Below are 56142 nucleotides of genomic sequence, written 5' to 3' on the forward strand. Positions count from 1 at the left end.
GATGTGTTTGCGGGAAAAAAATCGGCCCAGATCCGCGAAATTTTAATCAGCGAGTCAGCTTGGGAAGAAATGACCTGCTTATTCGCACCTTCCTTAACACAAGGAGCGTTTCAGTTAGCTACCACGGAAAATAGTCATTCGTAGTCATACTCATGAAGGGAAACATGGCGACATATTTTGCCCGGGGAATCATTAACCCCAATAATCTGACTTCAGTACGGCTCCCCGCTTCTTGCCACCAGTTCGCCCGCAGCCTTCCAGAGCACCGCAGTGCCCGGTATATCGCGTCACGCGCACTGCTGGCCGAACTTATTTTTATGCTCTACGGCACCAGTAAACTCCCGGAATTAACCGTCGATCAACGCGGCCGCCCCTGCTTTGCCGATCCGTCCCTGGCGGACTTTTCCATTGCCTATGCGGGCAATATTGTCGGCGTGGCGCTGACACCGGAAGGCCGCTGTGGTCTGGATATCGCCATCCAGCGCCCCTCCCAGTTAGTGCGCCACACCGCCCCGGCAGAGTCCCCCTTCAGCAGCAGTGAGAATACCTGGATTAACAATCAGCGCGATCCGCAGGAAGCGCGGCTCCAGCTGGAAACCCTGCGCGGCAGCGTGAATAAACTAACCGGCTGCATGACCAGTGCCGCCGATGAGATTCGCCTGTTTCCCGGGGCGGGCCGCCTGCGGGCGAAGCACGCCCCGGGCATTGAGGCCTTCTGCGATACCGAAGATGTGCTGATCTGGGCCGTCAGCGCCACCCGCAAGATAGATTCGCTAACGCTTTGGGAGTTTGATAATCGCCACGGCTGGCGTAACCTTCCTGATATTCAGGCGCGTTTACGCGGTCCAGGTGGCCGGATAATGCGCTTTACCAGTATGCCGGCGGAGAAAGTGTTAATTCCCGACTAACCTGTTATGACGATTTCAATCAAGGAGTCACTATGTCCGAAACGTTACACGTAGTCACATTACTGGGCAGTCTGCGCAAAGGGTCTTTTAATGGCATGGTTGCCAATACCTTACCCAAAATAGCCCCGGCGGGGATGCAGGTGTCCGCGCTGCCGTCGATTGCGGATATCCCGCTGTACGATGCGGATTTACAGCAAGAGGACGGTTTTCCGGCCGCCGTCACGGCGCTGGCGGATCAGATCCGCGCTGCCGATGGGGTGGTTATCGTCACCCCGGAATATAACTACTCTGTCCCCGGTGGCCTGAAAAACGCCATTGACTGGATCTCCCGCCTGCCGGATCAACCGCTGGCCGGTAAGCCGGTACTTATCCAGACCAGTTCGATGGGGGCCATTGGCGGCGCACGCTGCCAGTATCATCTGCGCCAGATCCTGGTCTTCCTCGATGCGATGGTGATGAATAAGCCGGAATTTATGGGTGGCGTTATCCAGAATAAAGTGGATACCCAGCGCGGTGAAGTTGTCGATCAGAGCACCCTGGACCATTTAACCGGCCAGTTAACCGCCTTCGCGGGTTATATCCAGCGCGTAAAAGATTAATACCGCTATACTGTGCGGGTTAGCCCGCACAGTAACCCAGCCACTCCATGGGTTGTGTTGCTGCATTGTGACTTGTTATTACGAAACACTTTTAGCACGGACCCGATATTTATGTCTTCTGCCCTCTTCCCGGGATCATCCCCGGTGACCACACAGCGCCTGATCGCCATTGATGCATTACGTGGCCTGATGATGCTGTTAATGCTGGTCGATCACCTCCGGGAAACCTTTTACCTGCAGATGCCGGTGAGCGACCCGATGGACATCACCAGTACTTCTGCCGGCTTGTTTCTCATCCGGACACTCTCGCATTTGTGTGCCCCGGTATTCCTCTTTTTAACCGGGCTTTCTGCCGCGCTCTATTATCAACAGACCGCCAGCCGCACCCAGACCGCGGCCTACTTACTGAAGCGTGGCCTGTTCTTGATCCTGCTGGACATCACCGTGGTCAATTTTGCCGCCACCTTCCAGCTGCCGCCGCCGGTTATCCATTTACAGATCCTCTCGGCCATTGGCCTGAGCATGGTCATTATGAGCGCCCTGCTGTTTATTCCCCGCGCGGTAGTGCTGCTGCTGGCACTTATTGTGATCGGTGGCCATAACCTGCTGGATGCTGTACAGCTTCCGGATGGATCAGACTGGGCAATCCCGTTACAGCTGTTGCACCGCCCCGGCTGGATAACACTTAGCGACAGCTTACGCCTGCGCATCGACTATCCGCTGCTCCCCTGGCCTGCGGTGATGGCGCTGGGCTTCTGCACCGGCCCGTGGTTTGCCTCGCTCACCCGGGAGACCAGAACGAAGCGCCTGATCGGCAGCGGTGTACTGCTGCTGCTGGTGTTCTTTGCGGTGCGGGTAATCAACGGTTACGGTGAAGCCCCGTGGCACAGTGGCGCCAGCCTCGGCGAAACCGCGATGGGTTTCTTTAATGTCACCAAATACCCGCCATCCCTGGCGTTCTGTAGCCTGACTCTGGGCGTGGGGCTCTTACTGCTGGCGCTCTTTGATCAGTTACCTAAGTCCTCCTGGCTGGTTGCGCTGGCCGGATTTGGCGCGGCACCGCTGTTTTTCTATCTGGTGCACCTGTATCTGCTAAGAGGGCTGTATATGGGGGCGGTGATGCTGTGGGGGGACAACCACGGTGATATCTATGGGGTGGATCAACTGGGCAGGATCTGGATGATGACCGCTATTCTGGTGATGCTGCTGTTTAAACCGGTACAGGAATTTGCCGGTTATAAGATGCGCCGTCGCGATATTCGCTGGCTGAAGTATTTCTAACGGCCTGGCTCTCGCCACCAGCCATCAGGCTGGTGGCGTACACGCTGATTAGTGGGCGTCAATAAAGACGATTTTCAGCACGAACAGCAGCGCGACAATCACCACGCAGGGGCTCAGTTCCCGTATCCGGCCGGTGCCGATTTTCATCACACAGTAAGCGATAAAACCCAGGGCGATACCTTCGGTAATTGAAAAGGTGAACGGCATCATCACCGCGGTAATAAACGCCGGAACCGCTTCGGTTAAGTCATCCCATTTTACCCGCGCCAGGCTGGAGGTCATCAGTACCCCCACGTAAATCAATGCCCCGGCAGCCGCGTAGCCCGGCACCATTCCCGCCAGCGGAGAGAGAAATATCACCAGCAGGAACAGCAGGCCGGTGATAACCGCTGTCAGCCCGGTACGGCCACCGATGGAGACCCCTGACGTCGATTCGATGTACGCCGTCACCGAAGACGTACCGATAAACGCCCCCATAACAGACGAGGTACTGTCCACAAACAGCGCCTGCTGCATCCGCGGAAATTTACCGGAGGCATCCGTCAGGCCGGCTTTATCGGTCACCCCAATCAGGGTGCCGGAAGAGTCAAACAGGTTCACCAGCATAAACGAGAAGATAACCCCGGCCAGCCCCAGATTAAAGGAGCCCGCCAGATCCACCTGGCCAAAGACCGGTGCGATGCTGGGCGGTGTTGAGATAATCCCGCTGTAGTGGACATCGCCCAGCGCCCAGCCCAGCAGGGTGGTAATGACGATGGAGATAAGCACCGCCGCGTGAATATGGCGCGAGGCCAGAATTGCGATAATAAAGAAGCCCAGTACCCCCAGCAGTACGCTGTGGTTGGTGAGATTACCCACGGCCACCAGGGTATCTTTATTGGCCACGATAACCCCGGCATTTTTCAGGCCCATCATGCCGATAAACAGCCCAATACCGCTGGTTATCCCCACCCGCAGGCCCAGCGGGATATTGGCTATCATCCAGTAGCGGATGCGGAAAATGGTCAACAGGAACAGGCCGACGGCGCCCCAGAAGATAGCCCCCATGCCCATCTGCCAGGTGAGCCCCATAGCCCCTACCACCACAAAGGCGAAGAAGGCATTGAGCCCCATCGCCGGCGCCAGTGCCACCGGTAAATTCGCGATAATCCCCATTAAAATACTGCCTGCGGCAGCAATAAGGCAGGTGGTGACAAACACGGCCTGGGTGTCCATGCCCGCGATGCCCAGGATCTGCGGGTTGACGAACACGATATAAACCATGGTTAAAAAGGTGGTAAAACCAGCGATAATCTCGGTACGTACCGTTGTACCGTGCTCGCGCAGCCTGAACATACGTTCAAGAAAACCGCGGCTGTTCGCCGGGGTAGCGGTTGGTTGGCTCATTGTCATTTTCCGGACAAAGGGAAGTTTTGGTCGCTATCCTATAGCAAAAAATTACTAACAGGCAGGGTAATCACGCACTTTTTTTCATTGAATTTGCTTATACGGCATCGATTGCGTACAGCAAACAGCTTAGAGTAAACGTTCAACTTACAGAAACAGGAAACGGCATGTCCCAGATTGACGCGGTATTTTTTGATTGCGATGGCACGCTGGTGGACAGTGAAGTCATTTGTTCGAAAGCCTATGTCCATATGTTCGCCCAGGCGGGAATAACGCTGGACCTGGAAGAGGTGTTCAAACGGTTTAAGGGCATTAAGCTCTATGAAATTATTGACACCATTAACGCCGAGCACGGCACACAGCTGACCCGGGAGCAACTGGAGCCAGCGTACCGCGCCGAAGTGGCGCGTCTGTTTGACAGCGAGCTGCAGGAGATCCCCGGCGCCGCCAGCCTGGTGGCGAAAATTACCCTGCCGATGTGTATTGTCTCTAACGGCCCGGTCAGCAAAATGCAGCATTCGCTGGGCAAAACCCACATGCTGGACCACTTTGCCGATCGGCTATACAGCGGCTATGACATCCAGTGCTGGAAGCCAGACCCGGCCATTATGTTCCACGCCGCCAGCGAGATGCGCGTAGACCCCACCCGGTCAATTCTGGTGGATGATTCGATGGCCGGCGCCCAGGCCGGGATCGCGGCGGGGATGGAGGTGTTTTACTTCTGTGCCGATCCGCATAACCGGCCGATTGATCACCCGAAGGTGACCACATTCACTGATTTAGCCCAGCTCCCTGCCCTGTGGGCCAGCCGCGGCTGGCATATTACCCGCTAAACGCAGCGCGGCCCCGCGAGGTATCTCGTCGGGGCCGCTAGGCCCTGGCGCCAGGGTGGTGCACTCAGGCGTCGGAATCTTTCCCCGCCAGCAGTTTATCCAGCTCGTCGCCGCCCACATGGCGGAAATCCTGGCCTTTCACGAAATAGAAAATGTACTCGCAGATATTCTGGCAGCGGTCACCGATCCGCTCAATGAAGCGGGCGCAGAATAGCGCCGTCAGTACGCTGGGGATAGTGCGCGGATCTTCCATCATATAGGTCATTAACTGGCGCACGATCCCTTCATATTCCTGGTCGACTTTTTTGTCTTCCCGGTAAATCCGGATGGCCTCGTCAATGTCCATGCGGGCGAAAGCATCGAGGACGTCATGTAACATTTGCACCGTGTGCCGCCCCAGGGATTCAAGGCTCACCAGCAGCGGCTGGTGTTGCTGGGAGAACTTCTCCAGCGCGGTACGGCAGATTTTATCCGCCACATCACCGATGCGTTCCAGCTCAGCGATGGTTTTAATAATCGCCATCACCAGGCGCAGATCGCTGGCGGTGGGCTGGCGTTTGGCGATAATCCGCACGCAGGCCTCGTCGATGGCAACTTCCATCATATTGACGCGCTTATCGCCATCAATAACCTGTTTCGCCAGTTGGCTGTCCTGGTTATGCATGGCGGTGATAGCATCAGACAGCTGCTGTTCTACCAGCCCGCCCATGGTCATCACCTGGGTGCGGATGTACTCCAGCTCGGCATTGAACTGGCCGGAGATGTGTTTATTGAGGTTAAGATTGTCCACGGTACTCTCCTGAATTCCGGCAAAATTTACGGTACGATCACCAGAAAACTCATTGGCCATCAGCCATAACGGCCAGTAATGTAATCTTCGGTCTGTTTCATTTTCGGCCGGGTGAACAGCTCATCAGTTTGGCTGTATTCCACCAGCTCCCCAAGGTACATAAACGCGGTGCGATCGGAGCAGCGGGCGGCCTGCTGCATATTGTGGGTAACAATCACCACGGTGTAGTCCTGTTTTAGTTCGGTTATCAACTCTTCAATGCGCCCGGTGGAGATAGGATCCAGGGCGGAGCACGGTTCATCCAGCAGCAGCACTTCCGGGCGGATGGCAATCCCGCGGGCGATACACAGGCGCTGTTGCTGGCCCCCGGACAGCGAATACCCGCTCTGGTGCAGCTTATCCTTGGTTTCATTCCACAGGGCCGCTTTGGTGAGCGCCCACTGCACGCGTTCATCCATGTCCGCCCGGGAAAGCTTCTCAAACAGGCGCACCCCGAAGGCGATATTGTCGTAGATGGACATCGGGAACGGGGTCGGCTTCTGGAATACCATGCCCACTTTGGCGCGCAGTAACGCGATATCCTGGGAATGGGTGAGAATATTCTCCCCGTCCAGCAGGATTTCGCCTTCGGCGCGCTGCTCCGGGTAGAGCGCGAACATTTTGTTAAAGGTCCGCAGCAGGGTGGATTTACCGCAGCCCGACGGGCCGATAAACGCCGTCACCTCGTTTTTCTCAATATCCAGATTGATGTTTTTCAGGGCGTGAAACTTACCGTAGTAGAAGTTCAGATTACGCACCTGAATTTTGCCGGAGGCTGTATTAACCGTACTCATCTGTTTCTTTTCCTCATGCGGTGCGGCATCCCGCCACACCGACGTCAATTAGTGCTTCTTCGGCGCGAACACCACGCGCGCCAGAATGTTCAGTAACAGGACGCACAGGGTAATAATCAGTACCCCCGCCCAGGCCAGGGCCTGCCAGTCGGCAAATGGGCTCATGGCAAATTTAAAGATGGTCACCGGCAGGTTAGCCAGCGGCTGCATCATGTCGGTGCTCCAGAACTGGTTAGAGAGCGAGGTAAACAGCAGCGGGGCCGTCTCCCCGGCAATACGCGCAATCGCCAGCAGTACCCCGGTCATGATCCCGGAGACCGACGCTTTGAGCGTAATGGCGGAAATCATTTTCCACTTCGGTGTCCCCAGGGCGTAGGCCGCCTCACGCAGGCTATCCGGCACCAGCTTGAGCATGTTCTCGGTGGTGCGGATAACAATCGGAACCTGTAACAACGCCAGGGCTATCACCCCGGCCCAGCCAGAGAAGTGCTGCATCCGCGCCACCACGATGGTGTAGACGAACAGCCCCACCACAATGGACGGCGCCGACAGCAGGATATCGTTAATAAAGCGGATCACCTCTGCCAGCCAGGATTTACGGCCATACTCTGCCAGATAAATCCCCGCCATAATGCCCAGCGGCGTACCGATAACCGTCGCCCAGAGGATCAACAGGCCGCTCCCGGCCAGGGCATTGGCCAGCCCGCCACCGGCAGTGTTCGGCGGCGGGGTCATTTCGGTAAACAGTGCCCAGGACATCCCGTCCATACCGCGCGTTACCGTTGAAAACAGGATCCACACCAGCCAGAACAGCCCAAACGCCATGGTGGCCATAGAGAGGGTCAGCGCAATACGGTTCTTCAGGCGCCTGCGGGCCTGCATCTTACGGCGGGAAGCCGCCAGCGCTTCGCTATTGTGTAATTCGATGGTCGCCATTAACGTGCCCCTTCATTTTTTGCCAGGCGCAGGATCATCAGCTTAGAAATCGCCAGGACGATAAAGGTGATAACAAACAAGATCAGGCCCAGCTCCATCAGGGCAGCCACATGTAAGCCGGATTCGGCTTCGGCGAATTCGTTAGCCAGCGCCGAGGTTATACTGTTGCCCGGCATATACAGTGAGACGCTGTCCAGCTGGTAGGTATTACCGATGATAAAGGTGACTGCCATTGTCTCCCCGAGGGCGCGCCCCAGGCCAAGCATCACGCCGCCGATCACCCCGTTTTTCGTAAAGGGCAGTACGATACGCCAGATAACTTCCCACGTAGTGCAGCCGATCCCGTAGGCGGACTCTTTCATCATCACCGGGGTCTGTTCGAACACATCCCGCATCACCGAGGCGATATACGGAATGATCATGATGGCGAGAATGACGCCCGCGGCGAGGATACCAATCCCAAATGCGGGGCCAGAGAACAGCGCGCCGACAAACGGGATAGCGGAGAGGATATTGCCCACCGGCTCCTGAAACCAGGTCGCGAACAGCGGCGCAAAAATAAACAGCCCCCACATGCCATACACAATACTAGGGATCGCCGCCAGTAGCTCAATGGCGGTCCCCAGCGGGCGGCGCAGCCAGCCCGGGGCCAGTTCCGTGAGGAATAACGCAATACCGAAGCTCACCGGGACCGCGATCAGCAGGGCAATAAATGAGGTGACGAGGGTGCCGTAAATCGGCACCAGCGCCCCGTAGACATCGTTAGGGGCATCCCACTCTTTGGTCCACAAGAAGGCGAAGCCAAACTTCTCGATACTCGGCCAGGAGGAGATGATCAGGGAGACGATAATTCCGCCCAGCAGAAATAGCACAATCAGCGCAGCCAGCCGAACCAGCGCACTGAAAATAACATCGCCTTTTTTACCCGGGGAACTTAACACCGGCTTTGTTACCGCCATAATTCACTCTTTCAAGTAAATCGCCAGCCCGGGTGAGTCTCCGGCCTGGCGATGAAGACCATTACGCGATTAATACAGAGATTTACCGCTGCTATCCTTGATGTTGGTTTTCCATGCAGCGCGAACCTGTTCAACCACACTCTCAGGCAAGGTGGCGTAATCCAGCGCGTTGGCTTCTTTGGTACCGTCTTTGTAAGCCCAGTCAAAGAATTTCAGCACTTCTGCGCCCTGCCCGGGTTTCTGCTGTTCTTTATGAATCAGAATAAAGGTGGTGGAACTGATTGGCCACACATCATCCCCTTTCTGGTTCGTCAGATCCTGAGCGAAGGTTTTGCTCCAGTCCGCGCCTTTTGCCGCGTTGGAGAAGCTCACTTCCGTCGGTTTGACCGCCTTGCCATCCGCTGAGATAAGCTGGGTGTAGGCCAGGTTGTTCTGCTTAGCATAGGCATATTCCACGTAACCGATGGAGCCCGGCAGACGCTGTACAAATGCAGCAACCCCGTCGTTACCTTTACCGCCCAGACCGGTCGGCCAGTTTACGGTAGAGCCAGAGCCCACTTTGGTTTTCCACTCATCGTTCACCTTCGCCAGATAGCTGGTGAACACGTAAGAGGTGCCGGAACCGTCCGCACGGCGAACCACAGCAATGTTCTGCGCCGGCAGTTTCTTACCCGGGTTCAGCTTAGCGATTGCCGCGTCATCCCATTTTTTGATTTTCCCAAGGTAGATATCCCCGAGGGTTTTACCGTCCAGCACCAGCTCACCGGATTTGAAGCCCGGCAGATTTACCGCCAGCACCACGCCGCCAATCACGGTGGGGAACTGGAACAACCCTTCCTGCTGGAGTTTTTCATCGCTGAGTGGGGCATCAGATGCGCCGAAGTCAACGGTATTGGCAGTGATCTGTTTTACGCCGCCGGAGGAGCCGATCCCCTGATAGTTCACCTTATTACCGGTGCTCTTGTTGTAGGAGTCAGCCCATTTGGCATACACCGGCGCCGGGAAGGTTGCCCCTGCACCTGTCAGGCTGGCGGCAGCCTGAGCTGCAAATGCGCTCAGGGATAAAGTCGCGGCGACAACAGTTGCGACGGTGGTACGCATAACTTTCATAATGTCTCCTGCTCGGTGTTCGTAATCTATTGTTTAAACGCTATGGTGAGCAAAGTAGGACAGTTTGGTGACAGTAAAATGTATGAAATATGACAGATTTATGACAGCGGTTTTGTGGCGCGCCACATCATTAAAAATAGATTATTAATCAATAGAATAACAATATTCTTAACCCACTAAATAATTACCGTTTTTTTTCAGTATGACCAAAAGTGCCGCCAATAATGACAGAACCGCGGCGCCGGTCACCGCCGCGCAAACGATTAAATACTCCGCAATCGGACATAATTAGCCAGCTATTTTCTCTTCCAGACTGGCGTTTTACTGAACATTACTATATGGTTGCCGCGCCTGAAGGGGAGGGATCACACTTTTCGTCCATTCCGCTGCTTTTTCACTCCTTCCGGCACCGCTAACTGGCAACAACAACGACGTTTCGCTACGCCGTGCAGAGCACCTGCCGGATGGCGGCCTTAATCCTCTCACCATGGAATCGTTCACTCCCTGGCAGAGGTTTTTTTTAGCGCCGGAACGCAAACGTTTCCGTTGCTGTGCAGTTTGGTACCGAAAAGCACGATTAACAGATGTGGCAATGAAATCTAGCAAGGCAAACACAATGAAAAACAACATCATCGGCTATGCGTGGGCCAGTGCATTACTGCTGCCCTTGCTCTCTCCGGCATATGCTGACACCCAGAGCAATATTGATACCTCCTGCCACTACGGCAATGGCGGCGTGGATAATCTGGGTGATTTCTTTACCTGTGGTACCGTAAGCGGCAGCCTGCGCTCACTTTACTACTCCACCCATAACGCCTACTTCGCCAAAGGGTTCAACCAGGACACCATCAGCTACGGTGGCAGCCTGAAATACCAGAGCGCCCTGCTTGCCGGGTTTCAGTTTGGGGTGAGCGGGATTTTCCTGCGCGGCATCAACCACGGCGATAACAGCCACACCATCAGCGACATTGGCCAGAACCAGAATAATATTGGTGAAGCCTGGCTGAGCTGGCAGTGGGACTATCTGAAAATTACCGCCGGCGATCAGCGCCTCGATCTGCCGTTTATGGGGGATTATGACTGGCGTATTACCCCGATACTCTACCGGGCGGTGGATGTAAATTATGGCGATAAAGACAACTTTATCCGCGCCACCAAAGTCTGGCGCTATAAGCCCTGGGGCGATGATAACTTCCTGAAGACCACGGCCTATACCGATATTGATACCCCGACGAACGGCATGTGGGGTGCCGGTGCCGGCCGGGCAGTGCAGCTGGATGACAAAAAGCTGTCTGGCCAGATTTGGTACGAAGAATACGAAGACTATACCCGGCTGGTGTATGGCGAGAGCCACCTGAGCTGGCAGCAAACGGTAATGCAGCCGGATGTGGCCGTGCAGTTTATCCGCGGCACCAGCGAAGGTAAGGCCCTGGCCGGAGAGGTCAACAGCACCTCTTACGGGGCACAACTGGCGCTGGCACTGACCCCATCACTGGGATGGAAGCTGGGTTATAACCATATCGCCGGTAGCGCAAACAGCTGGAATAATGGTGCCCTGGTGACACCGTATGCTCATAACAGCTCATCCGGGCCATACTTTGCACAGCCTTACTTTACCAGCACCCAGGATCTGGGGAGCGGTAACGCCTGGGCCACTGAGTTTAATTTTGTCGCCACCCAGAACCTGTCCGTCGGCACCCGCTATTCCTTTATGGATCTGAAGCCGTCTGTTGCCTCGGCGAGTATTAATCAGTCCGAATATCTGGTGTACGCAATCTGGGCATTTGATGGTGCACTGAAAGGCCTGAGCATCAGCGACTTCGCCGGGGTGCAAACCTCACCGCTGTATGATTCCAGCTTCTGGCAGAACCGCCTGACACTGCAATACGACTTCTGATTACCGCCCGGGGGCATCGGTGATGATGCCCCCGGGTGATATATCGCAGCCATAAAAAAACCCGCTTTTCAGCGGGTTTTTTATCACCGTAGCTCAGCTACTCAGGACAAGTCCGTCATCGTTATTGTCAGCTGCGGCGTGAATTCTGGCGTAATTACAGCGCTACAACGTTAGCAGCTGCCGGGCCTTTAGCACCATTTTCGATGGTGAATTCAACTTTCTGGCCTTCTTCCAGGGTACGGAAGTTATCGCTCTGGATAGCAGAGAAGTGTACGAATACATCTTTGCTGCCGTCAGTCGGGGAGATAAAGCCGAAGCCTTTGTCAGCGTTGAACCATTTTACTAAACCAGTCATTTTGTTAGACATTGAGATTACCTTACTGTTTTTTTTGAGCCGTATGCGGCGAAAGTGGTCTGTTTTTCAGAAGTAACTTATTGGGCACTTAGGAGGAGGCTCATGAAGAAGAGGTATCTTTGGATAACGCCTGAACTGAGGACTGCTTTACTAAAACTGCTTTCATAAGGTCTGACTTTCAAACCGGTGACGCTATTTACTCATGTTTAGCCCCTGGGATCAAGCGCTGTTTTTAAATAATTATTTTTCCCATTTAGCCAGCGGTAGAAATCTGCAGATAATCCCATGATCCCGGGGAAAAGCTCACAGCAGAAAAAGCCAAATAAACCGCGGCGGGAAAAAGCGAGATTTGATTATTTGTGCGTTGCCTGTTTGCGCGGCAAAAAAAGAAGATTAGAAATCGAATTATTATAATTAGAAGTGTCGTAAATACGCATTTGTTAATAACACGGTGGGAGTTTTACCCTGCCGGGAAAGCAGCAGATGTAAGTAAATATTAATATAAAATACCCGTATTTTCCCCGAGTATTTATCCCTAAAAGCGCTCTGAATACCGCTGAAATATAGACAGTAATTCACTGTTATCGCTCAGCAAACTCTTTCCATGATATCAGTCGCGCTCAGTAGGGATAGAAGATTTCCGTTAGCGGCTGGCTGCGGATGTGGCCGCTTCAGCATAATGGTAGCCGCGGGACTCCATAAAATCGGCAATGGCTTTTTCCGCGTTGGCCAGCACGTCATCAAGTGGTTTATTGGCATCAATATCAACGATATTTGCGCCGCCAAACGTCAGCTGTGGTGTGATGGCAATCTTGCGCGCCAGGGCTTCCGGGCGGTGGTCAGGCTTGCGGGCGCAGGCCACGTCAAGATCAACATTGAGCTTGATAACCAGGTCCGGTTTCACGCCGGCCATCCAGCGAAATGCCTTACGCTCCAGCTCAGCAAGCCAGGAAACAAACGGGCTGCCGGGGATATTCGCCGGGAATACCGTACCGTCATACGCACCAGGAATTTCGATCTGCGGGTAGCGGTCAGTCAGGATAATTAACCCGCGACGACGGCACGCCAGCATATGGCGAAAACGCAGTAAACGGCGCACCACAAACGACATAATAACTAAAGCAGGACCCGCACCCGGCAACGCCTTGGCAGTCTTCACTTTATTGTGTTCAATCGCTTTACCGATGGATTTACCCATCAGCGGAAGTTTAGTAACGGCACGACCAACATTCCCAGCTTGTTTACCCAGGTGAACCTGAACAGCGGGACCATATTTTTCTACGCAGGGGAGGAGATGTTCGCAGACGGTTGATTTTCCAGAGCCATCACTGCCAATAACTGCTATGAGCGGTGGAAGTTTAGAATGCATAAAAATACTCACTTCTTAAAATATTTTAAGAAAATACTCTCTTCTTCGGATATCCTCAAGGAGGCGCTATATAAATAGCAAGAAGTCACAAAGAGTCATTGTCACGGCACGTGACGCAAATATCCTGAATTCAGGATGAATTAATATACAACAAATTTTTTGAGATTGGGTTTTTTCGTGAGTCAACAGATTAGTCCTATTGCTAATCATCCTCCTGTGCGGGTGATTGCCATCACGGGTTGCGATGGTTCCGGCAAATCAACCCTGGCCACCAGCCTGGTCAATCATCTGGCACCTCAACAACCGGTAGAGATGATCTACCTCGGTCAGTCCTCTGGCCGAATCGGTGAGTGGATCAGCGAATTGCCGATCATTGGTGCGCCTTTTGGCCGCTATTTGCTGAAAAAAGCAGATAACGTTAATGAACGTCCATCCACCCCGCCCGGTGCGGTAACGGCGCTGGTTATCTATCTGCTTTCTTGCTGGCGGGCGTATAAATTTCGTAAAATGCTGGCCCGCAGCAAACAAGGCCGGATACTGATTACTGACCGCTACCCGCAGGCCGAAGTGCCCGGGTTTCGCTTTGATGGCCCCCAACTGGCAAAAACCAGCGGTGGCAGTTGGTGGGTACAGGCTCTGAGGCGGCGTGAGCAAAAGCTGTATCAGTGGATGGCGTCATACCCGCCGCTACTGCTGATCCGCCTGGATATTGATGCGGAAACCGCCCACGCCCGTAAGCCTGACCATAAATTGTCGGCGCTGCGTGAGAAAGTGGCGGTAATACCGACGCTGACTTTTAACGGTGCCCACATCCTCAATCTGGATGGCCGGGAACCCGCGGATACCATACTGAATGAATCGCTTAACGCGATTCGGGCCTCTCTCGCGTAATCACAGCCCCTGTGCTTGCCACTTAAGATAGATGTAAATGCAAACAGATAAATTGAACACAAATAACGAACCAGCCGCTGATTATATTCCTGGACTGGTAGCCGTTGTGGGCTGTGATGGCACCGGCAAATCCACCCTTACCGCCGATCTGGTTAAACATCTTAATCGTCGCTGGGTCACCGAACGCCGTTATCTGGGGCTGGTATCCGGTGAAGATGGCGACAAAATTAAAAAGCTGCCGATTATCGGGGTCTGGCTGGAACGCCGTCTGGCGAAAAAGTCCTCGAAAACCCAGAGCATGACCACGAAGGCACCCGCACTCTGGGCGGCGCTTATCATGTACGGTTTCTCCCTGCGCCGGATGTCCAATTTGCGCAAAGTAAAACGGCTGGCGGAGAGCGGCGTGCTGGTGATAAGCGATCGTTATCCCCAGGCGGAGATTTCCGGGTTCCATTATGACGGGCCGGGTATCGGCGTTGAGCGTGCCACCGGCAAAATCACCAAATGGCTGGCGGAACGTGAGCGTCTGCTGTACCTGGAAATGGCGAAGTACCGCCCGCAGTTGCTGATTCGCCTGGATATCGACATTGATACCGCCTTCGCACGCAAGCCTGACCACGACTACGAAGAGCTACGCGATAAAATCGCCATCATGGTGAAGCTCCATTACAACGGCACCCGCATTTTTGAGCTCGACTCCCGGCAGCCTTACGCAGAGGAGCTACAACAAGCGCTCGACGCCATCGGCGACGTGGCGGAAAGCTCGCGGCGCACGGCTGTCACGGCCTGAGCCCCCCTGGCGCTGATGTGCGATATATCAGGGCCAGAATGTGATGCCCGCAGTGACTGTCAGGATACTGTTTAACCGCCTGATATTCACTGCAAAAACCCTGCCACCGGCAGCATTATCCTTTGGCTTAACATGCTACATCCTCTTTAGATTGACTGAATTTTAGTTTATTCTGATGCCGCCTGATGCCCACCTGAGTTTATTGTCTCAATTCTTATACCTGGTGTTGTTAAAGGAACGCAAACAGTGTGGCTTTACATTCCACGGACGGGGGCACGCCTGAACTCAGACCAAAAGATTACCGTGTCTGATGTATATGCTGGGTAGGTTTTCCTGCTGAGCGGTTGATAACCTTGTCTGGCTGAGTTGGCTGGTATGGCTGGTTTTTTACCATGAAACATTGGTTCTCCGATGGCGCATTCCGCACCATTATTCGTAATACTGCTTATTTAGGCTCCAGTAACGTGGTGAGTGCCCTGCTTGGTTTAGTGGCGCTGTCTTGTGCCGGTAAAGGCATGACACCTGAAATGTTTGGGGTCCTCGTTGTTGTTCAGTCCTACGCGAAAGCGATCAGTGACTTTATCAAATTCCAGACCTGGCAACTGGTTGTGCAATATGGCACACCGGCGCTGGCCAGTAAAAACATCCAAAAATTCCGCGATGTTATTTCACTCTCCTTCGGTCTGGATATTGCCAGCGGCGCCGTGGCCGTGGTGGGCGGGATGGTATTACTGCCGTTCCTGTCACATTCGTTAGGACTGGATTCCAACAGTTTCTGGCTGGCCATGCTCTACTGCACCTTGATCCCATCAATGGCGGCATCAACGCCAACCGGGATTTTACGTGCCGTAGACCGCTTCGATTTGATTGCCATTCAGCAAGCCACCAAACCGTTCCTGCGGGCGCTGGGCAGCGTTATTGCCTGGTACTGGGACCTCGGTTTTGCCGGTTTCGTTGTTGCCTGGTACGCCTCTAACCTGATTGGCGGCACCATGTACTGGTGGTTTGCGGCCAATGAATTGCGCCGCCGCAATATTCACAATGCCCTGCGTCCCAGCTTATTTAAAGCGGCGAGGAAACTGGAAGACGCCTGGAACTTTGTCTGGACCACCAACTTTGCCCACTCAATTTGGGCGGCCCGTAACTCCTGCAGTACCGTATTAGTCGGTATCGTGCTCGGGCCTGCGGCTGCCGGGTTGTTTAAGATTGCCATGACCTTCTTTGACGCCACGGGCACACCGGCTAAACTGCTGGAGAAAAGCTTTTATCCCGAGATTATGCGTCTCGATCCGCGCACCAAGCAGCCCTGGGTTCTGGGGTTAAAATCCGCGTTTCTGGCAGGCGGGATCGGGATTCTGGTTGCCCTGGTGGTGATGGTTGCCGGGAAGCCATTAATTTCGGTAGTCTTTGGCCATAAATACCTTGAGGCCTATGACTTAATTAAAATAATGCTGGGGGCTATTGTAGTATCGATGATGGGCTTCCCCCAGGAATCGTTACTGTTTATGGCCGGTAAACAACGTATTTTCCTGGTTATGCAGACGATTGCCTCTGCATCTTATATTGTACTTCTGATTGTGTTGTCTCATTTCTTTGGGGTTGTGGGCGCCGCCTATGCGTATTTAGGTGGTCAATGTTTAGATGTTCTGACATCACTACTGCCCACACTGCGAGCCTACCATCAGCGTCATTTATTAAGGTTCAGGGCATCCAAAGAGAGTACCTAATGACCAACAGATGGAATAAATTTTCCGCGGAAACGGAACAACGGCTGTTTGATGCCATTGATGAAGACGACGTTGCTGATGAGCATGTCGGTCTGCCGGCGGTAATTGACTTACAGTGCACGGAAGAGAACATTCGCGCGAATTATGGCTTGTGCCTGCAGTACTGGGAGGATGGTTTTACCCGGACTGAGCTATTGCGCCTGGTACTGAAGCAACTGAGAAACGGCGGCTTATCCAAACAGGAGCGGATGCAATATAAATACATTCGCTCCCGCTATAAGCATTTGCGTTTTGCCCTGCGTCTGTACAGCAAGAAACATGAATCCCGTATGTGGTTCAGCAAAACCACGGTATTCCTTGGCCGCTACCAGGATGCGTTTCGTAATAAGAAGCAGGAAAACGTCAGTTTTTACGGCAAACTGCTGCGGGTTTACCTCAGCCTGCCGGTCTGGGTGCTGGTGCGTTACTCCTTACGCCATATCCAGCTGGATAGCGTGAAAAGCTTTATCGCTTACCGTCAGCAAGAAATGCGTAATTTACAGGCCCTGATCGCTAAACCGCTGTTAACCGGCCGCGAGTTTCACGATGTGCGTAAAATTGTCAGCCAGCAGGTGTCATACTATGACACCCTGCGTTCGATTGATCCGGGTAATCAGGAAGCGTTTCAAGTCTCTCGTTTTCTGGCTGCCATTAACGGCATTATGGGCGATAAGCACGACGAGATGGTGGCGGATGATCTGGCGGGCGTAAAGGCCTACAGTGAGCCTACGGCCCTGGAGCCCAGCCTCCGTGAGCGCCTGGAATTGCTGCTGGCGCGTTACCCGCTGTAATCCGGTTTCCAGGCCAGCGCGGAGCCACATTCTCCGCGCTGTCGCCGTAGTAGTTGGTTATATCATAACCGCATTTTTCGCCGCTCATCGGTGCACCGGCTGCGATAATCTGTGAAAGTTCTGTTTTTACCCGGCCCATATGCGCCGCGGCATACACAGAGCAGCACCGCACCAGATCTGTGACAATCTGACATCAACCATTCCGGAGCAGTAGCCACATCCGCGTTTATCAACACACACAGAATAAAAATGTAACGCGCTGAAACCATTGCCCACAAGCCGGTCATGCCCGGTATGTATAAATTATCTCTCAGTCAGGCTGCCGTCATGCAGACAGCGCCAGCAGGGAGAGGCATTATTTCAACAAAAAGTATCTATGCTTAAAGCAGGCCAGAAAGCTGAAATTACTGGCCAGAAGGAAAGACCATGATGTTACGAAAATTGCTGGCCATACCGCTGATGTTATTTCCGCTGCTGGCCTCAGCGCATAATCTGGTTGTTGGTCAGCGCGTGGCGCCAATCAGTATTACCGACCGGGGCGAGATGCTGATGAACGGTGATGATTTCTCTTACCGTCCGTGGAAAAGCGCGCAGCTGGAAGGCAAGATCCGCGTGGTGCAATATATTGCCGGGCGCACCTCGGCAAAAAAGAAAAATTCATTGCTGATTAAGGCAATTAAAGCGGCGGATTTTCCGCTGGATCGCTTTCAGCCGACCACCATCGTCAATACCGATGATGAGATCCCGGGCTCTGGCTTTTTCGTCCGCGGCAAGCTGGAAAAGAACAAGCGGAAATACCCCTGGGCGCAGTTTATCGTCGACAGTAATGGCCTGGGCCGTAAAGCCTGGCAGTTGAAAGAAGAAAGCTCCACCATTTTGGTGCTCGATAAAGACGGCCGTGTTCAGTGGGCGAAAGACGGGGCGCTCACCACCGATGAAGTGTACAACGTGCTGGCGATGGTCCATGACATGCTGTTAAAAGAACGCGACTGAAACGGGGCATAACACCGGGGCTGCGCCGGCTACTGTCCGCCGCCGGTCCACGGTATGATAACCTCCGGTACTGAACAAAGAATCCAGCCATATGCTTACTGCCACTTCAGGGCGGCGGTAAGCCGCGATTTAGCCGCGATGCTGTCGGCCCTCCAGGTAATGTGGGATGTGTATATTATATGTATTTGATTGAACGCTACATCGTTGGCCAGACCCACAGGCTAGTCCTGACCATCGTGGGGTTTCTGATCTTTATTTTCGCCAGTTATTCCGCCCAGCGTTATCTGACTGAAGCCGCCAATGGCACACTAGCCCTGGAAGTTGTCGCCGATGTGGTTTTCTACAAAATACTCATCGCGCTGGAGATGCTGCTACCGGTGGGGCTGTATGTCTCAGTCGGGATCGCCCTGGGCCAGATGTATAATGATTCGGAAATCACCGCCATTTACGCCGGCGGCGCCAGCCCGTCGCGTATTTACCGCGCCGTGTTGATGCTGGCCATTCCGCTGGCCGTACTGGTTACGCTGCTGTCGATGTATGGCCGCCCCTGGGCTTATGGCCAAATTTATAAGCTTGAGCAGCAGTCCCAGTCTGAGCTGGATGTAAACCATCTGATGCCGCGAAAATTTAACACCAATGACGATGGCCGCATGGTGCTGGCAAGCCAAATCAATACCGATACCAGCGTACTGACCGATGCCCTGATTTATACCGCTTCGGGCAATAAAACCAATGTCTACCGGGCCAGAACGGTTCAGGTCATCAACCCGTCACCGACACATCCTGCGGTGAAGCTGAATGCCGGTACGGCGTATACCCTGGATCACCAGGGCATCAACGATAACGAGCAGATCTATAAAAATCTCGACTTACACCTCAAGCCGCTCTTACAGGGCCTGAATGTGAAGCGCAAAGCGGAAAAGAACACCATATTGGCCCGCTCGCCCGATCCGGCTGACAAAGCGGAACTGCAGTGGCGCGAAAGCCGCGGGCTGACGGCGCTGTTAATGGCACTGCTGGCTATCCCCCTTAGCCGGACCAAACCGCGCCAGGGGCGTTTTGCAACCCTGCTTCCCCTGACCGTGGTATTCACCCTGATTTTCTATGGCGGTAACGTCTGCCGAACCCTGGTGGCCAACGGCGCACTGCCGGTTATCCCGGGGGTATGGCTGGTGCCGGTATTGATGCTGATCGCGATACTCACGCTGATGGCACGTGACTTTTCCCTACTGCAGAAGTTTTCCCGATGAATATATTCGGCCGCTACCTTATACGTAACGTTTTTATCGGCTTTGCCGCCGCGGCAGGATTACTGATCCCGCTGTTCACCACCTTTAACCTGATAAACGAACTGGATGATGTCAGCCCCGGCGGCTACCACTGGACCCAGGCGGTGCTGGTTGTTCTGATGACCCTGCCCCGTACCCTGATCGACCTTGGCCCGTTTATCGCGCTGTTGGGGGGAATTGTCGGGCTGGGGCAGATGTCGAAAAGCCTCGAGTTAACCGCCATCCGTACCGTCGGTTATTCTATCTTCCGCATCGCCATGGTGATGTTGTGTGCCGGGGTGTTGTTAACCGTGGTGCTGGGCGCACTCGACGAATGGGCCGCCTCGCCAATGCAGCAGCATGCCCTGCAACTGAAAAACACCGCCATGGCAAAAGATCCTGATAACGACAATGTCAGCAATATGCTGTGGGCCAGGCGTGATAACGAGTTTGTGACGGTGAAAACCCTCGACAGTCACCACCAGCCGGTGGGGGTGGAGATCTTTACCTACAAACCAGACTTGTCCCTGGAGTCTTATATCTTTGCCAAAACCGCCACCATTCAGGACGGCGGTAGCTGGATCCTGCACGGGGTAAATCAGAAAAACTGGAGTAACCGTGAAGAGACTGTCAAAACGCTGGATACCCTGCCGTGGAAGTCGATTTTCACCAATATGAGCCTTGAAGAGCTCACCATGCCCAGCGACAGTTTCTCAATTCGCCAGCTGAACCATTATATCCACTACCTGAAGAGTACCGACCAGCCCAGTAATGAATTTAAGCTCGCGCTGTGGCAAAAGCTGGGGCGGCCAATCTTGACCCTGGCGATGATTTTACTGGCGATCCCGTTTACCTTCAGCGCCCCCCGCTCCCCCGGTATGGGAAGCCGCCTGGCCGTGGGGGTCATTGTTGGGCTGCTGACCTATATCAGCTACCAGATTATTGTTAACCTCGGGTTGCTGCTCAGCCTGAACGTTCAGCTCACCACCCTGCTACCGCCGGTGCTGCTGCTGGCAGTGGCGCTAAAACTGGTATACCGGTTCGATAAAAACCACTGACGGCGCGCTGGCGAGGTTTTTTCCCGGGCAGGCTGCCCGGATATACAACCCATAAAAAAACAGCCTGTGGTCTCCCACAGGCTGTTCTGTATCATACGACGGCTTACTCAGGACGCTACCTTAACGTAGCGCGGCCTGAATCAGTCTTTTTTCATTGCCGCAAACACCTGAACAATCTTATCGATCTGCTCGTCAGTGTGGGCAGCATTCACGCTGCAGCGTAACAGGGTCATACCCGCAGGCGCTGCCGGTGGCAGTACCAGGTTTACGTAAACACCGTGGGTGATAAGCTCACGCCAGAAACGCAGACCTTCTTCTTTGGAGTCGATAATAACCGGAACCACCGGGCTGATATGCGCGCCCAGTTCGTAGCCGATCGCTGACAGACCTTCATAGAGACGGTTGGCGTTGTGCCACAGCTTCTCACGCAGTTCCGGGTGCTGAGCGATAGTACGTAATGAAGAGCGTACGGACGCAATGCTGGACGGTGACGGAGAGGCCGTGAAGATATAGGGACGGCTGCCATAACGCAGAACATCCATCTCTTTGCCGCCCACGGCAAACCCGCCAATGGCCGCCAGGCTCTTACTGAACGTACCGACGATAATATCGACGTCTTTCTCTACGCCAACGGCTTCAGCCAGACCGCGACCGTGTTCGCCCAGAACCCCGAAGGAGTGGGCTTCATCAACGATCAGGTAGCCGCCGAGACGGCGTTTAATATCAACAATCTCTGCCAGCGGCGCAACGTCGCCCAGCATGCTGTAGATACCTTCAACGATGATAATCGCCTCGCGGGCGCGCTCACCAAGGCGCACCATACGGCGCTCCAGATCCTGAGCATCATTGTGACGGAAACGAATAATTTCAGCCCCACCCAGCGTACAGGCATCGTAAATGCTGGCGTGGCTGTCGGCATCCAGTAATACCACGGTGCCAGGGCCTGCCAGGGCACTGATAACCCCGAGGTTAGCGGTGTAGCCGGTAGAAAAGACGATAGCCGTTGGGCGGTCGAAGAACGCGGCAATTTCTTGCTCTAACGCCAAATGCGGGCCGTAGCTACCGTTGGCCATACGTGACCCGGTAGTCCCAGTGCCCTGCGCAGCTAATGCTGCCTGACCATCGGCAATCGCCTGCTCATTAAACGTCAGCCCCAGGTAGTTATTGGTACCGGCCAGGATGACTTTCTGGTCGCCAATTCGCCCTTCAGTTGCTGAGTAAATCTCATCAATACGGGTGCCAAATGGATTAATACCGGAGCTCTGAAACTGCTCCCGCTCCGTGGCAAGGCGCGCGAACTTATCATAAAGGCCCATAGGTTTTCTCCAGGTGTGGGACCAGAGCATCCAGCAATTGTGCAGGGGTTCTGACATCCAGCAAGATGTTGATAGGAATGGAGATATCAAATTTATCTTCCAGCATCATCAACAGATCCATTACTTTGATGGACTCCAGACCAAGCTCATCAACGAGATCGCTGTCAGGCTTGATCTCCAGTCCGCTTGCGACCATACCCTGTAAGCACTCCAGGATATAATCCATCACCATTTCACGATTTAGCATAGAAACTTTGCCGCACCTATAGTCAGATTATCAAAATAGCCCTTCACGCAGTGCGCGCTCCAAACTAATCTCAGGGAACCAGTTAATATCTTCCGACAAGCATTGGTTGCTTGCCGACCAGTCCCGATGTGTTAACTCATGTATTTTACTGCGGGTCAGCATCGGTTCCTTTCCTGCCAGGCGGCTGGCCATTACGCTGATATCCGCCAGTAGTTTTAGCACAGGTAAGGGGATCCCGACTAACCGGACAGGGCCGTTACGCACCTCAGCGCCGATTTCTTGTACCCGGGTCCAATTATATCCCCCGGACACACCATCGCATAATTCACTCGGTGCGGTTGGCAACTGGTCAGCCACCAGCCACTGGCCGACAGCCTGGGCCAGATCGCTCACATGAATAAACGACAGTTTGGCATCGGGGGCTCCGAGCCGGGGCAGTACCCCGCGCAACATCCAGTCAAACAGCGGTTTCATCTCTTTATCACCCGGCCCATAGACCGCGGTCGGACGAAAAATACCGAGGGTAATATCCCCGGCTTGTGCCGCCAGTTGCTGTTCCGCAACGCGTTTTGATTTGGCATACCAGGACAGATCGGGATGGCGCGCAGCCAGAGAAGACATGAATAAGAAACGCTTGCAGGTACCACTTTTCCGGGCCGCCTGCATTAAACGCAAGCTGCCGGTGACATTGCAGTCAGTGAAAATGGCTTCGTTGTGGCCACGCACCTGTCCGGCACAATGCACCACGTGATCAGCACCGCTCACCAGTTCGTCCAGAGCGTCCCTATCTTCCAGCGCCCCGCGTACCCAGGTCAGATTATCAACCGGGGCTTTACGCGGGGTTCTGGTGAGTGCGCGTACGGCAAAACCGCGTGCGCGCAAATTGTCGGCAATATGCTTGCCGATAAAGCCGGTCACACCTGTAATTGCGACCGTTTTTGTCATTGAGCGTAACCAGCTATCTGTATCTGAGGGGTTATTGTCTCAGTCAGTGCTGTCAGGTAGCGTTTTTTCGCTTCTGCACGGGCCGGTTTACCCGAAGAGGTACGCGGGATGCTGTGCGGCGGCAGCAGTTCGATATCAACCCCAACCCCGAACTCGCTCTGAATACGTGCGGTCAGTGAATGGACTATCTGTGCACGACGCTCTTCGGAGCTCACGCGGCACTGAACCTGCAGCACAATGCGGCCGCTCTCTTCTTGCTCTTGCGGCGTAATGAAGGCAATCGCATCACCGGAGTGAATTTCCGGTTCCAGCTCGGCAACATACTCGATGTCCTGCGGCCAAATATTGCGGCCACGGATGATTATCAGGTCTTTTTTACGGCCGGTCACATACAGGTAACCATCCAGCAGATAACCCAGATCACCGGTGTCCATCCAGCCAGTAGACTGCACTTCTTTTTGCGATGCCGCATCACGGAAGTAGCCACTCATCAGGCTCGGGCCAGAAATATAGATATGGCCAACTTCGCGTTCCGGCAACGGGATCCCGGTTTCGCTGCGGATTTCAATACGGTGACCCGGCAGGGCCTTACCGCAGTTCACAAAAGACGAAATCGCGCGGGTGTCTTTGGTCGGCGCCACGGCTTTCCCCTGGTATTCCAGGATATCGCGGTCAACTTCGTTCACCTGAGAGCCGCCGTTTTCATCGGAGAAGCTCACGGCCAGGGCATTTTCAGCCAGGCCATAGCACGGCATAAAGGCCTTGCTGTTAAAGCCCACTTTGCTGAAGTGCACGCCAAACTGGTCCAGCTGCTCAGCGGAAATAGGCTCTGCGCCGACACCAGCCACACGCCAGCAGGAGAGATCCAGCTCAGCCAATTCTTTATCGTTACTGCGACGTAAGCACAGTTCGTAACCAAACGGCGGCGCTACGGAGACAGTACCGCGGTTTTTATTGATAAGTTTCAGCCACTGCATCGGACGCATGGCGAAATCCTGGGTACGCAGGTAGTCAACGGACAGCTGAGTGGCTACCGGGGTCAGCAGGAAGCCAACCAGGCCCATATCGTGATAGAACGGCAGCCAGGAGACGCAACGATCGCCAGCACGCAGTTTGATACCGTCATGGCTAATAACATGCAGGTTAGCCATCACTGAGCGGTGGGTAATAATCACACCGCGCGGGAAACGCGTACTACCGGAAGTGTACTGGAGGTAAGCAATATCGTCCGGGGACGGCAGCTCCAGCTCAATATCCATTTCCGGCAGCGCCTGTAAATCCGCATCGCTGAGAATATGGGTATCCGGGGCGTCGGCACTCACAGAGCTAATTAACGGCAGCCATTCATCACTGCTGATAATGGCAGCAGGGTTACAGCTGGAAATTAACCCCTGCAGTTTAGTCATATAGGAATCACGCTGGCCAACCCCCATCGGGATCGCAAGCGGTACAGCGACTAAACCAGCATACTGGCAGGCAAAAAAGGCTTCGACGAAACCAACGCTGGTTTCGGCAATAAGCGCAACACGATCGCCTTTTTTAAGGTTAAGGGATAAAAGACGACGCGCATTTTCCATGGCGCGGCGTTTTAAGACGCTATATTCCAGTACGGCTACCAGCTGATTACGCCGATCATAGAAATTCATCCCTGTACTTCCCTGTGCGGCATAGTCTAACGCCTCCACCAGGGTCGGAAAATCAGCATAGCGCATGGGAAGAGAGTGGGTTGAACTTGTTTCAGACATATACAAAGCAGCCATAGATTCAAAATCACCGAATAATACAGATAATCACGGGGGTGAGAGATGGGTTTTTTTGTAAAAATTTATTTAACGGTATTAACTATATTTTCGTATCTTAATAAATTTTTATTTTATCACATCTTATACTAGAAATCCAGCACCAAATAGTATAAATAGTTCCTAAACGGCACTAATGCAAGTATATATATCATGAGGTGACCGAGTTCAGAATCTTCAGGTAATGTCCGCTGTTATTGCCGGACCCAGATATACCGCGATGCACATGACGATCTTCTCAGATGGATATAACGTAACCAGTATGACGCAAGATTAAAAAAAGTGTACGTTTAGTTTTACCCAGACCATAACAAAGGCATTTAGTGGTAAAAAATAGCAAGTCGATGCCAGATAATTTTAGTAAAGTATTGAGCATGTTGGCTGGGGTTTTCTGGCTTAACGCTCAATAAATCAAATCAAAATATGTTCAGGCGAGTACACTAGCACAACTTCGTGCTTTTTTTAGAAAGTAACGCAGGTGAAGTATCTGAATATTGCAGGCCCGATTCTAGCCTAACCTTAGTAAAACCTGAACAACAGCAATTATCGCATTTTCTTATCCCTGGATGGATTGGTCACGGTTAAACGGCAAGAGATCGCAAACCTGGGTAATTCCGGTTGGTTTATTGCGTATTTTTTTTCGGTAATTATATAGATTTAAGGCTGTTTATGATTCTCATTGAAAAAGTCCAGGATAAGCAAGAACTTAAGCAGTTTATCGCTTTCCCTTCATCGCTCTATCCGGGCGATCCCAACTGGATCGACCCGCTGTTTATTGAGCGTGAGGAACACCTTTCCGCCAAGAACCCCGGCACAGACCATATCCAGTGGCAGGCCTGGGTTGCCAAAAAAGACGGCAAGGTCGTCGGACGCATCACAGCACAAATCGACCAGTTGCACCGCGACTTGTACGGTGAAGACACTGGCCATTTTGGAATGATTGATGCCATTGATGACCCTGAAGTCTTCAGCGCGCTATTTACTGCCGCAGAAGACTGGCTTAAATCAAAAGGCGCACACAAAATTACCGGGCCATTCAGCCTTAATATCAACCAGGAAAGCGGCCTGCTGATTGAAGGGTTTGATACCCCGCCCTGCGCCATGATGCCGCACGGCAAACCCTATTATGCCGCCGGTGTCGAGCAGCAAGGGTATAAAAAAGGGATTGATTTGCTGGCCTACTGGATGAAGCGTACCGATCTGCACTTCTCCCCGTCACTGACCAAACTGATGGATAAAGTGCGCCAGAAAGTCACTATCCGCTGCATTGAGCGCAAAAATTTTGCCAAAGAAATGCAGATTATGCGCGACATTTTTAACTCCGGCTGGCAGCACAACTGGGGCTTTGTTCCCTTTACGGAACATGAGTTTGCCACCATGGGTGACCAGCTGAAGTACCTGGTGCCCGACGACATGATCTATATTGCTGAGATTGACGGTGCCCCGGTGGCCTTTATTGTTGGTCTGCCAAATATTAATGAAGCGGTTGCCGATTTACAGGGCCGTTTGCTGCCTTTTGGCTGGGCAAAACTGCTGTGGCGCCTGAAAGTCAGCGGTGTGCGTACTGCCCGGGTTCCACTGATGGGGGTTCGCCAGGAATATCAATTTAGCCGCATGGGGCCGGTTATTGCGTTGTTATTAATTGAAGCGCTGCGCGACCCGTTTGCCAAACGCAAGATTGATGCCCTGGAAATGTCATGGATCCTTGAATCCAATAGCGGGATGCGCACTATTCTGGAAAAGATTGGTGCCATTCCGTATAAACACTATCGGTTATACGAAAAAGAAATATAAGACCTGCCGGACCACGCTTCCTCCGGACATTACCGGAGGAAGTAAACCACCTCATCACGCCCCAAAATAACTGCCTGCGTAGTGATGCAATAAAACAGTCGCCTTTATTCTATTTAATAGCCAGCTAAATAATAGCTATCTCATTACGGGCGTCTGGCAAAAACAAAAAAAGGGTATTGCGCATCATTTACCGCGTTTGGCAATATCCAATAAAGACATTTACCATGTTGTATCATTTTTTTATTGAACATTTATACGTGGGATAACCCGTATTCTGACGCCAGGGCACCGGGCCCCATTATGAGAACAGATGGTTTCTTTTACGTTATAACAGTAGATATTTATCGGCGATAAAAATGTCGCCATAAAAAATCCGGTTATACGCCATCAAAACGTATAACCGGATATCAGCCATCAACTGTAGCGTGCCATTTCCCGCCAGGGGTATGGCGGCGGGTTATTCCACAGTCACGGATTTAGCCAGGTTGCGGGGCTGGTCAACATCAGTCCCTTTAATCAATGCCGCGTGATAAGACAGCATCTGCAGCGGTACGGTATAGCAAATTGGCGCGATCAGCTCTTCCACATGGGGCATCGGGATCACGTGCATGGTGTCGCTGTCCGTAAAGCCCGCATCCCTGTCGGCAAAGACATACAGCTGGCCACCGCGGGCGCGGACTTCTTCGATATTAGACTTCAGCTTTTCCAGCAGGTCGTTATTCGGTGCAATCACAATCACCGGCATATCGGCATCAATCAGCGCCAGCGGCCCGTGTTTTAGCTCACCGGCGGCATAAGCCTCCGCATGAATATAGGAAATCTCTTTCAGCTTCAGCGCCCCTTCCATGGCAATGGGGTACTGATCGCCACGGCCCAGGAACAGCGCGTGATGTTTATCAGAGAAGTCCTCCGCCAGCGCTTCGATATGCTTATCCTGAGACAGCATCTGCTCAATACGGCTGGGCAGTGCCTGAAGTGCATGGACTATCTGCTGTTCAACCGTGTTGCTCTGGCTTTTCAGACGGCTCATCTTCGCCACCAGCATTAACAGCACCGTCAGTTGGGTAGTAAATGCTTTGGTGGAGGCAACCCCTATCTCCGCACCGGCTTTGGTCATCAGGGCCAAATCGGACTCGCGCACCAGGGATGATCCCGGCACATTACAAATAGCCAGCGATCCCAGGTACCCCAACTCTTTCGCCAGACGCAGCGCCGCCAGGGTATCCGCCGTCTCCCCGGATTGAGAGAGGGTGATTATCAGGCTGTTCGGGCGCAATGCGGATTTACGGTAGCGAAATTCCGACGCGATTTCGACATCGCAGGGGATCCCGGCCAGTGCCTCAAACCAGTAACGGGCAACCATCCCGGAGTTATACGAGGTTCCACAGGCGACAATCTGGATATTCTCCACCCGGGAAAGCAGCCCGTCGGCATCAGGGCCCAGCTCATGCAAGTCGATAGCGCCGTGATTAATCCGCCCGGCCAGCGTACTTTTGACGGCGTTTGGCTGCTCGTAAATCTCTTTTTGCATATAGTGGCGATAGATCCCTTTATCTCCCGCATCATATTGCAGGCTGGATTCCATTTCCGGGCGGGTAATCTCCTCACCACTACGGTCAAAAATGGTTACCGAACGGCGCGTGACTTCGGCAATATCCCCTTCTTCCAGGTAAATAAAGCGCCGGGTCACCGGCAGCAGGGCCAGCTGATCGGAAGCGATAAAGTTTTCCCCCACCCCGAGGCCGATAACCAGCGGGCTACCCGAACGGGCCGCCAGCAGTACATCCGGGGTACGGGAATCCATGATAACGGTGCCGTAAGCACCGCGTAACTGGGGAATGGCGCGTTTTACTGCATCACGCAGTGAGCCGCCCTGTTCCATTTCCCAGTGCACCAGATGGGCAATCACTTCGGTATCGGTATCGGAGGTGAAAACGTAGCCGCGCGCTTTCAGGGTATCGCGCAGCGCCTCGTAATTTTCAATAATCCCGTTATGTACCACGGCAATATGGCCAGACACATGCGGATGCGCATTGGCCTCTGACGGCTCACCATGGGTTGCCCAGCGGGTGTGCGCAATGCCCGTGCCACCGTGCAGGGCGTGCTCCTGCGCCGCTTTCGACAGCATCTGAACTTTACCGACCCGACGCAGACGCGTCATATGGCCTTCACTGTCTACCACCGCCAGGCCCGCGGAGTCATAACCCCGGTACTCCAGACGGCGTAACCCTTCAAGCAGGATCTCTGCAATATCACGCTGCGCCACTGCGCCAACAATTCCACACATAGTAATTTATTCCGGTAATGGCTTTCGCCGACGTTGTCGCTGACCTGTATGCCCGTGTTCGGGCGCCCCGAGCCTTGTAGAGAGTGGGGTTATAATGTTGTGCTCATTGGCACATGGCGGCGCATTGAAATGCCCTCACCGTGGATGCCCCCTTACGGGGGCACCAAAGATTATTTTTTCTTCACCGGGCGCTGCCAGCCGGCTTTACGCACCATCGGTACCCGGCTTAATACCAGCTCATCATCGCCCACATTGCGGGTAACGGTGGTTCCCGCCGCAATGGTGGACCCTTTACCAATGGTGACCGGCGCCACCAGCTGGGTATCGGAGCCAACAAAAACATCATCGCCAATAATGGTTTTGAATTTATTGGCGCCATCATAGTTACAGGTAATCGTACCGGCACCAATGTTCACATTATCGCCGATTTCCGCATCCCCCAGATAACTGAGGTGGCCCGCTTTGGAGCCTTTGCCCAGCCGGGCTTTTTTCATTTCAACGAAGTTACCGACATGGGCATCTTCTGCCAGCTCTGCCCCGGGGCGCAGGCGGGCAAAGGGCCCGACAGTACAGCGCGCCTGAAGATGAGCATCCTCGATAACCGTATAAGGGCTGAGTACGCAGTCATCGTCAATAATGCTGTTTTTGATAACACAGCCCGCGGCGATTTTTACCCGGTTTCCCAGCTGTACGCGGCCTTCAATGATCACATTGGTGTCAATATCAACGTCGCGGCCGTGGGTTAACTCACCGCGCAGATCGAAACGTGCCGGATCGCGCAGCATCACCCCGGCCAGCAGCAGACGTTCTGCCTGTTCAGTCTGGTAGACTCGCTCCAGCCGCGCCAGTTGCAGGCGGTTATTTACCCCTTCCACTTCGCTAAGACGGTCCGGCTGTACCGCAACAACCTCATGGCCTTCACCGGCAGCCATGGCGATAATGTCGGTGATATAAAACTCGCCCTGGGCATTGTTGTTATCCAGTTTTGCCAGCCAGCGCTTCAGATCCGCGCCGTTGGCCACCAGGATACCGGTGTTAATTTCTTTGATCAGGCGCTGCTCGTCACTGGCGTCTTTATGCTCCACGATCCCCACCACGCAGCCGTTAACCCGGGCGATGCGCCCATAGCCCGTAGGATCGTCAAGATTGACCGTCAGCAGCCCAATGCCGCCTGCCGGTTTCGCGCTGCACAAACGCTGTAAAGTCGCCACGGAGATAAGCGGGACATCCCCGTAAAGCATCAGAATATCTTCATCATCAGAAAAGTTTGGCGCAGCCTGCTGCATGGCGTGACCGGTCCCTAGCTGCTCGGCCTGCAATACCCAGTTGAGGTGGTTACCGGTCAGCGTCTGTTTGAGCAGTTCCCCACCGTGGCCATACACCAGATTGATCTGTCTGGCGCCTATCTGGGTCGCCGCATCAATCACGTGCTGAACCATTGGTTTACCGGCCAGGGTATGCAGCACTTTAGGAAGGTCAGAATACATTCGGGTCCCTTTACCAGCGGCAAGGATAACCACGCTCATTGTATTGTTTGACATACGCGTCCTGATTCTGAGTTGATGAGAAAGTAAAGCGGTTTCACATTGAAAATTCTACATATTTTTCAACACGAAATGGGTTGTGCGCAATTCACGCATCGGGACCGCTTTATTAAATTATTACGGGTTATACAGCAGAGAATGATGGGTAAAAGATGTCTTTTCCCAGCGATAAACGCCGCTATATGACGGATTTTCAGCTTATTTTAGCATTGAAATAAAGCCACAGAATCCACTATGGCACAGCAAAAAGCTATCGGGAAAAGCTGACTGTCAGGCCTGGGGGCAGGCGGTGGGCCAGAAAAGCAAAAAGGCCGCCGGTGGCGACCTTTTTTAACGCTGATATTTCCGCCTGGGCCTGTCTGGTCCCGGGCCGGAAAATACAATCAGAAGCGCAGCGTGCTAAGAATAGCCATAATTTTGTTTAACAGTTTCATGAAATCAGCCTTGTTCGTTTCAGTAAATAGTGACGTTAATCACATCTGGCGAAATAGTACGCGAAGCACTGCTGCTCATCAACTTTTTTTGTGACCTCAGTCACACTCATAACCTGGAGGACGCCGGCGCGTTTTTGTACGGCAAATAAAAAAGCCAGCCGGTTTCCCGACTGGCTTTCCTGATTTACAGGCCGGTATTACATCGCTTTCTTGGTCAATTCGATAACGCGTAGTTTGGCGATCGCTTTGGCCAGCTCCGCAGAAGCCTGGGCGTAGTCCACATCCCCGTGGGAACTGCGGATATGCTCTTCAACTTTACGTTTAGATTCCAGGGCTCGCGCTTCGTCGAGATCCTGGCCGCGGATAGCGGTATCAGCCAGTACAGTTACGTTACCCGGCTGAACTTCCAGTACACCACCGGAGAGATAAATAAACTCTTCGTGGCCGAACTGTTTAACGATGCGGATCATACCAGGCTTAATGGCGGTGAGCAGCGGGGCGTGACCCGGGAAAATACCCAGCTCACCTTCGCTACCCGTTACCTGAATTTTCTCAACCAGGCCGGAGAACATCTCCTGCTCTGCGCTGACAACGTCCAGGTGGTAAGTCATTGCCATATCACCCTCCAGTTCAAGGCGTTAAAGTTTTTTGGCTTTTTCGACAGCTTCGTCGATGGTACCAACCATGTAGAACGCCTGCTCTGGCAGATGATCGTATTCGCCTTCCATGATGCCTTTAAAACCACGGATGGTTTCTTTCAGGGAAACGAATTTGCCCGGAGAACCGGTAAATACTTCTGCAACGAAGAACGGCTGGGACAGGAAGCGCTGAATTTTACGCGCGCGGGCTACCACCAGTTTATCTTCTTCAGACAGTTCATCCATACCCAGGATGGCGATGATGTCTTTCAGTTCCTGATAGCGCTGCAGAATAGACTGCACGCCACGGGCAACATCATAGTGTTCCTGGCCAACCACCAGCGGATCCAGCTGACGGCTGGTGGAGTCCAGCGGGTCAACAGCCGGGTAGATACCCAGAGAGGCTATCTGACGGCTCAGTACCACGGTAGCATCAAGGTGCGCAAACGTGGTGGCTGGTGACGGGTCAGTCAAGTCATCCGCAGGGACGTATACCGCCTGTACGGAAGTGATAGAACCGGTTTTGGTGGACGTGATACGTTCCTGCAGAACACCCATTTCTTCCGCCAGGGTCGGCTGATAACCTACCGCAGAAGGCATACGGCCCAGCAGTGCAGATACTTCAGTACCGGCCAGGGTATAACGGTAGATGTTATCGATAAACAGCAGAACGTCACGGCCTTCATCACGGAATTTCTCCGCCATGGTCAGACCGGTCAGTGCTACGCGCAGACGGTTTCCCGGCGGCTCGTTCATCTGGCCATACACGAGGGATACTTTATCCAGAACGTTGGATTCGGTCATTTCGTGGTAGAAGTCGTTACCCTCACGAGTACGTTCACCTACCCCTGCAAACACAGAGTAACCGGAGTGCTCGATCGCGATGTTACGGATAAGCTCCATCATGTTTACGGTTTTACCTACACCCGCACCACCGAACAGACCAACTTTACCACCTTTAGCAAACGGGCAGATCAGGTCCATTACTTTGATACCGGTTTCCAGCAGTTCCTGAGAGTTAGACAGCTCTTCATAGGACGGTGCTTCGCGGTGGATAGCCCAACGCTCTTCTTCTCCGATGTCGCCTTTCATGTCTACTGGCTGGCCCAGTACGTTCATGATACGACCCAGAGTTGCTTTACCTACCGGCACTTCAATGGGGTGATCAAGGTTAGCGACTTCCAGACCACGGCTCAGACCGTCGGAAGTACCCATAGCGATGGTACGAACAACACCGCCACCCAGCTGCTGCTGAACTTCCAACACCAGCGTTTCTTTACCATTCTTCACCTCAAGGGCGTCGTACACTTTCGGTACCGCATCTTGAGGGAACTCGACGTCCACCACGGCGCCGATTACCTGGATAATCTTTCCAGTAGCCATCTTAAATCCTCTACGAAATAACCTGGTTAAACCGCGGCGGCCCCACTGACTATCTCAGTGAGTTCCTGAGTAATGCTGGCCTGACGAGCTTTGTTGTATACCAACTGCAGGTCTTTAATCAGGCTACCGCCATTATCGGTCGCGGCTTTCATCGCCACCATACGTGCGGCCTGCTCACTGGCCAGGTTTTCAACCACGCCCTGATAAACCTGGGACTCCACATAACGACGCAGCAGGGTATCCAGCAGCGCTTTCGGGTCCGGTTCATACAGATAATCCCAGAATTTACGTTTCAACTCAGCATCATCAGAAGCCGGTAACGGCAGAAGCTGAGTAATAGTCGGAGCCTGAGACATGGTATTAATAAATTTGTTGCTGACAACGTACAGCTTGTCCAGACGGCCTTCATCATAAGCCTGCAACATCACTTTTACCGGGCCTATCAGTTCGGACAGGGAAGGGTTATCCCCCATACCGGTGACCTGGGCTACGACATTGCCGCCTACGGAATTAAAGAAAGACACGCCTTTAGAGCCGATCATTGCGATATCGCACTGAACGCCTTTATCGGACCAGGCTTTCATATCCGCCAGCACTTTTTTGAACAGGTTAATGTTCAAGCCACCGCACAAACCACGGTCAGTAGACACCACCAGGTAGCCCACGCGTTTAACGTCGCGTTCTTCCAGGTACGGGTGTTTATATTCCAGATTACCGGTAGCAAGGTGACTGATCACTTTGCGCATGGTATCTGCATAAGGACGGCTGGCTGCCATGCGTTCCTGCGTTTTACGCATTTTGGAGGCGGCGACCATTTCCATCGCTTTCGTGATCTTCTGCGTGTTCTGGACGCTTGCGATCTTAGTACGTATCTCTTTTGCGCCGGCCATGAGCTTCTCCTCTGCGCCAGACGGCCTGTCTCAGACAGGCCGTCCAGACATTACCAGGACTGGGTTGCTTTAAACGTATCGAGGATGCCTTTCAGCTTGCCTTCGATTTCGTCGTTATAAGCGCCGGTCTGGTTGATGTCCTGCAGCAGCTGAGCATGATCACGGTCAGCGTAAGCCAGCAGGGCAGCTTCGAAGCTACCGATTTTCGCCAGCTCAACATCTTCCAGGTAACCACGTTCAGCAGCGAACAGAACCAGAGACTGCTGTGCGACGGACATCGGCGCATACTGTTTCTGTTTCAGGAGCTCGGTCACTTTCTGGCCGTGGCTCAGCTGTTTACGGGTTGCATCATCAAGGTCAGATGCAAACTGGGAGAACGCCGCCAGTTCACGATACTGTGCCAGTGCGGTACGGATACCACCGGACAGTTTTTTCATGATCTTGGTCTGAGCAGCACCACCTACACGGGATACGGAGATACCCGGGTTAACCGCAGGACGAATACCGGCGTTAAACAGGTTGGATTCCAGGAAGATCTGACCATCGGTAATAGAAATTACGTTGGTCGGAACGAACGCGGAAACGTCACCTGCCTGAGTTTCGATAATCGGCAGTGCGGTCAGAGAACCGGTTTTCCCTTTGACTTCACCTTTGGTGAACTCTTCAACGTATTCAGCGTTTACACGCGCCGCACGTTCCAGCAGACGGGAGTGCAGATAGAATACGTCGCCCGGGAATGCTTCACGGCCTGGCGGACGACGAAGCAGCAGGGAGATCTGACGATAAGCGACAGCCTGTTTAGACAGGTCATCATAAATGATCAGCGCATCTTCACCGCGGTCACGGAAGTATTCACCCATTGCACAACCGGCATACGGCGCCAGGTATTGCAGTGCAGCGGATTCGGATGCAGTAGCCACCACAACGATGGTATTAGCCAGTGCACCGTGCTCTTCCAGTTTACGTACCACGTTAGAGATAGTGGACGCTTTCTGGCCGATAGCCACATAGATACATTTGATGCCGGAATCACGTTGGTTGATTATCGCATCAACCGCCATTGCGGTTTTACCGGTCTGACGGTCACCGATGATCAATTCACGCTGGCCACGACCGATTGGGATCATGGCATCAACGGATTTATAACCAGTCTGCACTGGCTGATCAACGGACTGACGTTCGATTACACCCGGCGCGATGGCTTCAACGGCCGCGAAGCCGTCGTTGTCAACCGGACCTTTACCGTCGATAGGCGCACCCAGGGTGTTCACCACACGACCCAGCAGGCCACGGCCTACCGGAACTTCCAGAATACGACCGGTACATTTGACTTTCATGCCTTCGGCAAGGTCAGCGTACGGGCCCATGACTACCGCACCTACAGAGTCGCGCTCCAGGTTCAGTGCGATAGCGTAACGGTTACCCGGCAGGGAGATCATTTCCCTCTGCATCACATCGGCCAGGCCGTGGACGCGGATAATACCGTCGCTTACAGATACGATTGTACCTTCGTTGTGAGCCTCGCTCACCACGTTGAACTGGTCAATGCGCTGCTTGATCAGTTCGCTGATTTCGGTGGAATTCAGTTGCATGCTCCAGTCCCCTTAAGACTGCAAGACGTCTGCCAGGCGGTCCAGACGGCCACGAATGCTGCCATCTATGACCATATCACCCGCGCGGATGATGACACCTGCCATTACAGACTTATCAATTTTGCAATTCAGCTTCACTTTGCGAGACAGACGTTTTTCCATCGCGGTGCTGATCTTCGTTAATTGGGCATCGCTCAGTGCGCTGGCAGAAGTGACTTCCACTTCTACTATCGCCTCTGATGCGGCCCGCAGTTGAATAAACTGCTCAAGAACATCAGGAAGTACCGCCAGACGCCCATTTTCCGCCATCACCTGAATCAGGTTCTGTGCGTGGGTATCCAGCTGATCACCACAAATTTCGATAAACGTTTTGGCGAGAGTTTCCGGGGCCAGAGCACCAGAAATCAATTCATCCATTTTGTCGTTCTTCGTCACCTCGGCGGCGAACGCCAGCATGGTTTGCCAGCGGTCAATGCTTTGGTGCTCGGCGGCAAAGTCAAAAGCTGCTTTGGCGTAGGGGCGAGCTACAGTTACAAATTCAGACATCAGCCCCTCCCTCCTTACAGTTCAGCGACCAGTTTATCAACGATGTCGCTGTTAGCAGCTTCATCCACGGAACGCTCGATGATTTTCTCAGCACCGGCAACAGCCAGCATAGCAACTTGCTTACGCAGTTCTTCGCGGGCACGTTTACGCTCAGCATCAATTTCCGCCTGCGCCTGCGCCACGATTTTATTACGTTCCTGCTCTGCTTCAGCTTTCACTTCGTCCAGGATCTGGGCACGGCGTTTGTTTGCCTGCTCGATGATTACCTGAGCTTCCGCTTTCGCTTTTTTCAGCTGGTCGGTCGCGTTGGACTGTGCGAGGTCCAGATCCTTTTTGGCACGTTCTGCGGAAGCTAAACCGTCAGCAATTTCTTTCTGACGCTTTTCGATGGCTGCCATAATTGGCGGCCATACGTACTTCATGCAGAACAGAACAAACAGGACAAACGCGATGGCCTGGCCGAGGATTGTTGCGTTAAGATTCACAGCACAATGCCTCTAATTAGTTAACGTTCTGATATTGCTTACTCAAACAACAGGTAAAGCAACGCTCACTACGCGACAGCAAACATCACGTACAGACCCAGACCAACAGCGATCATCGGGATAGCATCCACCAGACCCATAACGATAAAGAACTGAGTACGCAGCAGAGGAATCAGATCCGGTTGACGCGCAGCGCCTTCCAGGAATTTGCCCCCGAGGATGCCGATACCGATCGCAGCACCGATTGCCGCCAGACCCATCATCACAGCGGCAGCCATGTACAGCAGATCCATATTCAGGTTTTCCATGACAGTCTCCAGTTTTATTTCAGTTAAACGCAGTAGTGTTGTGTAAAATTAATGCTCTTCAGACGCCATCGACAGATAGACGATCGTCAGAACCATGAAAATAAAGGCTTGCAGCGTAATGATCAGGATGTGGAAAATGGCCCATGGCACATTCAGGATCCACTGTGACCACCACGGCAACAGACCAGCAATCAGAATGAAAATCAGCTCACCCGCATACATGTTGCCGAACAGTCGCAGACCGAGAGAAACCGGTTTAGACAGCAGGCTGACGCCTTCCAGGATCAGGTTGACCGGAATAAACGCCCAGTGATTGAACGGCTGCATGGTCAGTTCTTTGGTGAACCCACCAACACCTTTCATTTTGATGCTGTAGAAAAGAATCAGGATAAATACGCCCAGCGCCATAGACAGCGTGATGTTCACGTCAGCAGACGGTACCACGCGCAGTGCCGGCAGCCCCAGAACGTGCTCGCCAATGTACGGCAGCAGGTCGATAGGCAGCAAATCCATCAGGTTCATCAGGAATACCCAGACGAAAATCGTCAGGGCCAGCGGAGCAATAACCTTGCTCTTGCCATGGTACATGTCTTTCACGCTACCGTGGACAAAGCCGATCACCAGCTCAACAGCTGTCTGGAATTTCCCCGGGACACCGCTTGTCGCGCTCTTCGCCACTTTGCGGAACAACACCAGGAACAACAGACCCAGAACCACAGAGAAGAACATGGAGTCGATGTTAAGTGTCCAGAAAGTGGCCGGGGGGTTATGCGGATCCACCAGCGAGAGGGTACGCAGGTCAATCTGAAGGTTATTCAGATGGTGTCCTATGTACTCTTGCGGTGTAGAGATTTCTCCTGCAGACATGATGCCTCTTTACCCTTTGTTGTTAATTACAGCTGGCGCCAGGATCTGAACCACCAGCACCGATAACCATGTCACTATCAACGGTGCGAAAACCGCGTTGAAACATGCCAGTGCCACCACCAGTAAGACAAACGTTGCAATCACCTTCACACCTTCACCGATGGCGAAGGTCCAGGCCACGCGGCCTTTAGCAGGTGTATGCGCCTGGTGACGCAAGGCAAAAAGTATAAACAGCGCATTTGGCAGCCAGACCGCCAAACCTCCCCAAAATGCAGAGGCACCCCAAACAGGGTCTTTTAGGCTAAACAGCAGTCCAATTGCAATTGCAGCCAGTAACTGAATGAACAGAAGCCTGCGAGCCATCTTCCGGCTCAAAAGCGACGCAAACATAACGTTTACTCCTGCTCCCTATGAGGTATGTCGCGTGTCGTATAAAACTGTCTTTATCGCTCTGAGTCAAGCCTCTAAAAGCGGTCAAATTATACGGAGCGGGCTCGCGAATTCAAACAGTAAGTAGCAAAAAAGTGAATAAATATTTAAATAATTTACAGAGCCCGTTTTTTTCATTTTTTGCGAAAATGGAAGCTACTCGCCAAATTATGCAAAAAATTAAAAATGCCAGTCATTAAAGCGTGCACAGGATCACATATTAAGCATTTAAATTCCGTTTTAACTTATCCCAAATAGCGATTTATGCATTACACCTGACTGATTATTAAAACAAATATCAACAACTGTTTTTAAAAGCCCGCCAAACAAACCGCCAACAATCCATTGACATGCGGCAGCGCATTTTAACAAGGATGGTCAATCCCTCTGGATAACCAGGGACAGGCGGATATTTTCTGACATGACAAGGGCAAAATATTGACCTTATGAGCGACGTTAAAAAATGTCGCCATTAAGGTTAATGGCTGGTTATTTGCAACCAACTGTAACCAGATTTTCCAGCCACTTTTTTAACGATTTTGAAACAGGGTTTTTTCAGTTTTTTTTGATAAATATTAATTTTTTTTAGGCTGAATAATCACCAAGTGTCGCTCACCATCCAGCCGCGGCACGTTCAGACGAACCACTTTTTCGAGGGTGAAAGCCGCATCCAGGTGTTGAAGTTCCTCAACCGGCTCCACGCCTTTGAGGGCATAAAAACGGCCCTGCTCCCCGGTCAGATGATGGCACCAGTTCAGCATATCGGTCAGTGACGCAAAGGCACGGCTGATCACCCCATCGAAAGGCGGTTCAGCGGGGAACGCCTCAACCCGGGATTGCACAGGTGTGATGTTATCAAGGTTTAACTCGTGCTGAACCTGACGCAGGAAACGTACCCGTTTTCCCAGGCTGTCCAGCAGGGTGAAGTGTGACTGTGGGCGTACAATTGCCAGCGGGATACCCGGCAGGCCGGGGCCGGTCCCCACATCGATAAACCGCTCGCCTTGTAGCGCCGGTTCCACCACGATGCTGTCCATGATGTGGCGCACCAGCATCTCTTTCGGATCGCGAACGGAGGTCAGGTTATAAGCCTTGTTCCACTTGTTCAGCATATCCACATAGCCAATCAGCTGGTGTTTTTGGTGATCAGACAGCGTTATGCCGGCTTCGCTCAGTAAACGGTTTAATTCATTCAGCACGTTGAGATATCCATAAAAAAGAGGCCGGTTATCACCGGCCCACACAATGATGAGGCATCAGGCGCTGCGGCGCAACAGGCCTTGTTTCTTCAGCCACACCAGCAAAATGGAGATGGCGGCCGGGGTGATCCCGGAAATACGCGACGCCTGGCCAATGGATGTCGGCTTGTGATCGTTGAGTTTGGCGATAACCTCGTTAGACAAACCGGAAACCTGACGATAGTCGAGGGTGGCCGGCAGCAACGTGCTCTCATTGCGCTGTTGCCTGTCTATCTCATCCTGCTGGCGAGCGATATAGCCCTCATACTTCACCTGGATCTCAACCTGCTCTGCGGCCTGGGCATCATCCAGCGCCGGGGCAAACGGGCTCAGGGTGGTCAGGGTCTGATAGGTCATTTCCGGGCGGCGCAGCAGATCTTCTCCGCTGGCTTCACGGGACAGCGGCGAGGCCAGGGCAGCATTCACTTCTGCCGCGCTGTCTGAATTAGGGTTCACCCAGGTCTCTTTCAGGCGCTGGCGCTCACGCTCGATGTTTTCCATCTTACGGTTAAATGCCGCCCAGCGGGCGTCATCCACCAGGCCCATTTCACGGCCTGCTTCGGTCAAACGCATATCGGCGTTGTCTTCACGCAGCATCAGACGGTATTCCGCCCGGGAGGTAAACATCCGGTACGGTTCTTTGGTCCCCAGGGTACAGAGATCATCCACCAGTACCCCAAGGTAAGCCTGATCGCGGCGCGGCGCCCAGCCGTCTTTGTCAGCCGACAGTCGGCCAGCGTTCAACCCGGCCAGCATCCCCTGGGCTGCGGCTTCTTCGTAACCGGTTGTCCCGTTGATCTGTCCGGCAAAGAACAGCCCGGCAATATATTTACTTTCCAGGGTCGGTTTCAGATCCCGGGGATCGAAGAAGTCATATTCAATGGCATAGCCAGGACGAACGATTTTGGCGTTCTCCATGCCCTGCATCGAACGGACAATCTGCATCTGCACATCGAACGGCAGGCTGGTGGAGATACCGTTCGGGTAAATTTCGTGGCTGGTCAGCCCTTCCGGCTCAAGGAAGATCTGGTGCGCATTGCGATCGGCAAAACGCATTACTTTGTCTTCGATAGACGGACAATAACGCGGGCCAACCCCTTCAATCACGCCAGCGTACATCGGGCTGCGATCGAGGTTATTGCGGATCACCTCATGGGTGCGCTCATTGGTATGGGTGACATAGCACGGTACCTGGCGCGGGTGTTGATCGGCGGATCCCATAAACGAGAATACCGGTACTGGATCATCACCATGTTGCTGGGCCAGGACGCTAAAATCGATGGTACGGCCGTCAATACGCGGCGGCGTTCCGGTCTTCAGGCGGCCAACACGTAACGGCAGCTCCCGCAAACGGCGGGACAGCGGCACCGATGGCGGATCGCCCGCGCGGCCGCCGCTGTAGTTATCCAGGCCGATATGGATCTTGCCATCCAGAAACGTCCCGACGGTGAGCACCACGGCTTTGGCCCGGAACTTCAGGCCCATTTGGGTTACTGCCCCCACCACGCGATCGTTTTCAACGATCAGATCATCCACCGCCTGCTGGAAGATCATCAGGTTGGTCTGGTTTTCCAGCGCCATGCGTACCGCTTGTTTATACAGTACGCGATCCGCCTGGGCCCGGGTTGCCCGTACTGCCGGGCCTTTGCTGGCGTTTAGTATCCTAAACTGAATACCGGCCTGGTCGATAGCGTGGGCCATCAAACCGCCTAAGGCGTCCACTTCCTTAACCAGATGTCCCTTACCAATACCGCCGATCGCCGGGTTACAGGACATGTGTCCCAGGGTGTCGATATTGTGTGTCAGAAGAAGGGTCTGTTGACCCATGCGGGCTGCGGCCATAGCGGCTTCAGTACCTGCATGACCCCCGCCAATCACGATGACGTCAAAAGGATCCGGATAAAACATGGTTAACTGCCTCGCGGTGTTGCGAATGTGGGTTGATTGTCCCGGGCCGGGAATTCTACTCAACTTTAGACGCCGGAGAAAGCCTCCGGATCGTCTCTGATAAAAAGAAGATCTTTTTATTTAGAGATCTGTTCTATTGTGATCTCTTATTAGGATCGACCTGCCTTGTGGATAACCGGGATCCGGCATTTAAGATCAATCTATTAGAGAGGATCGTTTGCTGTGAAAGATCGGTGATCCCACACCGTATAAGCTGGGATCAAAAGAGGGACTTATGCACAGCTCAAAAAGCAGGCACGGGTTATACTTTGGATAACTACCGCTTAATCCAAGCTTCTTAAGAGAGTTATCCACAGAAAAAGGGACGATCTTTACAAATCTACGAGCAAATTCTTCCAGGATCCGAGCCAAACCTCGGCCGGATCCTCGGGAATTTCATGATCGAGGACGTTGATCCTGAGCATGTCGCCGATCCGCTGAGCCCCGCACGCTATCAACAGGGCATCGAATTTCTCAATGGCACCACAAAAGGTGTCATATTCACGGCTGCCTATCCCGATGGCCCCATAGCGGACCTGGCTCAGATCCGGATGCTGGCTGGCAATCTCATCATATAAAGGCTGAATGTTGTCTGGCAGATCCCCGGCACCGTGTGTCGAGGTGATCACCAGCCAGATCCCGCTAAGCGGGAGTTCGCTGAGTTGCGGCCCGTGCAGGGTCTGCGTTGATACGTCTGCGGCTTCCAGCTGTTCAGCCAGGTGTTCTGCTACGTATTCGGCACTCCCGAGGGTGCTGCCGCTGATCAGTGTGATATTCGCCATGATGATCCCGTCAGTGAATTCGTCGCGTATTGTACGCTGTGAATGGGCCGGGATCTACCTGTGGATAATATGGGTATTAAAAATAGTGCTCAGGGGCGGATGGTACGCATGATCGGGTTCTGCAGGGAGATCAACGTTTCCGTGGACTGAATTTCATCGATTGTTTGGATCTTGTTGATAAGTACCTGTTGCAGGGCATCAATGGATCGGCACATGACCTTAATAAAGATGCTGTAGTGGCCGGTGGTGTAATAGGCTTCCGTCACTTCTTCGAGGCTTTCCAGGCGCGCCAGGGCTGAGGGGTAGTCTTTGGCACTCTTAAGAATGATGCCAATAAAGCAGCAAACATCGTAACCCAGCTGTTTAGGGCTGACGTCTATCCGGGCGCCGGTAATGATGCCCGCCTGTTTCATTTTCTCTACCCGCACATGGATAGTCCCCGGGCTGACGCCAAATTGTTTGGCCAGTTCGGCATAGGGGGTGCGGGCATTGGCCATCAGGGCTTCAAGGATGCCGCGGTCCAGATTGTCGATCTGATAATTTTCCATAGGTTTTTCTTATGATGTTTGATGATTAGGTTAATTTTAGCGGTCATTTTTAGCGAATCAAAAGTGAAGTCGCTATTTTACTGACGGATTATTGAATAGTGGTGCGGTTTTGTTGCTTAATCAATGGCAACAGGACACAGGAGTAAAAAATAATGAAATCCGCCTACATCGCCAGACAGCAACAAATCAGTTTTGTGAAATCACACTTTTCCCACCAGCTGGGGCAGCGCCTTGGGCTTATCGAAGTTCAGGCGCCAATCCTGAGCCGGGTTGGTGATGGTACCCAGGACAATTTGTCTGGCTGCGAGAAAGCGGTTCAGGTTCAGGTAAAAACGCTGCCGGAGGCCCGCTTTGAGGTGGTGCACTCCCTGGCGAAGTGGAAACGCCAGACCCTTGGTCAACATGACTTCAGCGCCGGTGAGGGGATTTACACCCATATGAAGGCACTGCGTCCGGACGAAGATCGTCTGTCACCGATCCACTCGGTGTATGTGGATCAGTGGGACTGGGAAAGGGTGATGGGGGATGGTGAACGCACTATCAGCACACTGAAAACCACCGTAGAAGCTATCTGGGCCGCGATTAAGGCCACGGAAGCCGCGGTGAGCGAAAGTTATGGTCTGGCACCGTTCCTGCCAGACCAGATCCACTTCGTCCAGAGTGAAACCCTGCTCACCCGTTACCCGGGTTTAGATGCCAAAGGCCGCGAGCGCGCCATTGCCAAAGAACTGGGTGCTGTCTTCCTGATCGGTATTGGCGGTAAGCTGTCTGACGGCGCGCGTCATGATGTCCGGGCCCCGGATTATGATGACTGGAGCACCCCTTCTGAAGGGGGATTCTGCGGGCTGAACGGCGATATTCTGGTGTGGAACCCGGTACTGGAAGATGCGTTTGAGATCTCGTCGATGGGCATCCGGGTGGATAGCGACACCCTGAAACGCCAGCTGGCTATCACCGGTGATGAAGATCGCCTGCAACTGGGCTGGCACCAGGCGCTGTTACAGGGGGATATGCCCCAGACTATTGGCGGCGGTATTGGCCAGTCCCGTCTGACCATGCTGCTGTTACAGCTCGGCCATATTGGCCAAGTACAATGTGGGGTGTGGGCGCAGCCGGTGCGGGAAATGGTTACCGATCTTCTTTAATATTAGCGCCGCCAGCGTCTGGCAAGACGCTGGCTTAACCCGGTATCAAACCGCCAGATATAATCGAATATCTGCATAATGCCGGGTTTCCCGTGTCGCGACATGGCCAGTGCGTGGAAGCGATGCTGATGCTGGACCTGCATCTGATGTACCGTATTAATGACGCCTTCCGGCAGCCGCTGGGCAATAAAATCCGATATCACCACCGCATCCGCTTCTTCCCAGCCGCCATTGCTCATTTTGGTCACAACTTCCTGCAGGCAATGTGCCAGATCGGTACCGCCGCGAAAGCGCTGGCCGAGGAATCGCAACGCCTGCTCAATACCATCCTGTGCCGTCAGCTCGTAGCTGATCACCCCGGCAGAGAACAACATAATAAAGCAGCGCCGGTTTTCACTCAGAGCGATGCGCATCAGCGCCAGGCAGAATGCCTTGGCACACTGCTCGTTAAACCCACCCATTGAGCCTGAGGTATCCACGCAGACAATAAACGGCCCTTTGGGCTGGGTATCGGTGTCCTGGCGGACCACCGGGCGCAATACGGTTTTCTCGCGCCAGGCATCGCCCTGGAGGCGGTAGGTTAATAGTTGTTTCTCCGCCAGCCGGCGGTAAAACTCATATTCCAGTTCGCTGATCCCCAGGGTGGCCAGTTCCGGTGGCAGCAGGCGTAAAATATCATCGCTCAGGTGGACCCCTTCCACTTGTTCCGGCACCAGCGCCGGTTCGCGAACCGTGGTGCGCCAGCTTTCCAGCGGGGCGTTTTTCTTCGGGATCAGTTTGGCCTGCCGGGAGCGCCCCAGTTGCTCTGCCAGCTTTTTCAGTTCTGGCTGGCCCGCCAGAAAGTCACCGTAGCTGACGATGTGCTGGTAGTCCCCGCGCCGGGCCATGACGGTGCTCATATCCCACAGCTTGCCCGTGGCGGTATCGTTATTACCCAGTAGGGGATCTAACTGGCCGGTGAGGGTCAGCCGTTTCATTATCTCCTGCAGTAGCTGTTCTTGTTCTTCTTCCAGCAGATCCTGGTTGAGGGTGGTGGCCTGGACAATCAGCGCCAGACGCCAGCGTTGTAAAAACAGTGTGTGCAGGGCGGTGGAAAATGCCGGGTTATCGCGCACCAGTTGCTGAGCTTCAGCATAAAAGGGCGATTGCAGGCTTTTCAGGGTTGCCAGTAACTCCGGTAGCTGGTGGATAAATTGCGGCTCTGGCAGTACCTGGTAGTGCTGAAAACAGGCCACTTCTTTGGTCAGCCCCGGGGTGGCCTCTGCTTCCTGTAGGCGCATTTTGAGCCGTTCCCGCCAGCGGGGAATATCCTCACTAACGGCTTTGCGCAGGCGCGGGTTTTTTTCAAAAAATAAGGCCAGTTGGGGGGCGGCAATAATGGCAAGGATCAGCTCTTCGATCAGTCCATTTTCATTAATGGACAAGATAATATCCAGCATTGCCAGACTCAGCATTGTTGCGCCTGACGGATCTGGCTGGCAACGTTCTGCAGGCTGGCTTCAATACGGCCCAGCCAGGATTTTTCAATAAACAGGCAGTGTTGCTGGCTGGTAAATAGCCGGTACTGCTGGTGCCAGTCGCCAAGCAGGGTTTCTAGCTGCTGTTTTATCTCGTCGGGCAGCACGGTGCTGGCCGGTAAGGTCCCCGGGAGGGCAACGGTGCTGCTTTGCAGGCTGATATCGCGCACAATCAGGTGGTGGGCATTATCAATATCCATATCCAGCATCTGGGGAAAACCGATACCGTTAAGTTTCCCGCGGATATCCCCGCCTTTCTGGAGCCATTGTTCCAGCTCTGCCCGGGTGAGGGTGATGTGGTTAACGGTAATATCGTGTAACAACAGCGGCCTTTGTAGCTGTAACGTCAAACTGTCCTGGGTGATATCCTCGGGCAGCTGGTAGCGTGGCTTACGGCCAAACATGCCGTTTTTGGGCTGCATCACGATGGCGTGCAGGTCATCATTTTGCTGGCGCAACTGAAGATGGCGTTGCTGAATGCTCCCCAGCCTGGCCAGCAGGTTATTCTGTTGCCATGCCTGGCCGGTCATCAGCTGGCGTATTTGCTGCTCTACCGCCGTCAGGGCATCGGTATCGTGCCACAGGCAGTCTTTCAGCAGGATAAGGTCGATAGGGCAAACGCGATCGCGACCGCTGAAGAACGCGCAGGCTTGCAGCAGGCGAATGGCCTTCTTCCAGCGCCGGTCAGAGACATACGGCGTGCCGGTCATACCATCAAGTTGCTCACGCAGGGCAAAGATCAGTTCAAAGACATCATCGCCCATGGGGATAGCGTCGATGGCGCCTTGCCATGTGGTGTATTCTTCATCACTAATTTGTAGTGCAGCCGGCACCGGGTTTATGTTTTCATTGTGCTGGCTGGTGAGCATGGCCCGAAAGTTATTTTTCTCCTGAACCCGGTTAAGGGACAGGCGGATAAGCATACGGTCATAGAGCGCTTCCAGGCTGCTGTCTGCTTCTGGCAGTTCGTTAGAGGCGGTAACCAGCAGGCGCATCGGAATGGGCGCTTCGCTTGCACCATTACGGAAGCGGCGTTCGTTGATTGCGGTTAACAGGGTGTTCAGGATTGCCGGGCCGGCTTTCCAGATTTCATCCAGGAAGACGATTTCCGCTTCGGGCAAATAGCCTTCTGTCAGGCGCTGGTAGCGGCCTTCGTCTTTGAGTGCCTGGATAGAGAGCGGGCCAAAAACCTCTTCCGGGGTGGAGAAGCGGGTCATCAGATATTCGAATGCCCGGGCATTCTGGAAGGCGAATTTAAGCCGCCGGGCAATTAAACTTTTGGCGATACCCGGTGGGCCAAGCAGAAAGACGCTCTCGCCGCTTAATGCTGCCAGCAGGCACAGTCGTACCGCGTGGTCACGCTCAAATAAACCCTTTTCCAGGGCCTGACTCAGGCGGGTTATCCGTTCCGCCAACAGATGTGAATGGGCCATAAAAGTCTGCATCCTTACCCGGTTATACGGTCGCCGAAGCTTGGTATAGTATTATCATTCAGTATGAAGCGGTAAGGAATCAGCGGGATATATTCCTTTGCGCCAGGTTAAGTTGCTCTCAATTAGGGGTACGATTTTCCGTTCAATCGTGCATACTGTGCGCTTTTTGTGGGCCAAGGGACTAAGCACACGATTCTGAATCATAACGAAGATTAGTCTATGAGCACTGATAATAAACAATCGCTTCCGGCCGTTACGCTGGCGGCCATCGGGGTAGTTTATGGTGATATTGGTACCAGCCCCCTGTATACACTCAGAGAGTGTCTTTCCGGTCAGTTTGGTTTTGGTGTTGAACATGACGCGGTATTCGGCTTCCTGTCGCTGATATTCTGGCTATTAATTTTAGTTGTCTCGGTTAAATACCTTTCTTTCGTGATGCGGGCTGATAACGCCGGCGAAGGGGGGGTCCTGACATTAATGTCGCTGGCCGGGCGCAATACTTCCGCAAAAATCACCTCGATACTGGTCATTATGGGGCTGGTGGGGGGCAGTTTCTTCTATGGTGAAGTGGTCATTACCCCGGCGATTTCGGTGATGTCGGCCATAGAAGGCCTGGAGATAGCCGCACCCGCCCTGGATGCCTATATTGTGCCGCTCTCAATAGCGGTGCTTACCTTATTATTTATGATCCAAAAGCACGGTACCGGCATGGTGGGCAAACTCTTTGCCCCGATCATGATGACCTGGTTCCTGGTGCTGGCGGTGTTGGGTATCCGCAGTATTATCGCCAACCCAGAGGTGCTGCAGGCGCTGAACCCGGTGTGGGCGGTGCATTTCTTTGTTGAATATAAAACCATCTCGTTTGTGGCCCTCGGGGCCGTGGTGCTGTCGATTACCGGCGTTGAAGCGCTGTATGCGGACATGGGCCACTTCGGCAAACTGCCGATTCGTATTGCCTGGTTTTCGGTGGTGTTGCCTTCCCTGGTACTGAATTACTTCGGCCAGGGGGCGCTGCTGCTCAAACACCCTGAGATGATCAAAAACCCGTTTTTTTTACTGGCACCGGACTGGGCGCTGATCCCGTTATTGATTCTGGCTACCCTGGCCACGGTTATTGCCTCCCAGGCGGTGATTTCCGGGGTGTTCTCGCTGACCCGCCAGGCTGTGCGTTTGGGGTATCTCTCCCCGATGCGCATTATTCATACTTCCGAGATGGAATCCGGCCAGATCTATATTCCGTTTATTAACTGGCTGCTGTATATCGCGGTGGTCATTGTCATTATCAGCTTTGAACACTCCAGTAACCTGGCGGCGGCCTACGGTATTGCGGTGACCGGTACCATGGTGCTGACCTCTATCCTCGTCTGTACCGTGGCTTACAAAAACTGGCACTGGAAGAGGATCCTGGTCCTGCTGATTTGCGCCGGCTTCCTGTGCATTGATATACCGCTGTTTTCCGCCAACGTGGATAAAATCTTCTCCGGTGGCTGGCTGCCGTTAAGCCTGGGGCTGGTGATGTTTATTATCATGACCACCTGGAAAAGCGAACGCTTCCGCCTGCTGCGCCGGATGCATGAACACGGTAACTCTCTGGAGGCGATGATCGCCTCACTGGAGAAGTCCCCGCCGGTGCGGGTGCCGGGAACCGCGGTCTTTATGTCCCGGGCGCTGAATGTGATCCCGTTCGCCCTGCTGCATAACCTCAAACACAACAAGGTGCTGCATGAGCGGGTAATTCTGCTGACCCTGCGCACCGAAGATGCCCCGTACGTACATAATGTCCGCCGGGTCCAGATTGAGCAGCTCTCGCCGACCTTCTGGCGTGTAGTGGCCAGTTATGGCTGGCGCGAGACCCCGAATGTTGAGGAAGTCTTTCACCGCTGTGGCCTGGAAGGGCTGAGCTGCCGGATGATGGAAACCTCGTTCTTTATGTCTCATGAATCGCTGATTATTGGTGACCGGCCGCTGTACCTGCGGCTGCGCGGTAAATTGTTCCTGTTGTTGCAGCGTAATGCGCTGCGGGCACCGGATCAGTTTGAGATCCCGCCTAACCGGGTCATCGAGCTGGGCACCCAGGTCAAAATCTAATCACAACGATGAAAACCCTCCGCAATGGAGGGTTTTTTATGCGCCTGATGTTTAACCCGAGCGAAACGTTTCGATAAGGATCACATTTTCGCGTTCCCCCGCTTGTGGACACTTTTTGCTCTCTTCTACACTTACGCCAGCGAAACGTTTCGCTAGCGGAGTGAGTTGATCATATGAAGAAAGGCACTGTACTCAACGCCGGGATTTCTGGCGTTATCGCTCGTCTGGGGCATACGGATACGGTAACGATTGGTGATGCCGGATTACCGGTACCCGACACTACCCAGCGGATTGATATGGCACTGACCCACGGCGTGCCGTCGTTTCTGGCGGTGTTCGATGTCGTTACCAGTGAAATGCAGGTGGAGTCCGCCATCCTCGCCAGTGAAATTCAGCATATGAATCCGCAACTCCACGCGGAATTGCTCAACCGTATTGAGCAGCTGCAACAACACCAGGGCAACACCATCACGCTTCACTATCTTTCCCACGAGCAGTTTAAGCAGCAGACGGCCACCAGCCGGGCGGTGATCCGCAGCGGAGAATGCTCCCCGTATGCGAACATCATTCTGTGTGCTGGCGTGACGTTCTGAGATGGCTATGGACGCACTATTACAACTAAAAGGGATCGATAAATCGTTCCCGGGGGTCAAGGCCCTCTCTGGCGCTGCGTTGAATGTTTACCCCGGGCGAGTGATGGCGCTGGTGGGGGAAAACGGTGCCGGTAAGTCCACCATGATGAAAGTGCTGACCGGTATCTACACCCGTGATGCCGGTGAGCTGTTATGGCTGGGGAAAGAGACCACCTTCAACGGGCCGAAAGCCTCTCAGGAGGCCGGGATTGGGATTATCCACCAGGAGCTTAACCTGATCCCGCAGTTGACGGTGGCGGAAAATATTTTTTTAGGGCGTGAATTTGTCAGCCGCTTAGGGCGCATCGACTGGAAAAAGATGTATGCCGAAGCCGATAGATTGCTGGCCAAACTCAACTTACGGTTTAACAGCCAGGTACTGGTCGGCGATCTGTCCATCGGCGATCAGCAAATGGTTGAAATCGCGAAGGTGCTGAGCTTTGAGTCGAAAGTCATCATTATGGATGAACCGACCGATGCCCTGACCGATACCGAAACCGAGTCACTGTTTCGGGTGATCCGTGAGTTAAAAGCGCAGGGACGCGGTATTGTTTATATCTCCCACCGAATGAAAGAAATTTTCGAGATTTGCGATGATGTCACGGTGTTCCGCGACGGGCAGTTTATTGCCGAGCGTGAAGTCGCCAGCCTGACGGAGGACAGCCTAATCGAGATGATGGTTGGCCGTAAACTCGAAGATCAATATCCGCATATCGAACACCCGCCCGGGGCCATTCGCCTGCGGGTGGATCATTTGTCCGGCCCCGGCGTTAATGATGTCAGTTTTACGCTGCACGCGGGTGAAATCCTCGGGGTTTCCGGGCTGATGGGCGCCGGACGTACTGAACTGATGAAAGTGCTGTATGGGGCACTGCCGCGCACCGGTGGTTATGTGGCGCTGGATGGCCGTGAAGTGGTTACCCGCACCCCGCAGGATGGCCTGGCGAACGGCATTGTGTATATCTCTGAAGACCGTAAGCGCGATGGGTTAGTGCTGGGGATGTCGGTAAAAGAGAATATGTCGCTGACGGCGCTGCGCTATTTCTGTCGTGCCGGTGGGGGCCTGAAACACGGGGACGAGCAACAAGCCGTACAGGACTATATCCGGTTGTTTAATGTTAAAACCCCGTCCATGGAGCAGACCATTGGTTTGCTGTCTGGCGGTAACCAGCAGAAAGTGGCCATTGCCCGGGGCTTAATGACCCGCCCGAAAGTGCTGATCCTCGATGAGCCGACCCGCGGTGTGGATGTCGGGGCGAAAAAAGAGATCTATCAGTTAATCAACCAGTTCAAAGCCGATGGCCTGAGTATCATTCTGGTGTCCAGTGAAATGCCGGAAGTGCTCGGCATGAGTGACCGGATCATCGTGATGCATGAAGGGCGACTTGGGGGTGAGTTCACGCGTGAGCAGGCCACTCAGGAAATATTGATGGCCGCCGCCGTCGGTAAGCTAAACCGCGAGAATCAGGAGCAACAAGTATGAGTACCCAGACTGTCACCAGCCGCCGCTGGTTCACTAAAGCCTGGCTGATGGATCAAAAATCACTGATAGCCCTGCTGGTGCTGATCGCGGTGGTCTCAACCATGAGCCCGAACTTTTTCACTATTAATAACCTGTTCAATATCCTGCAACAGACCTCCGTCAACGCCATTATGGCAGTGGGAATGACGCTAGTTATCCTGACCTCCGGCATTGATTTGTCGGTAGGGTCGCTGCTGGCATTAAGCGGCGCGGTCGCGGCGTCTGTTGTCGGCATTGAAGTGAATGCCCTGGTGGCGGTAGCCGCCGCTCTGGCCGTGGGGGCTGCGGTTGGCGGGGTAACCGGGATTATTGTCGCGAAAGGCAAAGTGCAGGCATTTATCGCCACTCTGGTGATGATGCTGCTGCTGCGCGGTATCACCATGGTCTATACCAACGGAAGCCCTATCAATACCGGGTTCTCTGACAATGCCGATTTGTTTGGCTGGTTCGGTATTGGCCGCCCGCTGGGGATCCCGACCCCGGTCTGGCTGATGGCTATCGTCTTCCTCGCCGCATGGTACATGCTGCACCATACGCGCCTGGGCCGCTATATTTATGCCCTCGGGGGAAATGAAGCCGCGACCCGGCTTTCCGGGATTAACGTTAACCGCGTCAAAATCATTGTCTATTCCCTGTGTGGGTTGTTATCAGCCCTGGCCGGGGTGATTGAAGTGGCGCGGCTGTCCTCTGCCCAGCCCACTGCCGGTACCGGCTATGAGCTGGACGCTATCGCCGCGGTTGTGTTGGGCGGCACCAGCCTGGCCGGAGGTAAAGGACGTATTGTTGGGACCCTGATCGGCGCATTAATCCTTGGCTTTCTGAATAATGGTCTGAATTTATTAGGTGTTTCTTCCTATTACCAGATGATCGTCAAAGCGGTGGTGATCTTGCTTGCGGTACTGGTAGATAACAAAAAACAGTGATGCATCAACCCTACAGGACATCTGAATTATGAATATGAAAAAGCTGGCTACGCTGGTTTCTGTCGTTGCTCTGAGTGCCACAGTGAGTGCCAATGCGATGGCAAAAGACACTATCGCGCTGGTGGTCTCCACACTTAATAATCCGTTCTTTGTCTCCCTGAAAGACGGCGCCCAGAAAGAAGCCACCAAACTGGGCTACAACCTGGTGGTGCTGGACTCGCAAAATAACCCTGCCAAAGAGCTGGCGAACGTACAGGATCTGACGGTGCGCGGCACCAAACTGATGCTGATTAACCCGACGGATTCCGATGCGGTGGGCAATGCCGTGAAGATGGCAAACCAGGCAAAAATCCCGGTTATCACCCTCGACCGTATGGCTTCTCAGGGGACGGTGATAAGCCACGTGGCGTCTGATAATGTGGCGGGCGGCAAAATGGCCGGTGACTTTATTGCCAAAAAAGCCGGCGACGGTGCCAGCGTCATCGAATTGTCCGGTATTGCCGGGACGTCTGCCGCCCGTGAGCGTGGCGACGGTTTTAAACAGGCGGTTGCCGCCCATAAATTACAGGTACTGGCCAGCCAGCCGGCCGATTTCGACCGCACCAAGGGGCTGAACGTCATGCAGAACCTGCTGACTGCGCACCCGAACGTGAAAGCTGTTTTTGCCCAGAACGATGAGATGGCCCTGGGCGCACTGCGCGCGTTACAAACCGCCGGTAAGAAAGATGTGCTGGTGGTGGGCTTTGACGGTACCGCTGACGGGGTTAAAGCCGTTGAGGGGGGTAAGCTGGGCGCTACTGTGGCGCAGCAGCCAGAACAGATTGGTGTGATTGGCGTGCAGACTGCCGATAAAGTGCTGAAAGGTGAAAAAGTCCCGACCAGCATTCCGGTAGAACTGAAACTGGTTACCCAATAAAACCGACGCTAATAAAGAAAAGCATGGCTCCGCGCCACCGTCTGGTGGCGCATTTTGACTGGATAACGGAATGATGAAAACTTCAGGTCAGCTCGTTGTTTTGGGCAGTATTAATGCCGACCATATACTCAACCTTGATCATTTCCCCACCCCGGGCGAGACCGTGAAAGGGAGCCACTACCAGGTTGCCTTCGGCGGTAAAGGGGCCAATCAGGCGGTGGCTGCCGGGCGCAGCGGGGCGAAGATTGCCTTTATTGCCTGTGTCGGGAACGACGATACTGGCCGCCAGGTCTGCCAGCAGTTATCCAAAGACAATATTGATATCACGCCGGTGAGCACCGTTGCCGGGGAATCCACCGGTGTGGCGCTGATCTTCGTGAATAATGACGGTGAAAACGTGATTGGTATCCACGGCGGGGCCAATATGGCGCTGACGGAGGCGCTGGTCGCACAACACCAGGGGCTGATTGCCGGGGCTGAAGCGCTACTGATGCAGCTGGAGTCACCGCTGGCTTGCGTACTGGCTGCGGCAAACATTGCCCGCCAGCACCACACCCGGGTGATCCTCAATCCGGCGCCAGCGTGTGCGTTATCTGATGAGTTGCTGGGGCTGGTGGATATTATCACCCCGAATGAAACCGAAGCAGAAATCCTGACCGGGGTACCGGTTACCGATGATGACAGCGCTGCGCAGGCCGCCGAGGTTTTGCATAATAAAGGCATCGCTACGGTAATTATCACCCTGGGCAGCAAAGGGGTGTGGTTGAGCGAGCAGGGCCGCGGCACGCGGGTGCCTGGGTTCCGCGTCAACGCGGTGGATACTATTGCGGCGGGGGATACGTTTAATGGGGCGATGGTCACTGCCCTGCTGGAAGGCCGCCCGTTAACGGAGGCGATTCGTTTTGCGCACGCCGCCGCCGCGATTGCGGTAACGCGTAAAGGCGCTCAGCCGTCGGTACCGTGGCGCCATGAGATTGACGATTTTCTGCAGCAGCAGGGGTAGCCAGTGGCAACCATGAAGGATGTAGCCCGCATGGCGGGTGTGTCGACCTCGACAGTTTCCCATGTTATCAATAAGGACCGTTTTGTCAGTGATGCGGTACGCCGGAAAGTCGAAGAGGCAGTTGCGGTACTTAATTATGTGCCATCGGCGCTGGCCAGGAGCCTGAAGCTAAACCAGACCCGCACCATCGGTATGTTGCTGACCGCCAGTAATAACCCGTTTTACTCCGAAGTGGTGCGTGGTGTCGAGCGCACCTGTTTCGAGCGCGGCTATAGCCTGATCCTCTGTAATACCGAAGGGGATGCGCAGCGTATGGATCGCAATCTGGAGACGCTGCTGCAAAAACGGGTGGATGGGGTCCTGTTGCTGTGCACCGAAACCCAGCCTCCGTCCCCGGACATTATTCGCCGCTATTCATCCGTACCGATTGTCATGATGGACTGGTCGCCGCTGGATATTGGCTGTGATGTTATTCAGGACAACTCACTGCTGGGGGGGGAGATAGCCACCCAGTATTTGATTGATAAAGGCTACCGGCGGATAGCCTGTATTTCCGGGCCACTGGATAAAACGCCTTCTCTCCAGCGCCTTAAAGGCTACCGCAATGCGATGCAGCGTAACGGGCTTGCGGTGCCGGATAACTATGTTATCACTGGGAATTACGAGTTTTCTGGCGGTTTCGGCACCATGAATGACCTGCTGGCGTTGCCGCAGCCGCCGCAGGCGGTGTTTATCGGTAATGATGCGATGGCGGTTGGGGCTTATCACGCGTTATATCAGGCGGGGCTGAGTATTCCTGAGGATATGGCCATTGTGGGGTATGACGATATTGAACTGGCCAGATTTATGACCCCCCCGCTGACGACGATACATCAGCCTAAAGACGAGTTGGGTGAGCTGGCGGTAGATGTGTTGATTCACCGGCTGGGAGAACCTGGCCTGCAGTATCAGTGCCTGCAATTGACCCCGGAGCTGGTGGAGCGCGGGTCTGCGTAACGGATTATCTAATAATGGATAGCCTGGTTGCGCGCAAAGAGAAAGAGAGATGGCGTAGTGAACATACGCCATCTTATTACCCGGGGGCCGCTATTCTGGCTGGCGCTTTACCGGCGAGGTTAATAACTCCCGGCAGGCTGCCGCCGCCGCATCACTGTCACCGCTGATGATGGCATCAACAACCATCTGGTGAAGGCCAAGTTTAATCACTTCGTTATCGGTAATAGATGAGAAGTAATTAAAGTAAATTGAACGGAACAAATTGGCGAAGGACGACAGGAACGGATTGTGGCTCATTGCATAGACCCGTTCATGCCACGCCATGTCGACTTCTACCCAGCGCTGACGATCGAAGTTTTTCTGTAGCTCGACCATTTCCCGCATGATCTCAGCCAATTGTGTTTTTTGCTCTGGGGTGCCGAATTGGGCCGCCAGGGCACAGGCCTGTGGTTCCAGGGTATGGCGCATAACCAGAAAATGGCTAACGACCTCACCGAAATTGTCTTCTGTCATCCACCAGGCGAGCAGTTCTTTATCAAGGAAGTTCCAGTGGGACTGGGGCATTACCCTGGTGCCAATCCTCGGGCGCGGCAATAGCATGCCTTTTGCGGTCAGCGTTTTTACCGCTTCCCGGACCGCTGTCCGGCTAACCCCAAAAATTTCGCCGAGCTCTATTTCGCCGGGCAGAATGCTCTCCGGTGCGTATTCTCCGGTGAGAATACGCTGGGCCAGCTTTTCAGCTAATACCCAGGATATGTTTTTTTGTGCAGCGAGTTGTTGTGCCGATAAAGACATTAACGTCATTCCTTCCATCTAACCTCTGTGCTTCAGTATGCCACTCGTCAGTGATTTCCGGTGTTTTAATCATCAAAGATCACGAGAAGTGCCGCATTTTTGTCTATTCCGGTCGAAAAACTACCCATTGGTAAAAAAATTGAAATTAAGGGTTGCCAGCCGTCAGAAACTCCCTATAATGCGCCTCCACTGACACGGCACAACTGCTTCTAAACCGGCCCGTCAGGCAAAGGAAAACAACGTTTACGAGTAACGAAACGTGAAAATAAACAGTTGACTTTGAAAGAGGAAAACGTATTATACGGGACCTCGCGACAGAGCGCTCAGCGCCGTCGCACTG

51 protein-coding genes are annotated in these 56142 nt (G+C 53.6%); 21 read left to right on the top strand and 30 right to left on the bottom strand.

Annotation, left to right across the window (positions count from 1 at the left end):
- Window positions 1–164 precede the first annotated feature (164 nt).
- From F9C28_RS12345 to F9C28_RS12355, 3 genes are all read left to right on the top strand, one after another.
- Window positions 165–908: a 4'-phosphopantetheinyl transferase family protein gene (locus F9C28_RS12345; protein ID WP_199015668.1), complete on the top strand. Its 744-nt coding sequence runs from the start codon at window positions 165–167 to the stop codon at window positions 906–908.
- A gap of 32 nt (window positions 909–940) precedes the next feature.
- The gene (locus F9C28_RS12350) at window positions 941–1507 is read left to right on the top strand and encodes an NADPH-dependent FMN reductase (RefSeq protein ID WP_199015669.1); all 567 of its coding nucleotides are present in this window, start codon (window positions 941–943) and stop codon (window positions 1505–1507) included.
- A gap of 111 nt (window positions 1508–1618) precedes the next feature.
- The gene (locus tag F9C28_RS12355; protein ID WP_199015670.1) at window positions 1619–2788 is read left to right on the top strand and encodes a DUF1624 domain-containing protein; all 1170 of its coding nucleotides are present in this window, start codon (window positions 1619–1621) and stop codon (window positions 2786–2788) included.
- A 48-nt stretch (window positions 2789–2836) separates the two neighbouring features.
- Here the strand turns inward: F9C28_RS12355 and F9C28_RS12360 are convergent, their stop codons facing one another.
- Complete coding sequence (locus F9C28_RS12360) at window positions 2837–4174, bottom strand: NCS2 family permease (RefSeq protein WP_199015671.1); 1338 nt, start codon at window positions 4172–4174, stop codon at window positions 2837–2839.
- A 167-nt stretch (window positions 4175–4341) separates the two neighbouring features.
- On the opposite strand from F9C28_RS12360, the gene yieH reads away from it, so the two are divergent.
- A complete protein-coding gene (gene yieH / locus F9C28_RS12365; protein WP_199015672.1) occupies window positions 4342–5007 on the top strand; it encodes a 6-phosphogluconate phosphatase in 666 nt (221 codons plus the stop codon).
- Between the two features lie 64 nt (window positions 5008–5071).
- On the opposite strand, the gene phoU is transcribed toward yieH, so the two are convergent.
- From phoU to pstS, 5 genes are all read right to left on the bottom strand, one after another.
- Complete coding sequence (phoU, locus tag F9C28_RS12370) at window positions 5072–5797, bottom strand: phosphate signaling complex protein PhoU (protein WP_199015673.1); 726 nt, start codon at window positions 5795–5797, stop codon at window positions 5072–5074.
- A gap of 59 nt (window positions 5798–5856) precedes the next feature.
- On the bottom strand, window positions 5857–6630 hold the full coding sequence (gene pstB / locus F9C28_RS12375) for a phosphate ABC transporter ATP-binding protein PstB (protein ID WP_199015674.1): 774 nt from the start codon (window positions 6628–6630) through the stop codon (window positions 5857–5859).
- 48 nt (window positions 6631–6678) lie between these two features.
- Complete coding sequence (pstA, locus tag F9C28_RS12380; protein WP_199015675.1) at window positions 6679–7566, bottom strand: phosphate ABC transporter permease PstA; 888 nt, start codon at window positions 7564–7566, stop codon at window positions 6679–6681.
- The gene (gene pstC / locus F9C28_RS12385; RefSeq protein ID WP_199015676.1) at window positions 7566–8525 is read right to left on the bottom strand and encodes a phosphate ABC transporter permease PstC; all 960 of its coding nucleotides are present in this window, start codon (window positions 8523–8525) and stop codon (window positions 7566–7568) included. Before pstC ends, pstA begins: the two co-directional genes overlap by 1 nt.
- 69 nt (window positions 8526–8594) lie before the next feature.
- Window positions 8595–9635, bottom strand: coding sequence for a phosphate ABC transporter substrate-binding protein PstS (gene pstS, locus F9C28_RS12390; RefSeq protein ID WP_199015677.1), 1041 nt, complete (start codon window positions 9633–9635; stop codon window positions 8595–8597).
- 616 nt (window positions 9636–10251) lie between these two features.
- On the opposite strand from pstS, the gene F9C28_RS12395 reads away from it, so the two are divergent.
- Window positions 10252–11532, top strand: a complete 1281-nt coding sequence (locus tag F9C28_RS12395) for a TonB-dependent receptor (protein WP_199015678.1) — start codon at window positions 10252–10254, stop codon at window positions 11530–11532.
- 154 nt (window positions 11533–11686) lie between these two features.
- On the opposite strand, the gene cspG is transcribed toward F9C28_RS12395, so the two are convergent.
- Entirely contained in the window at window positions 11687–11899 is a 213-nt protein-coding gene (cspG, locus tag F9C28_RS12400; RefSeq protein WP_199015679.1) for a cold shock protein CspG, read from the bottom strand.
- A gap of 631 nt (window positions 11900–12530) precedes the next feature.
- Entirely contained in the window at window positions 12531–13256 is a 726-nt protein-coding gene (locus F9C28_RS12405; protein ID WP_199015680.1) for a dTMP kinase, read from the bottom strand.
- Window positions 13257–13433: 177 nt separating this feature from the next.
- Here F9C28_RS12405 and F9C28_RS12410 point away from each other — a divergent pair, with 177 nt between their 5' ends.
- From F9C28_RS12410 to lptG, 7 genes are all read left to right on the top strand, one after another.
- Window positions 13434–14147 (top strand): nucleoside/nucleotide kinase family protein, encoded by a 714-nt coding sequence (locus tag F9C28_RS12410; protein ID WP_199015681.1) that lies wholly within the window; start codon window positions 13434–13436, stop codon window positions 14145–14147.
- 37 nt (window positions 14148–14184) lie between these two features.
- On the top strand, window positions 14185–14937 hold the full coding sequence (locus F9C28_RS12415; protein ID WP_199015682.1) for a nucleoside/nucleotide kinase family protein: 753 nt from the start codon (window positions 14185–14187) through the stop codon (window positions 14935–14937).
- Between the two features lie 392 nt (window positions 14938–15329).
- Entirely contained in the window at window positions 15330–16664 is a 1335-nt protein-coding gene (locus F9C28_RS12420; RefSeq protein WP_199015683.1) for a lipopolysaccharide biosynthesis protein, read from the top strand.
- Entirely contained in the window at window positions 16664–17494 is an 831-nt protein-coding gene (locus tag F9C28_RS12425) for a hypothetical protein (RefSeq protein ID WP_199015684.1), read from the top strand. The genes F9C28_RS12420 and F9C28_RS12425 overlap by 1 nt, the downstream gene beginning before the upstream one ends.
- 426 nt (window positions 17495–17920) lie before the next feature.
- Window positions 17921–18487, top strand: coding sequence for a YtfJ family protein (locus F9C28_RS12430; RefSeq protein ID WP_199015685.1), 567 nt, complete (start codon window positions 17921–17923; stop codon window positions 18485–18487).
- Window positions 18488–18666: 179 nt separating this feature from the next.
- Window positions 18667–19737, top strand: a complete 1071-nt coding sequence (gene lptF, locus F9C28_RS12435) for an LPS export ABC transporter permease LptF (protein WP_199015686.1) — start codon at window positions 18667–18669, stop codon at window positions 19735–19737.
- Entirely contained in the window at window positions 19734–20813 is a 1080-nt protein-coding gene (gene lptG / locus F9C28_RS12440) for an LPS export ABC transporter permease LptG (protein WP_199015687.1), read from the top strand. The genes lptF and lptG overlap by 4 nt, the downstream gene beginning before the upstream one ends.
- 140 nt (window positions 20814–20953) lie before the next feature.
- Here the strand turns inward: lptG and spt are convergent, their stop codons facing one another.
- The 4 genes from spt to F9C28_RS12460 are packed head-to-tail and all read right to left on the bottom strand — an operon-like array spanning window position 20954 to window position 25066.
- Entirely contained in the window at window positions 20954–22129 is a 1176-nt protein-coding gene (gene spt, locus F9C28_RS12445) for a serine palmitoyltransferase (RefSeq protein ID WP_199015688.1), read from the bottom strand.
- Entirely contained in the window at window positions 22116–22376 is a 261-nt protein-coding gene (locus F9C28_RS12450) for an acyl carrier protein (protein WP_199015689.1), read from the bottom strand. The genes spt and F9C28_RS12450 overlap by 14 nt, the downstream gene beginning before the upstream one ends.
- Before the next feature lie 30 nt (window positions 22377–22406).
- The gene (locus tag F9C28_RS12455; protein ID WP_199015690.1) at window positions 22407–23321 is read right to left on the bottom strand and encodes an NAD-dependent epimerase/dehydratase family protein; all 915 of its coding nucleotides are present in this window, start codon (window positions 23319–23321) and stop codon (window positions 22407–22409) included.
- Complete coding sequence (locus tag F9C28_RS12460) at window positions 23318–25066, bottom strand: fatty acyl-AMP ligase (RefSeq protein WP_233149052.1); 1749 nt, start codon at window positions 25064–25066, stop codon at window positions 23318–23320. Before F9C28_RS12460 ends, F9C28_RS12455 begins: the two co-directional genes overlap by 4 nt.
- A gap of 723 nt (window positions 25067–25789) precedes the next feature.
- Between F9C28_RS12460 and F9C28_RS12465 the strand changes: the two genes are divergently transcribed.
- Window positions 25790–26914 carry an N-acetyltransferase gene (locus F9C28_RS12465; RefSeq protein ID WP_233149053.1) on the top strand — a complete coding sequence of 375 codons (1125 nt, stop codon included), beginning with the start codon at window positions 25790–25792 and terminating at the stop codon, window positions 26912–26914.
- A gap of 457 nt (window positions 26915–27371) precedes the next feature.
- On the opposite strand, the gene glmS is transcribed toward F9C28_RS12465, so the two are convergent.
- The 15 genes from glmS to asnC form a co-directional block, all read right to left on the bottom strand.
- Window positions 27372–29201 carry a glutamine--fructose-6-phosphate transaminase (isomerizing) gene (glmS, locus tag F9C28_RS12470; RefSeq protein ID WP_199015692.1) on the bottom strand — a complete coding sequence of 610 codons (1830 nt, stop codon included), beginning with the start codon at window positions 29199–29201 and terminating at the stop codon, window positions 27372–27374.
- 170 nt (window positions 29202–29371) lie between these two features.
- A complete protein-coding gene (gene glmU / locus F9C28_RS12475; RefSeq protein ID WP_199015693.1) occupies window positions 29372–30742 on the bottom strand; it encodes a bifunctional UDP-N-acetylglucosamine diphosphorylase/glucosamine-1-phosphate N-acetyltransferase GlmU in 1371 nt (456 codons plus the stop codon).
- A gap of 634 nt (window positions 30743–31376) precedes the next feature.
- A complete protein-coding gene (locus F9C28_RS12480) occupies window positions 31377–31796 on the bottom strand; it encodes a F0F1 ATP synthase subunit epsilon (protein WP_199015694.1) in 420 nt (139 codons plus the stop codon).
- Between the two features lie 21 nt (window positions 31797–31817).
- On the bottom strand, window positions 31818–33200 hold the full coding sequence (gene atpD, locus F9C28_RS12485; RefSeq protein ID WP_199015695.1) for a F0F1 ATP synthase subunit beta: 1383 nt from the start codon (window positions 33198–33200) through the stop codon (window positions 31818–31820).
- Between the two features lie 26 nt (window positions 33201–33226).
- Window positions 33227–34090 (bottom strand): F0F1 ATP synthase subunit gamma, encoded by an 864-nt coding sequence (atpG, locus tag F9C28_RS12490; RefSeq protein WP_199015696.1) that lies wholly within the window; start codon window positions 34088–34090, stop codon window positions 33227–33229.
- A gap of 50 nt (window positions 34091–34140) precedes the next feature.
- Window positions 34141–35682, bottom strand: a complete 1542-nt coding sequence (atpA, locus tag F9C28_RS12495; RefSeq protein ID WP_199015697.1) for a F0F1 ATP synthase subunit alpha — start codon at window positions 35680–35682, stop codon at window positions 34141–34143.
- A gap of 12 nt (window positions 35683–35694) precedes the next feature.
- Window positions 35695–36228: a F0F1 ATP synthase subunit delta gene (atpH, locus tag F9C28_RS12500; protein ID WP_199015698.1), complete on the bottom strand. Its 534-nt coding sequence runs from the start codon at window positions 36226–36228 to the stop codon at window positions 35695–35697.
- A gap of 14 nt (window positions 36229–36242) precedes the next feature.
- Complete coding sequence (gene atpF / locus F9C28_RS12505; RefSeq protein ID WP_002443663.1) at window positions 36243–36713, bottom strand: F0F1 ATP synthase subunit B; 471 nt, start codon at window positions 36711–36713, stop codon at window positions 36243–36245.
- A gap of 68 nt (window positions 36714–36781) precedes the next feature.
- Window positions 36782–37021 carry a F0F1 ATP synthase subunit C gene (atpE, locus tag F9C28_RS12510; protein ID WP_000429386.1) on the bottom strand — a complete coding sequence of 80 codons (240 nt, stop codon included), beginning with the start codon at window positions 37019–37021 and terminating at the stop codon, window positions 36782–36784.
- 48 nt (window positions 37022–37069) lie between these two features.
- Complete coding sequence (gene atpB / locus F9C28_RS12515) at window positions 37070–37888, bottom strand: F0F1 ATP synthase subunit A (RefSeq protein WP_199015699.1); 819 nt, start codon at window positions 37886–37888, stop codon at window positions 37070–37072.
- A 9-nt stretch (window positions 37889–37897) separates the two neighbouring features.
- A complete protein-coding gene (gene atpI, locus F9C28_RS12520; protein ID WP_199015700.1) occupies window positions 37898–38278 on the bottom strand; it encodes a F0F1 ATP synthase subunit I in 381 nt (126 codons plus the stop codon).
- Between the two features lie 614 nt (window positions 38279–38892).
- Window positions 38893–39516: a 16S rRNA (guanine(527)-N(7))-methyltransferase RsmG gene (gene rsmG / locus F9C28_RS12525; RefSeq protein ID WP_199015701.1), complete on the bottom strand. Its 624-nt coding sequence runs from the start codon at window positions 39514–39516 to the stop codon at window positions 38893–38895.
- 57 nt (window positions 39517–39573) lie between these two features.
- On the bottom strand, window positions 39574–41463 hold the full coding sequence (gene mnmG, locus F9C28_RS12530) for a tRNA uridine-5-carboxymethylaminomethyl(34) synthesis enzyme MnmG (protein ID WP_199015702.1): 1890 nt from the start codon (window positions 41461–41463) through the stop codon (window positions 39574–39576).
- 371 nt (window positions 41464–41834) lie between these two features.
- Window positions 41835–42284, bottom strand: coding sequence for an FMN-binding protein MioC (gene mioC / locus F9C28_RS12535; protein WP_199015703.1), 450 nt, complete (start codon window positions 42282–42284; stop codon window positions 41835–41837).
- 89 nt (window positions 42285–42373) lie between these two features.
- Window positions 42374–42832 carry a transcriptional regulator AsnC gene (gene asnC, locus F9C28_RS12540; protein WP_199015704.1) on the bottom strand — a complete coding sequence of 153 codons (459 nt, stop codon included), beginning with the start codon at window positions 42830–42832 and terminating at the stop codon, window positions 42374–42376.
- Between the two features lie 152 nt (window positions 42833–42984).
- On the opposite strand from asnC, the gene asnA reads away from it, so the two are divergent.
- Window positions 42985–43977: an aspartate--ammonia ligase gene (asnA, locus tag F9C28_RS12545; protein WP_199015705.1), complete on the top strand. Its 993-nt coding sequence runs from the start codon at window positions 42985–42987 to the stop codon at window positions 43975–43977.
- Between the two features lie 2 nt (window positions 43978–43979).
- Here asnA and viaA read toward each other — a convergent pair whose 3' ends face one another.
- A complete protein-coding gene (viaA, locus tag F9C28_RS12550) occupies window positions 43980–45431 on the bottom strand; it encodes an ATPase RavA stimulator ViaA (protein ID WP_199015706.1) in 1452 nt (483 codons plus the stop codon).
- A complete protein-coding gene (gene ravA, locus F9C28_RS12555; RefSeq protein WP_199015707.1) occupies window positions 45425–46927 on the bottom strand; it encodes an ATPase RavA in 1503 nt (500 codons plus the stop codon). Before ravA ends, viaA begins: the two co-directional genes overlap by 7 nt.
- A gap of 219 nt (window positions 46928–47146) precedes the next feature.
- Between ravA and kup the strand changes: the two genes are divergently transcribed.
- The 7 genes from kup to rbsR all read left to right on the top strand — a co-directional run bounded on the left by kup (window position 47147) and on the right by rbsR (window position 55007).
- Window positions 47147–49015 (top strand): low affinity potassium transporter Kup, encoded by a 1869-nt coding sequence (kup, locus tag F9C28_RS12560; protein ID WP_199015708.1) that lies wholly within the window; start codon window positions 47147–47149, stop codon window positions 49013–49015.
- A gap of 173 nt (window positions 49016–49188) precedes the next feature.
- Window positions 49189–49608, top strand: coding sequence for a D-ribose pyranase (gene rbsD / locus F9C28_RS12565; protein WP_199015709.1), 420 nt, complete (start codon window positions 49189–49191; stop codon window positions 49606–49608).
- Between the two features lie 7 nt (window positions 49609–49615).
- Window positions 49616–51130: a ribose ABC transporter ATP-binding protein RbsA gene (gene rbsA / locus F9C28_RS12570; RefSeq protein WP_199015714.1), complete on the top strand. Its 1515-nt coding sequence runs from the start codon at window positions 49616–49618 to the stop codon at window positions 51128–51130.
- Window positions 51127–52092, top strand: a complete 966-nt coding sequence (rbsC, locus tag F9C28_RS12575) for a ribose ABC transporter permease (protein WP_199015710.1) — start codon at window positions 51127–51129, stop codon at window positions 52090–52092. The genes rbsA and rbsC overlap by 4 nt, the downstream gene beginning before the upstream one ends.
- A gap of 28 nt (window positions 52093–52120) precedes the next feature.
- Window positions 52121–53008 carry a ribose ABC transporter substrate-binding protein RbsB gene (gene rbsB, locus F9C28_RS12580; protein ID WP_199015711.1) on the top strand — a complete coding sequence of 296 codons (888 nt, stop codon included), beginning with the start codon at window positions 52121–52123 and terminating at the stop codon, window positions 53006–53008.
- A 73-nt stretch (window positions 53009–53081) separates the two neighbouring features.
- Window positions 53082–54011 carry a ribokinase gene (gene rbsK / locus F9C28_RS12585; protein WP_199015715.1) on the top strand — a complete coding sequence of 310 codons (930 nt, stop codon included), beginning with the start codon at window positions 53082–53084 and terminating at the stop codon, window positions 54009–54011.
- A gap of 12 nt (window positions 54012–54023) precedes the next feature.
- Entirely contained in the window at window positions 54024–55007 is a 984-nt protein-coding gene (gene rbsR, locus F9C28_RS12590; protein ID WP_199015716.1) for a ribose operon transcriptional repressor RbsR, read from the top strand.
- Window positions 55008–55097: 90 nt separating this feature from the next.
- Here rbsR and F9C28_RS12595 read toward each other — a convergent pair whose 3' ends face one another.
- A complete protein-coding gene (locus F9C28_RS12595; RefSeq protein WP_199015712.1) occupies window positions 55098–55802 on the bottom strand; it encodes a FadR/GntR family transcriptional regulator in 705 nt (234 codons plus the stop codon).
- Window positions 55803–56142 lie beyond the last annotated feature (340 nt).

This window comes from Shimwellia pseudoproteus (assembly GCF_016415625.1).
Classification (GTDB): Bacteria; Pseudomonadota; Gammaproteobacteria; order Enterobacterales; family Enterobacteriaceae; genus Shimwellia; species Shimwellia pseudoproteus.

Excerpts from the sequence above, each read along its gene's own strand:
- F9C28_RS12345 (WP_199015668.1), top strand. The coding sequence starts at position 165 with ATGGCGACATATTTTGCCCGGGGAATCATTAACCCCAATAATCTGACT.
- F9C28_RS12350 (WP_199015669.1), top strand. The coding sequence starts at position 941 with ATGTCCGAAACGTTACACGTAGTCACATTACTGGGCAGTCTGCGCAAA.
- F9C28_RS12355 (WP_199015670.1), top strand. The coding sequence starts at position 1,619 with ATGTCTTCTGCCCTCTTCCCGGGATCATCCCCGGTGACCACACAGCGC.
- F9C28_RS12360 (WP_199015671.1), bottom strand. The coding sequence starts at position 4,174 with ATGAGCCAACCAACCGCTACCCCGGCGAACAGCCGCGGTTTTCTTGAA.
- yieH (WP_199015672.1), top strand. The coding sequence starts at position 4,342 with ATGTCCCAGATTGACGCGGTATTTTTTGATTGCGATGGCACGCTGGTG.
- pstB (WP_199015674.1), bottom strand. The coding sequence starts at position 6,630 with ATGAGTACGGTTAATACAGCCTCCGGCAAAATTCAGGTGCGTAATCTG.
- pstA (WP_199015675.1), bottom strand. The coding sequence starts at position 7,566 with ATGGCGACCATCGAATTACACAATAGCGAAGCGCTGGCGGCTTCCCGC.
- pstC (WP_199015676.1), bottom strand. The coding sequence starts at position 8,525 with ATGGCGGTAACAAAGCCGGTGTTAAGTTCCCCGGGTAAAAAAGGCGAT.
- pstS (WP_199015677.1), bottom strand. The coding sequence starts at position 9,635 with ATGAAAGTTATGCGTACCACCGTCGCAACTGTTGTCGCCGCGACTTTA.
- F9C28_RS12395 (WP_199015678.1), top strand. The coding sequence starts at position 10,252 with ATGAAAAACAACATCATCGGCTATGCGTGGGCCAGTGCATTACTGCTG.
- cspG (WP_199015679.1), bottom strand. The coding sequence starts at position 11,899 with ATGTCTAACAAAATGACTGGTTTAGTAAAATGGTTCAACGCTGACAAA.
- F9C28_RS12405 (WP_199015680.1), bottom strand. The coding sequence starts at position 13,256 with ATGCATTCTAAACTTCCACCGCTCATAGCAGTTATTGGCAGTGATGGC.
- F9C28_RS12415 (WP_199015682.1), top strand. The coding sequence starts at position 14,185 with ATGCAAACAGATAAATTGAACACAAATAACGAACCAGCCGCTGATTAT.
- F9C28_RS12420 (WP_199015683.1), top strand. The coding sequence starts at position 15,330 with ATGAAACATTGGTTCTCCGATGGCGCATTCCGCACCATTATTCGTAAT.
- F9C28_RS12425 (WP_199015684.1), top strand. The coding sequence starts at position 16,664 with ATGACCAACAGATGGAATAAATTTTCCGCGGAAACGGAACAACGGCTG.
- F9C28_RS12430 (WP_199015685.1), top strand. The coding sequence starts at position 17,921 with ATGATGTTACGAAAATTGCTGGCCATACCGCTGATGTTATTTCCGCTG.
- lptF (WP_199015686.1), top strand. The coding sequence starts at position 18,667 with ATGTATTTGATTGAACGCTACATCGTTGGCCAGACCCACAGGCTAGTC.
- lptG (WP_199015687.1), top strand. The coding sequence starts at position 19,734 with ATGAATATATTCGGCCGCTACCTTATACGTAACGTTTTTATCGGCTTT.
- spt (WP_199015688.1), bottom strand. The coding sequence starts at position 22,129 with ATGGGCCTTTATGATAAGTTCGCGCGCCTTGCCACGGAGCGGGAGCAG.
- F9C28_RS12450 (WP_199015689.1), bottom strand. The coding sequence starts at position 22,376 with ATGCTAAATCGTGAAATGGTGATGGATTATATCCTGGAGTGCTTACAG.
- F9C28_RS12455 (WP_199015690.1), bottom strand. The coding sequence starts at position 23,321 with ATGACAAAAACGGTCGCAATTACAGGTGTGACCGGCTTTATCGGCAAG.
- F9C28_RS12460 (WP_233149052.1), bottom strand. The coding sequence starts at position 25,066 with ATGTCTGAAACAAGTTCAACCCACTCTCTTCCCATGCGCTATGCTGAT.
- F9C28_RS12465 (WP_233149053.1), top strand. The coding sequence starts at position 25,790 with ATGATTCTCATTGAAAAAGTCCAGGATAAGCAAGAACTTAAGCAGTTT.
- glmS (WP_199015692.1), bottom strand. The coding sequence starts at position 29,201 with ATGTGTGGAATTGTTGGCGCAGTGGCGCAGCGTGATATTGCAGAGATC.
- glmU (WP_199015693.1), bottom strand. The coding sequence starts at position 30,742 with ATGTCAAACAATACAATGAGCGTGGTTATCCTTGCCGCTGGTAAAGGG.
- F9C28_RS12480 (WP_199015694.1), bottom strand. The coding sequence starts at position 31,796 with ATGGCAATGACTTACCACCTGGACGTTGTCAGCGCAGAGCAGGAGATG.
- atpD (WP_199015695.1), bottom strand. The coding sequence starts at position 33,200 with ATGGCTACTGGAAAGATTATCCAGGTAATCGGCGCCGTGGTGGACGTC.
- atpG (WP_199015696.1), bottom strand. The coding sequence starts at position 34,090 with ATGGCCGGCGCAAAAGAGATACGTACTAAGATCGCAAGCGTCCAGAAC.
- atpA (WP_199015697.1), bottom strand. The coding sequence starts at position 35,682 with ATGCAACTGAATTCCACCGAAATCAGCGAACTGATCAAGCAGCGCATT.
- atpH (WP_199015698.1), bottom strand. The coding sequence starts at position 36,228 with ATGTCTGAATTTGTAACTGTAGCTCGCCCCTACGCCAAAGCAGCTTTT.
- atpE (WP_000429386.1), bottom strand. The coding sequence starts at position 37,021 with ATGGAAAACCTGAATATGGATCTGCTGTACATGGCTGCCGCTGTGATG.
- atpB (WP_199015699.1), bottom strand. The coding sequence starts at position 37,888 with ATGTCTGCAGGAGAAATCTCTACACCGCAAGAGTACATAGGACACCAT.
- atpI (WP_199015700.1), bottom strand. The coding sequence starts at position 38,278 with ATGTTTGCGTCGCTTTTGAGCCGGAAGATGGCTCGCAGGCTTCTGTTC.
- mnmG (WP_199015702.1), bottom strand. The coding sequence starts at position 41,463 with ATGTTTTATCCGGATCCTTTTGACGTCATCGTGATTGGCGGGGGTCAT.
- mioC (WP_199015703.1), bottom strand. The coding sequence starts at position 42,284 with ATGGCGAATATCACACTGATCAGCGGCAGCACCCTCGGGAGTGCCGAA.
- asnC (WP_199015704.1), bottom strand. The coding sequence starts at position 42,832 with ATGGAAAATTATCAGATCGACAATCTGGACCGCGGCATCCTTGAAGCC.
- asnA (WP_199015705.1), top strand. The coding sequence starts at position 42,985 with ATGAAATCCGCCTACATCGCCAGACAGCAACAAATCAGTTTTGTGAAA.
- viaA (WP_199015706.1), bottom strand. The coding sequence starts at position 45,431 with ATGCTGAGTCTGGCAATGCTGGATATTATCTTGTCCATTAATGAAAAT.
- ravA (WP_199015707.1), bottom strand. The coding sequence starts at position 46,927 with ATGGCCCATTCACATCTGTTGGCGGAACGGATAACCCGCCTGAGTCAG.
- kup (WP_199015708.1), top strand. The coding sequence starts at position 47,147 with ATGAGCACTGATAATAAACAATCGCTTCCGGCCGTTACGCTGGCGGCC.
- rbsD (WP_199015709.1), top strand. The coding sequence starts at position 49,189 with ATGAAGAAAGGCACTGTACTCAACGCCGGGATTTCTGGCGTTATCGCT.
- rbsA (WP_199015714.1), top strand. The coding sequence starts at position 49,616 with ATGGACGCACTATTACAACTAAAAGGGATCGATAAATCGTTCCCGGGG.
- rbsC (WP_199015710.1), top strand. The coding sequence starts at position 51,127 with ATGAGTACCCAGACTGTCACCAGCCGCCGCTGGTTCACTAAAGCCTGG.
- rbsB (WP_199015711.1), top strand. The coding sequence starts at position 52,121 with ATGAATATGAAAAAGCTGGCTACGCTGGTTTCTGTCGTTGCTCTGAGT.
- rbsK (WP_199015715.1), top strand. The coding sequence starts at position 53,082 with ATGAAAACTTCAGGTCAGCTCGTTGTTTTGGGCAGTATTAATGCCGAC.
- rbsR (WP_199015716.1), top strand. The coding sequence starts at position 54,024 with ATGAAGGATGTAGCCCGCATGGCGGGTGTGTCGACCTCGACAGTTTCC.
- F9C28_RS12595 (WP_199015712.1), bottom strand. The coding sequence starts at position 55,802 with ATGTCTTTATCGGCACAACAACTCGCTGCACAAAAAAACATATCCTGG.